General features: G+C 69.0%; 55 protein-coding genes and 1 riboswitch (2 of these 56 running past the window's edge). Of the genes, 32 read left to right on the top strand and 23 right to left on the bottom strand.

The window, feature by feature from the left end:
• From NA8_RS07750 to NA8_RS07740, 3 genes are all read left to right on the top strand, one after another.
• Positions 1-614: the 3' end of a dynamin family protein gene (locus tag NA8_RS07750; RefSeq protein WP_063049654.1), read on the top strand. 1,249 nt of this gene lie to the left of the window's left edge; the window shows 614 of its 1,863 coding nt (coding positions 1,250-1,863); its start codon lies beyond the left edge, outside the window; its stop codon occupies positions 612-614.
• Complete coding sequence (locus NA8_RS07745; RefSeq protein WP_245663704.1) at positions 611-2,167, top strand: dynamin family protein; 1,557 nt, start codon at positions 611-613, stop codon at positions 2,165-2,167. The genes NA8_RS07750 and NA8_RS07745 overlap by 4 nt, the downstream gene beginning before the upstream one ends.
• A 120-nt stretch (positions 2,168-2,287) precedes the next feature.
• On the top strand, positions 2,288-2,932 hold the full coding sequence (locus NA8_RS07740) for an HhH-GDP family DNA glycosylase (RefSeq protein WP_063049652.1): 645 nt from the start codon (positions 2,288-2,290) through the stop codon (positions 2,930-2,932).
• A 10-nt stretch (positions 2,933-2,942) separates the two neighbouring features.
• Here NA8_RS07740 and NA8_RS07735 read toward each other — a convergent pair whose 3' ends face one another.
• Positions 2,943-4,106 (bottom strand): zinc-binding dehydrogenase, encoded by a 1,164-nt coding sequence (locus NA8_RS07735; protein ID WP_063049651.1) that lies wholly within the window; start codon positions 4,104-4,106, stop codon positions 2,943-2,945.
• Between the two features lie 423 nt (positions 4,107-4,529).
• On the opposite strand from NA8_RS07735, the gene dnaK reads away from it, so the two are divergent.
• The 5 genes from dnaK (at position 4,530) to NA8_RS07710 (ending at position 10,337) form a co-directional block, all read left to right on the top strand.
• A complete protein-coding gene (gene dnaK / locus NA8_RS07730; protein ID WP_063049650.1) occupies positions 4,530-6,380 on the top strand; it encodes a molecular chaperone DnaK in 1,851 nt (616 codons plus the stop codon).
• Positions 6,377-7,039, top strand: coding sequence for a nucleotide exchange factor GrpE (gene grpE / locus NA8_RS07725; protein ID WP_063049649.1), 663 nt, complete (start codon positions 6,377-6,379; stop codon positions 7,037-7,039). Before dnaK ends, grpE begins: the two co-directional genes overlap by 4 nt.
• Before the next feature lie 21 nt (positions 7,040-7,060).
• Entirely contained in the window at positions 7,061-8,224 is a 1,164-nt protein-coding gene (gene dnaJ / locus NA8_RS07720) for a molecular chaperone DnaJ (protein ID WP_063049648.1), read from the top strand.
• Positions 8,224-8,640 carry a heat shock protein transcriptional repressor HspR gene (locus tag NA8_RS07715; RefSeq protein WP_063049647.1) on the top strand — a complete coding sequence of 139 codons (417 nt, stop codon included), beginning with the start codon at positions 8,224-8,226 and terminating at the stop codon, positions 8,638-8,640. Before dnaJ ends, NA8_RS07715 begins: the two co-directional genes overlap by 1 nt.
• 527 nt (positions 8,641-9,167) lie before the next feature.
• A complete protein-coding gene (locus tag NA8_RS07710) occupies positions 9,168-10,337 on the top strand; it encodes an FAD-binding oxidoreductase (RefSeq protein WP_063049646.1) in 1,170 nt (389 codons plus the stop codon).
• Here NA8_RS07710 and NA8_RS07705 read toward each other — a convergent pair whose 3' ends face one another.
• The 4 genes from NA8_RS07705 to NA8_RS07690 all read right to left on the bottom strand — a co-directional run bounded on the left by NA8_RS07705 (position 10,338) and on the right by NA8_RS07690 (position 14,454).
• Complete coding sequence (locus NA8_RS07705; protein WP_063049645.1) at positions 10,338-11,099, bottom strand: FAD-binding oxidoreductase; 762 nt, start codon at positions 11,097-11,099, stop codon at positions 10,338-10,340. It lies immediately after the preceding gene.
• Positions 11,100-11,128: 29 nt separating this feature from the next.
• Positions 11,129-12,286: a globin domain-containing protein gene (locus NA8_RS07700; RefSeq protein WP_063049644.1), complete on the bottom strand. Its 1,158-nt coding sequence runs from the start codon at positions 12,284-12,286 to the stop codon at positions 11,129-11,131.
• A gap of 298 nt (positions 12,287-12,584) precedes the next feature.
• Positions 12,585-13,457, bottom strand: a complete 873-nt coding sequence (locus NA8_RS07695; RefSeq protein ID WP_218019416.1) for an LLM class flavin-dependent oxidoreductase — start codon at positions 13,455-13,457, stop codon at positions 12,585-12,587.
• A gap of 61 nt (positions 13,458-13,518) precedes the next feature.
• A complete protein-coding gene (locus tag NA8_RS07690) occupies positions 13,519-14,454 on the bottom strand; it encodes an NADP-dependent oxidoreductase (protein WP_063049643.1) in 936 nt (311 codons plus the stop codon).
• A 340-nt stretch (positions 14,455-14,794) separates the two neighbouring features.
• Between NA8_RS07690 and clpB the strand changes: the two genes are divergently transcribed.
• The 7 genes from clpB (at position 14,795) to NA8_RS07655 (ending at position 22,694) form a co-directional block, all read left to right on the top strand.
• Positions 14,795-17,350, top strand: coding sequence for an ATP-dependent chaperone ClpB (clpB, locus tag NA8_RS07685; protein ID WP_063049642.1), 2,556 nt, complete (start codon positions 14,795-14,797; stop codon positions 17,348-17,350).
• Between the two features lie 233 nt (positions 17,351-17,583).
• The gene (locus NA8_RS07680; RefSeq protein WP_063049641.1) at positions 17,584-18,393 is read left to right on the top strand and encodes a DUF5666 domain-containing protein; all 810 of its coding nucleotides are present in this window, start codon (positions 17,584-17,586) and stop codon (positions 18,391-18,393) included.
• Between the two features lie 137 nt (positions 18,394-18,530).
• A complete protein-coding gene (locus tag NA8_RS07675) occupies positions 18,531-19,499 on the top strand; it encodes a TtfA family protein (RefSeq protein ID WP_439957372.1) in 969 nt (322 codons plus the stop codon).
• 16 nt (positions 19,500-19,515) lie between these two features.
• On the top strand, positions 19,516-20,325 hold the full coding sequence (locus NA8_RS07670; protein WP_063049639.1) for an SDR family NAD(P)-dependent oxidoreductase: 810 nt from the start codon (positions 19,516-19,518) through the stop codon (positions 20,323-20,325).
• A 1-nt stretch (position 20,326) separates the two neighbouring features.
• Complete coding sequence (pyrE, locus tag NA8_RS07665) at positions 20,327-20,875, top strand: orotate phosphoribosyltransferase (RefSeq protein WP_040870748.1); 549 nt, start codon at positions 20,327-20,329, stop codon at positions 20,873-20,875.
• Positions 20,876-20,925: 50 nt separating this feature from the next.
• Positions 20,926-21,984 carry a beta-ketoacyl-ACP synthase 3 gene (locus tag NA8_RS07660; protein WP_063049638.1) on the top strand — a complete coding sequence of 353 codons (1,059 nt, stop codon included), beginning with the start codon at positions 20,926-20,928 and terminating at the stop codon, positions 21,982-21,984.
• A 2-nt stretch (positions 21,985-21,986) separates the two neighbouring features.
• Positions 21,987-22,694, top strand: coding sequence for a lysoplasmalogenase family protein (locus NA8_RS07655; protein ID WP_063049637.1), 708 nt, complete (start codon positions 21,987-21,989; stop codon positions 22,692-22,694).
• Here the strand turns inward: NA8_RS07655 and NA8_RS07650 are convergent.
• The 4 genes from NA8_RS07650 to NA8_RS07635 form a co-directional block, all read right to left on the bottom strand.
• Positions 22,678-23,124, bottom strand: a complete 447-nt coding sequence (locus NA8_RS07650; RefSeq protein ID WP_063049636.1) for a hypothetical protein — start codon at positions 23,122-23,124, stop codon at positions 22,678-22,680. The two genes, NA8_RS07655 and NA8_RS07650, sit on opposite strands and share 17 nt — an antisense overlap.
• 65 nt (positions 23,125-23,189) lie before the next feature.
• Complete coding sequence (locus NA8_RS07645; protein WP_063049635.1) at positions 23,190-23,765, bottom strand: Uma2 family endonuclease; 576 nt, start codon at positions 23,763-23,765, stop codon at positions 23,190-23,192.
• A gap of 74 nt (positions 23,766-23,839) precedes the next feature.
• A complete protein-coding gene (locus NA8_RS07640) occupies positions 23,840-24,493 on the bottom strand; it encodes a response regulator transcription factor (protein WP_063049634.1) in 654 nt (217 codons plus the stop codon).
• Positions 24,490-25,854 (bottom strand): sensor histidine kinase, encoded by a 1,365-nt coding sequence (locus NA8_RS07635; RefSeq protein WP_084466597.1) that lies wholly within the window; start codon positions 25,852-25,854, stop codon positions 24,490-24,492. Before NA8_RS07635 ends, NA8_RS07640 begins: the two co-directional genes overlap by 4 nt.
• A gap of 92 nt (positions 25,855-25,946) precedes the next feature.
• Between NA8_RS07635 and NA8_RS07630 the strand changes: the two genes are divergently transcribed.
• The 3 genes from NA8_RS07630 (at position 25,947) to NA8_RS07620 (ending at position 28,377) form a co-directional block, all read left to right on the top strand.
• The gene (locus NA8_RS07630; RefSeq protein WP_063049632.1) at positions 25,947-26,279 is read left to right on the top strand and encodes a DUF4190 domain-containing protein; all 333 of its coding nucleotides are present in this window, start codon (positions 25,947-25,949) and stop codon (positions 26,277-26,279) included.
• Between the two features lie 54 nt (positions 26,280-26,333).
• Positions 26,334-27,020 (top strand): TrmH family RNA methyltransferase, encoded by a 687-nt coding sequence (locus NA8_RS07625; RefSeq protein WP_063049631.1) that lies wholly within the window; start codon positions 26,334-26,336, stop codon positions 27,018-27,020.
• 271 nt (positions 27,021-27,291) lie between these two features.
• Complete coding sequence (locus NA8_RS07620) at positions 27,292-28,377, top strand: glycoside hydrolase family 76 protein (RefSeq protein WP_063049692.1); 1,086 nt, start codon at positions 27,292-27,294, stop codon at positions 28,375-28,377.
• A gap of 7 nt (positions 28,378-28,384) precedes the next feature.
• On the opposite strand, the gene NA8_RS07615 is transcribed toward NA8_RS07620, so the two are convergent.
• Together NA8_RS07615 and NA8_RS07610 are read right to left on the bottom strand one after the other, a co-directional pair.
• Positions 28,385-29,083: a DedA family protein gene (locus NA8_RS07615; RefSeq protein ID WP_063049630.1), complete on the bottom strand. Its 699-nt coding sequence runs from the start codon at positions 29,081-29,083 to the stop codon at positions 28,385-28,387.
• A gap of 5 nt (positions 29,084-29,088) precedes the next feature.
• Positions 29,089-29,742 carry a DedA family protein gene (locus tag NA8_RS07610; RefSeq protein ID WP_063049691.1) on the bottom strand — a complete coding sequence of 218 codons (654 nt, stop codon included), beginning with the start codon at positions 29,740-29,742 and terminating at the stop codon, positions 29,089-29,091.
• Positions 29,743-30,040: 298 nt separating this feature from the next.
• Between NA8_RS07610 and fbaA the strand changes: the two genes are divergently transcribed.
• Both fbaA and NA8_RS07600 read left to right on the top strand, forming a co-directional pair.
• Positions 30,041-31,075, top strand: a complete 1,035-nt coding sequence (gene fbaA, locus NA8_RS07605; RefSeq protein ID WP_063049629.1) for a class II fructose-bisphosphate aldolase — start codon at positions 30,041-30,043, stop codon at positions 31,073-31,075.
• 31 nt (positions 31,076-31,106) lie between these two features.
• Positions 31,107-32,225 (top strand): BTAD domain-containing putative transcriptional regulator, encoded by a 1,119-nt coding sequence (locus tag NA8_RS07600; RefSeq protein WP_063049690.1) that lies wholly within the window; start codon positions 31,107-31,109, stop codon positions 32,223-32,225.
• On the opposite strand, the gene NA8_RS07595 is transcribed toward NA8_RS07600, so the two are convergent.
• Positions 32,222-32,548 carry an excalibur calcium-binding domain-containing protein gene (locus NA8_RS07595; protein WP_245663703.1) on the bottom strand — a complete coding sequence of 109 codons (327 nt, stop codon included), beginning with the start codon at positions 32,546-32,548 and terminating at the stop codon, positions 32,222-32,224. The two genes, NA8_RS07600 and NA8_RS07595, sit on opposite strands and share 4 nt — an antisense overlap.
• Before the next feature lie 43 nt (positions 32,549-32,591).
• Complete coding sequence (locus NA8_RS07590; RefSeq protein WP_063049627.1) at positions 32,592-32,948, bottom strand: excalibur calcium-binding domain-containing protein; 357 nt, start codon at positions 32,946-32,948, stop codon at positions 32,592-32,594.
• Between the two features lie 284 nt (positions 32,949-33,232).
• Here NA8_RS07590 and NA8_RS07585 point away from each other — a divergent pair, with 284 nt between their 5' ends.
• Positions 33,233-34,699 carry a glycoside hydrolase family 183 protein gene (locus NA8_RS07585; RefSeq protein ID WP_063049626.1) on the top strand — a complete coding sequence of 489 codons (1,467 nt, stop codon included), beginning with the start codon at positions 33,233-33,235 and terminating at the stop codon, positions 34,697-34,699.
• A gap of 6 nt (positions 34,700-34,705) precedes the next feature.
• On the opposite strand, the gene NA8_RS07580 is transcribed toward NA8_RS07585, so the two are convergent.
• Complete coding sequence (locus tag NA8_RS07580; RefSeq protein ID WP_063049689.1) at positions 34,706-35,764, bottom strand: fused (3R)-hydroxyacyl-ACP dehydratase subunits HadA/HadB; 1,059 nt, start codon at positions 35,762-35,764, stop codon at positions 34,706-34,708.
• A 98-nt stretch (positions 35,765-35,862) separates the two neighbouring features.
• Entirely contained in the window at positions 35,863-36,831 is a 969-nt protein-coding gene (locus NA8_RS07575; RefSeq protein ID WP_245663702.1) for an Rv0361 family membrane protein, read from the bottom strand.
• 28 nt (positions 36,832-36,859) lie between these two features.
• Between NA8_RS07575 and NA8_RS07570 the strand changes: the two genes are divergently transcribed.
• From NA8_RS07570 to NA8_RS07560, 3 genes are all read left to right on the top strand, one after another.
• On the top strand, positions 36,860-38,518 hold the full coding sequence (locus NA8_RS07570) for a hypothetical protein (protein WP_084466588.1): 1,659 nt from the start codon (positions 36,860-36,862) through the stop codon (positions 38,516-38,518).
• A gap of 159 nt (positions 38,519-38,677) precedes the next feature.
• Positions 38,678-39,121 (top strand): DUF3151 domain-containing protein, encoded by a 444-nt coding sequence (locus NA8_RS07565; RefSeq protein WP_063049687.1) that lies wholly within the window; start codon positions 38,678-38,680, stop codon positions 39,119-39,121.
• Positions 39,122-39,193: 72 nt separating this feature from the next.
• On the top strand, positions 39,194-40,330 hold the full coding sequence (locus tag NA8_RS07560) for an FUSC family protein (RefSeq protein WP_174550056.1): 1,137 nt from the start codon (positions 39,194-39,196) through the stop codon (positions 40,328-40,330).
• Between the two features lie 321 nt (positions 40,331-40,651).
• Here the strand turns inward: NA8_RS07560 and NA8_RS07555 are convergent, their stop codons facing one another.
• On the bottom strand, positions 40,652-41,434 hold the full coding sequence (locus NA8_RS07555) for a site-2 protease family protein (protein WP_063049624.1): 783 nt from the start codon (positions 41,432-41,434) through the stop codon (positions 40,652-40,654).
• A complete protein-coding gene (locus tag NA8_RS07550) occupies positions 41,431-42,090 on the bottom strand; it encodes a hypothetical protein (RefSeq protein WP_245663701.1) in 660 nt (219 codons plus the stop codon). Before NA8_RS07550 ends, NA8_RS07555 begins: the two co-directional genes overlap by 4 nt.
• Positions 42,091-42,372: 282 nt before the next feature.
• Here NA8_RS07550 and NA8_RS07545 point away from each other — a divergent pair, with 282 nt between their 5' ends.
• The 3 genes from NA8_RS07545 to NA8_RS07535 all read left to right on the top strand — a co-directional run bounded on the left by NA8_RS07545 (position 42,373) and on the right by NA8_RS07535 (position 46,666).
• A complete protein-coding gene (locus tag NA8_RS07545; RefSeq protein ID WP_063049622.1) occupies positions 42,373-43,662 on the top strand; it encodes an adenylosuccinate synthase in 1,290 nt (429 codons plus the stop codon).
• Between the two features lie 116 nt (positions 43,663-43,778).
• Complete coding sequence (locus tag NA8_RS07540; RefSeq protein ID WP_063049621.1) at positions 43,779-46,385, top strand: helix-turn-helix transcriptional regulator; 2,607 nt, start codon at positions 43,779-43,781, stop codon at positions 46,383-46,385.
• On the top strand, positions 46,382-46,666 hold the full coding sequence (locus NA8_RS07535) for a hypothetical protein (RefSeq protein ID WP_063049620.1): 285 nt from the start codon (positions 46,382-46,384) through the stop codon (positions 46,664-46,666). Before NA8_RS07540 ends, NA8_RS07535 begins: the two co-directional genes overlap by 4 nt.
• A gap of 8 nt (positions 46,667-46,674) precedes the next feature.
• Here the strand turns inward: NA8_RS07535 and NA8_RS07530 are convergent, their stop codons facing one another.
• The 3 genes from NA8_RS07530 to NA8_RS07520 all read right to left on the bottom strand — a co-directional run bounded on the left by NA8_RS07530 (position 46,675) and on the right by NA8_RS07520 (position 48,732).
• Positions 46,675-47,511 (bottom strand): alpha/beta fold hydrolase, encoded by an 837-nt coding sequence (locus tag NA8_RS07530; protein ID WP_063049619.1) that lies wholly within the window; start codon positions 47,509-47,511, stop codon positions 46,675-46,677.
• Positions 47,512-47,647: 136 nt separating this feature from the next.
• Positions 47,648-48,286: a methylated-DNA--[protein]-cysteine S-methyltransferase gene (locus NA8_RS07525; RefSeq protein WP_245663700.1), complete on the bottom strand. Its 639-nt coding sequence runs from the start codon at positions 48,284-48,286 to the stop codon at positions 47,648-47,650.
• A gap of 185 nt (positions 48,287-48,471) precedes the next feature.
• Positions 48,472-48,732 (bottom strand): hypothetical protein, encoded by a 261-nt coding sequence (locus tag NA8_RS07520; protein ID WP_157106567.1) that lies wholly within the window; start codon positions 48,730-48,732, stop codon positions 48,472-48,474.
• A 30-nt stretch (positions 48,733-48,762) separates the two neighbouring features.
• Here NA8_RS07520 and yczR point away from each other — a divergent pair, with 30 nt between their 5' ends.
• Positions 48,763-50,268: a MocR-like transcription factor YczR gene (gene yczR, locus NA8_RS07515; RefSeq protein WP_063049617.1), complete on the top strand. Its 1,506-nt coding sequence runs from the start codon at positions 48,763-48,765 to the stop codon at positions 50,266-50,268.
• Positions 50,269-50,610: 342 nt separating this feature from the next.
• Here yczR and NA8_RS07510 read toward each other — a convergent pair whose 3' ends face one another.
• Positions 50,611-51,708, bottom strand: a complete 1,098-nt coding sequence (locus tag NA8_RS07510; RefSeq protein WP_063049616.1) for a CaiB/BaiF CoA transferase family protein — start codon at positions 51,706-51,708, stop codon at positions 50,611-50,613.
• 146 nt (positions 51,709-51,854) lie between these two features.
• Between NA8_RS07510 and NA8_RS07505 the strand changes: the two genes are divergently transcribed.
• Positions 51,855-52,352 carry a DUF456 domain-containing protein gene (locus tag NA8_RS07505; RefSeq protein WP_245663699.1) on the top strand — a complete coding sequence of 166 codons (498 nt, stop codon included), beginning with the start codon at positions 51,855-51,857 and terminating at the stop codon, positions 52,350-52,352.
• A 3-nt stretch (positions 52,353-52,355) separates the two neighbouring features.
• Here NA8_RS07505 and NA8_RS07500 read toward each other — a convergent pair whose 3' ends face one another.
• Positions 52,356-53,231 carry an amidohydrolase family protein gene (locus NA8_RS07500; protein ID WP_063049615.1) on the bottom strand — a complete coding sequence of 292 codons (876 nt, stop codon included), beginning with the start codon at positions 53,229-53,231 and terminating at the stop codon, positions 52,356-52,358.
• An 85-nt stretch (positions 53,232-53,316) separates the two neighbouring features.
• The gene (locus NA8_RS07495; RefSeq protein WP_245663698.1) at positions 53,317-54,780 is read right to left on the bottom strand and encodes an FAD-dependent oxidoreductase; all 1,464 of its coding nucleotides are present in this window, start codon (positions 54,778-54,780) and stop codon (positions 53,317-53,319) included.
• 375 nt (positions 54,781-55,155) lie between these two features.
• On the opposite strand from NA8_RS07495, the gene NA8_RS07490 reads away from it, so the two are divergent.
• From NA8_RS07490 to NA8_RS07480, 3 genes are all read left to right on the top strand, one after another.
• Positions 55,156-55,605 (top strand): Rv0361 family membrane protein, encoded by a 450-nt coding sequence (locus NA8_RS07490; protein WP_063049614.1) that lies wholly within the window; start codon positions 55,156-55,158, stop codon positions 55,603-55,605.
• 63 nt (positions 55,606-55,668) lie between these two features.
• Positions 55,669-55,785, top strand: a riboswitch (SAM riboswitch).
• A gap of 14 nt (positions 55,786-55,799) precedes the next feature.
• Positions 55,800-56,216 carry a rhodanese-like domain-containing protein gene (locus NA8_RS07485; RefSeq protein ID WP_063049682.1) on the top strand — a complete coding sequence of 139 codons (417 nt, stop codon included), beginning with the start codon at positions 55,800-55,802 and terminating at the stop codon, positions 56,214-56,216.
• Positions 56,213-56,712, top strand: partial view of an O-succinylhomoserine sulfhydrylase gene (locus tag NA8_RS07480; RefSeq protein WP_063049613.1) — the 5' portion only. The gene runs 715 nt beyond the window's last position; the window shows 500 of its 1,215 coding nt (coding positions 1-500); its start codon is at positions 56,213-56,215; the stop codon falls past the right edge of the window. Before NA8_RS07485 ends, NA8_RS07480 begins: the two co-directional genes overlap by 4 nt.

Raw genomic sequence — 56,712 nt, 5'->3', positions numbered from 1 at the left:
GCGTCGCCGAACATTTCTCCGAACTCGGCGCCGTCGACCTGCCGGACGTGCGCCCCGGCGCCGGAGCCGACTCCGGCCGCGCCCTCTCCGGCACGCTCGCCGATCTGGAGCCCGACATCGGTTTCGGCAGCAAGCTGCTCGTCGGCATGCGCGGCTCCTACGGCGGCGTGCTCATGGTCGGGCTGGCCAGTACCTTCGCCGGGCTGGCCATGCTCAACCCGATCTCCATCGGCGCGGGACTGATCGTGGGCGGCAAGGCTTTCCGGGACGACAAGCAGGCCAGGCTGGCCAAGCGGCGCAACGAGGCGAAGGCTGCGGTGCGCCGCTTCGTAGACGACGTGGCGTTCCAGGCGGGCAAGGAGTCGAAGGACCGGCTGCACCGCATCCATCGCGCGTTGCGCGACCACTACGCGGGCGTCGCCGAACGCAGTCTGCGCTCGATCGACGAGTCGCTGCGGGCCGCGCAGGAGGCGGCGTCCATGGTCGCCACCAGCCGGGCCGAACGCGGTGCGCAACTGGAACAGCAGCTGCGCGTAGTCGCCGAACTGCGCCGATACGCCGATGCCATGCAGACCGCACTACCGATGGGACCCGCCGGTACGGTAGCCCCGTGAGACGTGATGGTGGCCCGGTGCCGGGAATCGTCGCCGAGGCCCATCGGCTGGTCGGCGCGGCGCAGGCGGCGCTGGCGGGCGAGCCGCGCCCGCGTGCCCTGCTGGCCGATTGTGCCCGCCGATTGGATCAGCCGTTGCGCGTCGCGCTGGCCGGTTCGATCAAGGCGGGCAAATCCACATTGCTGAATTCCCTTGTCGGACAGGATATCGCACCCACCGACGCGACCGAGTGCACCAGGGTGGTCACCTGGTATCGGTACGGATCGACGCCCAGCGTGACGGCCTACGCTCCCGATGGCGCCCGCGCGCACGTCGTGGTCCGGCGCGGCAGCGGAACGCACGGGCTGACCTTCGACCTGGACCGGCTCAACTGGAGCGCGCCGGCCCCGCGCGAGGTCGACCATCTCGAGGTCGAGTGGCCCGCCGCGGCGCTCACGCAGACCACGATCATCGACACCCCTGGCACGTCCTCGCTGTCGCGCGAGGTGTCGCGGCGCACCGCGCGTCTGCTGACTCCGGGCGCGGACGACGAGCGGGCCGAGCAGGGGATCGCCATCCCGGGCGCCGACGCCGTCGTGTACCTGCTGCGCAGGCTGGACGCGACGGACGTGCAGTTCCTCGAGCGCGTGGGCGCGGGAACCGCCGCGGCCAACGGCGGGCCGGGGGCGCCCGGTCCGCTCGGCATCGTCGGCGTGGTCTCGCGGGCCGACGAGATCGGGGCGGGCCGGATCGACGCGCTGCACTCGGCACGGGATGTGGCCACGCGTTTCGCGGGGGAGCTGGAACGGACGGGGTTGTGCCAGGCCGTGATCCCGGTCGCCGGGCTGCTCGCATTCGCCGCGGCGACGCTGCGGCAGCAGGAGTTCGCGGCGTTCGAGACGCTGGCGCGGGTGCCGGTCGACGAATTGAGCGCCGCGTTGCTCTCCGCCGATCGTTTCGCGCGCGCCGACATGCCGCTCCCGGTGCCGCCGGAACTGCGTGCGCAGCTCGCCGAGCGGTTCGGGTTGTTCGGTATTCGCATGGCGGTCACGCTGATCCGGCTCGGCGTGCGCGATTCGGCCACGCTGGCCGAGGAATTGACCAGCCGCAGCGGAGTGGACGAACTGCGCTCGGTGCTCGACGTGCAGTTCGGTCAGCGCGCCGACCAGCTCAAAGCGCATTCCGCGCTCACCGCGCTGGCCCGGGTGCTGACCGCCTACCGTGGCACCCCGGCCGATCGTCTGCTGCCCAGGGTGCGCACCTTGCTCGCGGACGTGCACGGTTTCGCCGAGCTGCGTCTGCTCGGCCGCCTGCGCACCGACGAATTGGCGCTGATGCCCGCCGACGATCTCGCCGAACTGCATCGCCTCATCGGCGGCTCGGGAATCGCACCGCACCTGCGTCTGGGCCTTCCGTCCGATGCGCCGCTCCCCGCCCAGCGCGCGCAAGCGGTGGCCGCGGTCCGGAAATGGCGCGCCCGGGCGCGCCACCCCTTGGCCGACCAGTTCACCGCCACGGCCTGCCTGACCGCCGCCCGCAGTGCGGAAGGCACCTTGAGCGTCCTGCCGGAATGAGCCGCTGACCGCCGCCTCCGGAGCGCCGTGACCTGCGGGGACAGGCGCATTCCGCTGTCCGTGGGCGGGTGTAGTCGCCGTGGGCCCGGGTATGCGCCTTGGTAGCGAGAGGAGGTAACGATGAGCCAAGAGGACGTCGTACACGAATTGCTCGTCCGCGCGGGCACGGGATATGCCGAGGAAGCGGGTATCACGCTCGATGACAAACCGGCCGCGCTCTTTCAGCTGCTCATGCTTTCCCAACTGCTCAGCACCCGCATTTCCGCCGATATCGCCATCGGGGCCACGCGAGAGCTGATCAGCAGCGGCTACCGGACGCCGCACCGGGTGGCCGACGCGCAGTGGCAGGAACTGGTCGACGCGTTGGGGCGGGCGAACTATCGCCGCTACGACGAGAGCACCGCCACCAGGCTGCACCACAATGCCACGCGCGTGCTCGACCGCTACGAGGGCGACCTGCGGGAACTGGCGAAGAAGGCGGACGACGACCCCGAGCGCGCCGCGGAACTGCTCCAAGAGTTCGACGGTATCGGTCCGACCGGGGCCCATATCTTCCTGCGCGAGATCCAGGACATCTGGACCTGGGTCCGGCCGCATTTCGACGAACGGGTCTTGCGCGGCGCCAAGCGCGTGCAGTTGCCGGAAGATCCCGACCGGCTGGCGCGGCTGGCACCGGATCACCACACCGCGGAGCTCGCCGCCGCCTTGGTGCGGGTGACGCTGGACGAGAAGATCGCCGACGAAGTTCTCGCCGCCGCGCCCTGAGCGCGCGTCCTCAGATCAGGGCGGCGCCCGAAGCGCGCGGATCGATCAGGATCTTCGCGTGCTTCTCCGGGTTGCCGAGGGTGGTGAAAGCATCGGCCACGCCGTCCAGCCCGACGGTCCCGGTGATCAGCGGGCTGGGGTCGACCTTGCCCTCGGCGAGCATGTGCAAGGTGTCACGGAACTCGCCGGGGTCGTAGCCGAGCACGAAGCGCAGCTCGATCTCCTTGTTGATCGCCATCGCGGGATGGAAGCGGTCGGTTTCCATGCACACCCCGACCACCACCACGCGTGACAGCGGCGGTGCGGCCGCCAGGATCTGGTCGATGATGCCGGGCACGCCGACGCACTCGAAGATCACCGGGCCGCTTGGCCCCTTGTTCAACGTGTGGGCCAGCCGGAAGACGTACCACCACGGGAGGTTGGGGACCCGCCGCAGGCGGTCCATGGTGTCGAAGCCGAGAGCGAGTATGTCGGTGACGCCGTTGATCCGGCCCTTCTTCGGAGCGGCCGTCCAGGGCGATTCCGTCGCCGGGTCCACCACCACATCGGCGCCGCAGGCGGCGGCGAGTTCTCGCCGACGTGGCGAGAAGTCGCTGGCGACCACCGTGCGCACACCCGCCGCTTTCAGCATGCTGATCACCGCGAGGCCGATCGGCCCGCAGCCGATGACGAACGCCGTCTGTCCCTTGCCGACGCGGCCCTTGCGTACCGCGTGCCAGGCCACCGCCATGGGTTCGGTCAACGCGGCGTGTTCCGGGGACAAGCCGTTGGGCACCGGCATGGTCATCGATTCCTGGACCACCACCTGCTCGGCGTAGCCGCCCGGCGCCGCGGTCGACAGCCCTACCAGGTGGGGCTGCTCGCCATGCCGGACGATCGGAAGCGCCACGACCGGTGTTCCCGTCCGCCATCTTCTGCGGCAGTCCGGGCCGTAATCGACAACCGTCCCGCTGAATTCGTGCCCGAGCACCACGCTCTGATCCGAACGCATGAAGTGCGCGTAACCCGTGGCCACGGCCAAGTCGGACAGTTCGTCGGCGTGGGTGCGGGCATGCAGGTCCGAGCCGCAGATGCCGCAGCGCGAGACGTCGATCAGCAGTTGGCCGGCGCCCGGGCGGGGTGTGGGCAGCTCCGCGACCTCGAACTCGGCGGCGGTGACGACGGCGGCCCTCATGGCGGCTCCTCGGATCGACGGCGCACGGCGGCCGACCCGGCCACCCGCCGTCACCCTACTGCGCGAGGGCTCCCGCCGTGACTGTCCTCGGTTGCACGGCGGTGGTAGGGCCTCGCGGGTCGAGGACAGCGAAAGCCTCGACGACCCTCCTGTGCGGCAGATCACACACTCCGGTGGTGGTCCGGGAATTAATCGCGCGAGCCACCCGTTGAGCTATTCGACAAGATTGAGTGTGTAGGGCTCAAGTTTCGGTTGACTCCGGAACTCCCGCGAGGCAGGATTGAGCCGACCACGCTCAGTGTTGCTGGGGCCGTGCTCCGTGAGGTGCTAGGGGCGAGGTCTCGCGGCGTCCTTCATCGGATGTCGCAGGGCGGTTTCGCCCAGCACCGACACACATTGGTACGTCAACTAGGAGGAACCACTATGGCTCGTGCGGTCGGAATCGACCTCGGGACCACGAACTCGGTCGTCGCCGTTCTCGAAGGCGGCGAACCGGTGGTCGTCGCCAACTCGGAAGGATCGCGCACCACCCCGTCGATCGTCGCCTTCGCGAAGAACGGCGAGGTGCTGGTCGGCCAGCCGGCCAAGAACCAGGCCGTCACCAACGTCGACCGCACCATTCGCTCCGTCAAGCGGCACATCGGCACCGACTGGACCGTCGAGATCGATGGCAAGAAGTACACGCCGCAGGAGATCAGCGCACGCACGCTGATGAAGTTGAAGCGCGACGCGGAGTCCTACCTCGGTGAGGAGATCACCGACGCGGTCATCACCGTGCCCGCCTACTTCGAGGACGCCCAGCGGCAGGCCACGAAGGAAGCGGGCCAGATCGCCGGCCTGAACGTCCTGCGCATCGTCAACGAGCCCACCGCGGCGGCGCTGGCCTACGGCCTGGACAAGGGCGACAAGGAGCAGACCATCCTGGTCTTCGACCTCGGTGGCGGCACCTTCGACGTCTCGCTGCTGGAAATCGGCGAGGGCGTCGTCGAGGTCCGCGCCACCTCCGGCGACAACCACCTCGGTGGTGACGACTGGGACGAGCGGGTCGTGCAGTGGCTGGTCGACAAGTTCAAGGCCAGCTCGGGCATCGACCTGACCAAGGACAAGATGGCCATGCAGCGGCTGCGTGAGGCCGCGGAGAAGGCCAAGATCGAGCTGAGTTCCTCGCAGAGCACCTCGATCAACCTGCCCTACATCACCGTCGACGCGGACAAGAACCCGCTGTTCCTCGACGAGCAGCTGACCCGCGCCGAGTTCCAGAAGATCACCTCGGACCTGCTCGACCGCACCCGCGCGCCGTTCCAGTCCGTGATCAAGGACGCGGGCATCAAGGTGTCCGACATCGACCACGTCGTGCTCGTCGGCGGCTCCACCCGTATGCCCGCCGTCTCCGATCTGGTCAAGGAACTGACCGGCGGCAAGGAGCCCAACAAGGGCGTGAACCCGGACGAGGTCGTCGCCGTCGGCGCCGCCCTGCAGGCCGGTGTGCTCAAGGGTGAGGTGAAGGACGTCCTGCTGCTCGACGTGACCCCGCTGTCGCTGGGCATCGAGACCAAGGGCGGCGTGATGACCAAGCTCATCGAGCGCAACACCACCATCCCCACCAAGCGCTCGGAGACCTTCACCACCGCCGACGACAACCAGCCGTCGGTGCAGATCCAGGTGTTCCAGGGTGAGCGCGAGATCGCCTCGCACAACAAGCTGCTCGGCTCCTTCGAGCTGACCGGCATCCCGCCTGCCCCGCGCGGCGTGCCGCAGATCGAGGTCACCTTCGACATCGACGCCAACGGCATCGTGCACGTCACCGCGAAGGACAAGGGCACCGGCAAGGAGAACACGATCAAGATCCAGGACGGCTCCGGCTTGTCCAAGGAGGAGATCGACCGGATGGTCAAGGACGCCGAGGCGCACGCCGCCGAGGACAAGGCCCGCCGCGAGGAGGCCGAGACCCGCAACCAGGCCGAGTCGCTGGTGCACCAGACCGAGAAGTTCATCAAGGAGAACGAGGACAAGGTCCCCGCGGACGTCAAGACCAAGGTCGAGGCGGCCATCGCCGAGGCGAACGAGGCCCTCAAGGGCACCGACATCGCGGCGGTCAAGTCGGCCGTCGAGAAGCTGGCGACCGAGTCGCAGGCCCTCGGCCAGGCCATCTACGAGGCCTCCGCCGCGGACGCGGCGGCGCAGGGCAACGGCACGTCGAGCAGCGCGCAGGACGATGACCAGGTCGTGGACGCCGAAGTCGTGGACGAGCCCGTCGACACGGAGAAGAAGTGACCGAGGGCAACTCTGAGAAGGAGCCGATCACCTTCGTCGACAACCGGAAGATCGATCCGGAGACCGGCGAGATCAGGCGGCCGGCCGCGGACAACGGCGCCGCGGCCGCGCAGGCCCCGGAGGCGGGCAACGGTGCGGAGAACGGCAACGGTGGCGAGGCTTTGGCCGACGCCATCAGCGGTGAGCTCGCCGAGCGCACCGCCGACCTGCAGCGGCTGACCGCGGAGTACGCCAACTACCGGCGCCGGGTCGAGCGCGACCGCAAGGCCACGATCGATTCCGCCAAGGCATCGGTGGTCACCGAATTGCTCGGCGTGCTCGACGATCTCGATCGCGCGCGGGCGCACGGCGACCTCGATTCCGGTCCGCTGAAGTCGGTGGCCGACAAGCTGTCGGCCGCGCTGCTCAAGCAGGGTCTCGAGGAGTTCGGTTCGGAGGGCGAGCCCTTCGATCCGACCCTGCACGAGGCTGTGCAGCACGAGGGCTCCGGCCACGATCCGGTGATCGGCATTGTGATGCGCAAAGGCTATCGCTTCGGCGATAGGGTGCTTCGGCACGCGCTCGTCGGGGTAACCGACGGCGTGGCCGATCTGACGGAAAACGCCGAACAGCCGACCGAAGAGGCATCGGATGATGATGCCGGCGCGAACGATCAATGATGCGAGAGGAGGAGATGCTCGGTGAGCCAACGGGAGTGGATCGAAAAGGACTTCTACAAGGAGCTGGGTGTTTCCTCCAGCGCCTCGCAGGACGAGATCAAGAAGGCCTATCGCAAGCTCGCGCGTGACTTGCATCCGGATGCCAACCCCGGTGACAACAAAGCCGAGGAGCGGTTCAAGGCCGTCAGCGAGGCGCACGCCGTGCTGTCGGATCCGGCCAAGCGCAAGGAGTACGACGACACTCGCAAGCTCTTCGCGGGTGGCGGCTACGGTCGCGGTGGGTTCGGGCCCGCTGCGGGGGGCGGCTTCTCGCAGGAGTTCAACATCGGGGACATCTTCGGCGGCGGCGGCGCCGGCGACGGTGGACTCGGTGACCTGCTCGGCGGTCTGTTCAACCGGGGCGGCGGCACGCGGACGTCATCGAGCCGCCCCCGGCGCGGCTCCGACGTGGAGACCGAGACGACGCTCGGTTTCCGGGAGGCGGCCCAGGGCGTCACGGTTCCACTGCGGATGACCAGCCCGTCGCCGTGCACCACGTGTCACGGCAGCGGCGCGAAACCGGGCACGAGCCCGCGGGTCTGCCCGATCTGCAACGGAACCGGCATCGTCAGCCGCAACCAGGGCGCGTTCGGCTTCAGCGAGCCGTGCGACGAGTGCCGGGGCAGCGGATCGATCATCGACGATCCGTGCGTCGACTGCCACGGCAGCGGCATCCAGAACCGCACGCGCACGATCACCGTGCGGATTCCTCCTGGAGTCGGTGACGGGCAACGGATCCGGCTGGCCGGTCAGGGCGAGGCGGGATTGCGGGGGGCGCCCTCGGGCGACCTCTATGTCACCGTCCACGTCAGCCAGGACAAGGTCTTCGGCCGCAACGGCGACGACCTGACCCTGGTGCTTCCGGTCAGTTACAGTGAATTGGTGCTCGGCACCACGGTTTCGGTGCCCACCCTGGACGGCCGGGTCGGCGTCAAGGTGCCTCCGGGCACCGCCGACGGCCGCATCCTGCGGGTACGCGGCCGTGGTGTGCCCAAGCGCGGCGGCGGCGCGGGTGACCTGCTGGTGACGGTGAAGGTCGCGATCCCGCAGAAGCTGGACCGCGAGGTCGTCGAGGCGCTCGAGCGCTACCAGGAGGCGGAGCGGGCCAGTGGCTTCGATCCACGTGCGGGATGGGCAGGTGCGTGATGTCCTCGGAACCGAAGAACGCGTCCGGCGGGTCGCGGGCCGAGTTCTTCATGATCTCGGTGGCGGCCCAGCTGGCCGGCATGCACGCGCAGACACTGCGCACGTATGACCGTCTGGGACTGGTCACGCCGCAACGTACTTCGGGCGGCGGTCGGCGCTACTCGGCCCGGGACGTGGAGCTGCTGCGCGAGGTGCAGCGGTTGTCCCAGGACGAGGGCGTCAACCTCGCGGGCATCAAGCGCATCATCGAGCTGACCAATCAGGTGGAGGAGCTGCGTCAGCAGGTCGCGGAATTGTCGGCCGAGCTGGAGCGAACGCGGACCGGATACCGTCCCGACCTCGCCCCGCAACGCAGTACCGCACTGGTCGTCTGGCAGCCACGGCACCGTCGCGAGGACGGTCAGCGCAGACGATAACCGGCACGAGGACGGCCCCGGCCTCGATCGCACTTCGCGATCCGAGACCGGGGCCGTCGTCGTTTCACCGCCACTGATAATTTGCTGAGGGTAAACCAGAACATGTTCGACGGAAGTATTGCGGCGGAGTTCATTTCGTTGTCGAATCAACTGGGCATTTCTACCATAGATTAGTTTACGGAACCTGTGCCGTTTGCCCGGTTCGATCCTCATCCGGTGCTCTCCATGTTGCCCTGATGTCGCTAGAACAGACCAATCGGGACGAAATCGACCAAGCGGCACTTGCCTTTTCGGTAAGCGCATGACCGCTTTCGCGTCAGATCTACGGTCTTGCAGTCGGTTTCTCTGGCGTGTCTCGCTGAATATCCTCGTTTCGAAGAAATTACACGCGTGATGTTCCTTCGAAAGATTCCGTTGCTGGCAAACCTCGCCTACACTCCTTTCCGTCGGCTGCTGTCGAGTGGCCCCGCAGCACCTCACTCGCCGGCATGGTTCGTGAACGAGTGCGAAATGGGGTTGTGACATCAATGGATTCACGCGCTGTCGCTTTGATCAGAACAACTTTCAAGGCGGTTGCTGCGGAGGATGGGGGGCCGGAGAAACTGGCGAGATCGTTCTACGCGATCTTGTTCACCGACTACCCGCATGTCCGCGATTTCTTCCCCGCCGCGATGGACTCCCAGCGCGATCGTCTGGTCAAGGCGATCTCCTACGCGCTGGACCGGTTGGAGGAGCCCGACAAGCTGCTCCCCTTCCTGGCCCAACTCGGTAGGGATCACCGCAAATACGGCGTGCAGCCCGCGCACTACGCCGCCGTGTGCACCGCGCTGAAGACCGCCGTCAAGGTGTTCGCGGGGACCGAGATGTGGACCGACGAGGTCGACCGGGCCTGGGACGAAGGCCTGAAGATCATCGCCGACACCATGATCGGCGCGGCGGAGAAGGAGACCACGCCGTCGGCGTGGACCGGCACGGTGATCGAGCGCCGCGAGGTGCTGCGCAACCTCGTCGTCGTCCGGCTGCAACTGGACCAGCCGATGCGCTACGCCGCGGGTCAGTACCTGAGCGTGCAGATCCCCTCGCGGCCGCGCATGTGGCGCTATCTCTCGCCCGCCGTGCCCGCGAACGCCAACGGTGAGATCGAGTTCCACGTTCGTAGTGTGCTGGGCGGCTGGGTCAGCTCGGCCATCGTCGGCCAGACCGTCGTGGGCGACCAGTGGCTGCTCGGCTCACCGCTCGGTGGCCTCGGCGTTCCGCGCAACGCCAAACGCAAGATGCTGATGGTCGGCTGCGGCACCGGAATCGCGCCGCTGCGCGCCCAGCTGATGTCGATGGCGATGCGGCGGACCAATCCGAAGGTCCATCTGTTCGTCGGCGGGCACCACCCGTGCGACCTCTACGACCTCGAGACGTTGAGCAAGCTGGCGATGGCCAACCGCTGGCTCACCGTGACGCCGGTGAGCGAACACGACGAAAACCCGTGGTGGTACGCGGAACCCGACGAGCCGCGCACCACTTGGCCCGGCCTGGAACCCCGCGTGACCGGCCAGATCGGCAAGGTCGTCGCGAGCTTCGGCGCCTGGTCGGACCGCGATGTTCAGATCGTCGGTTCGCCGTCGATGGTGCAGACCACCAAGTTCCGCCTCATGGCAGCGGGAACCCTGGCGAAAAACATTCGCCACGACCCGCTGTACTGATCAGAGCCCCTCGAATTGGATGCGCTCCGGGGGTGTTCCGGTTTCCAGGAGGCGGTCGACCGTGGTCTGGACCATGGCGGGGGAGCCGCAGACCAGCACTTGGTGCTCGCGGAAGGCGCCGTGGGAGCCGAGGACTTCGGCGAGTGTGCCGTAGAGCAGGTCGTCGGGTGAGAAGCCGATGTCTACACGGGACTGCTCGTACCATTCGTCGACCCAGTTCGGGTCCTCCAAGCTTTCCACCACGGGGATGACGGTGAGCCAAGGCAATTCGGCGGCCAGCAGGAAGAGCATGTCCGAGGCGTACAGGTCGCGGGGGGAGCGCCCGCCGACGAAGAGGTAGGTGGGCGGCGGGGAAGGCTTGCGCGCCAGTTCCAGGATCTGGGCGCGCATCGGCGCCAATCCCGTGCCGCCGGCGATCATGACTACCTCGTCGCCGTCCGGGTCGATCCAGAACCCGCCTGCCGGAGCGCCGATTCGCCACTCGTCGCCCGGCTGCGTGTCGGCGACGATCGCGCCGCTGCACCAGCCGCCCGGCACGGTGCGCACGTGGAACTCCAGCTTGCCGTCCAGGGAGGGCGGCAGCGCGGGGGAGAACCTGCGGCGCACGCCGGGGTGCTGTGGAACTCGCACCTCGACCGATTGCCCGGCGGCGAAGGGCACGAACTCGCCGATCAGGCGGATCACCGCGAGATCGTGCCGGAGCCGATGATGGCCGACCACGGTCGAGGTCCACTCCGGCGCTTGATGACCGTTACCGAGCATGCTCGGATCCCCCAACGGGGCCTCCTTCGTTACACAGGGTCGCAACTGATGTTCTGCTCGGGCGTGCCGACCGCGATGAGCGCACGCTGGGTATCCGCGATCATCCGGGCCGATCCGGCGATCTGGATCTGGCGGTCCGCCCACGCGCCGAAGCTCGCGACGACGGCGCCAAGATTACCGATCAGGCGCCGGTGCATGCCGTACGGTGCGTCCTGCGGCGGATGCGGGTACCACCACGGATTGGTCTTCTGCTCACACACGGGCACGATCGTCAGCCACGGGTTGCTCTGCGAGAGCTGCCACATGTTCTCCACGTCGTACAGATCGCAGGGATAGCGGCCCCCGATGAAGAAGTGCACGCGCGGATTGATGCCGCGCTGGCCCATCTCGATCAGCTGGGCGCGCAACGGCGCGATGCCGGTGCCCGAGCCGATCATGAGCACGTCGCGGCCGCTGTCCCGGTCGACGTGCAATCCGCCGAGCGGGCCCGCGATCCGCCAGCGGTCGCCCACCCTGGTCTCGTTGACGATCGCGGGGCTCACCCAGCCGCCGCGGATCTTGCGCACGTGGAACTCGATCTCGCCGTACGGGTTGGACGGGATGGCCGGGGAGAAATAGCGCCACATCTTGGGCCGCTGCGGGATCGTGACCGGCACGTACTGTCCGGCCTGGTAGGGCACCGGCCCGTCGGATTGCAGCCGCACGATGGCCAGGTCCTCCAGCACACGGCGATGGCCGACCACGGTCGCCTCCCACACCGGCTGCGACTTGTCGGAGTTGGCGCCGATGGCCATGGACGCGGAGATCAGGATGGTGATGTCGCGCCAGCCCTCCTCCAGGCTCCGGTTCCAGGCCGCGCCGTTGTAGGCACGGAACGCCGCGAGCAGCGCGCGGCCCGCCACGTCGTAGTGCGCGGCCTCGACGCCGTACTTGCGATGGTCGCGGGCGAGTTGCTCCAGGAATTTCTGCGCCCGGTCCCAGTCCTCCAGGTGATCGAGCACGTACTGGATGGCCGTGGCGATGCGCTTGGCCTGCATCTCCATGGCGGGTGGGAACAATTCGCGCAGCCGGGGATTCTCGGCGAACAAATGTCCGTAGAACGCACTGACCAACCGCTCGGGTCCATTCGGCGACTCGATCACCGAACGAAAATTGGCGCGGACCAGCGCAGCCGAACGCGCATCCACGACGTGGAGCTTCCTTTCCCTCAGTTCTGCCCGGGGAGATATCCGTTACCGGCGGTCTCCCGCTGACAAGTATCCCCGAAAATGCCGTGGTCGTGTGGGTATAGGCATACCTTCGCCTTCGCTCCGGCCGGGCACGGGCTGGAGGCGGACTACGTCCGGCCGCGCCCGTCGGTGCCGTAAGACCCGGGCAAACGGTAATCGGTGGGCAAACGGCGGATGTTGCTGACCCTTCGGTAACCGGAGCCACGGATGGACGGCGCCGCCACTTCGCGGCCCGCCCCCGCCGAGCAGACGCCGGTCACGACCCGGCACCGGCCCGAACCGCAGGCACGACCTGCTCGGTATAACGACGGATCTGCTCGACCGGTTCCCCCTCGGTGGGCCAGAAGACGAATCCGTCGATCCGCTGGTCGTGGTGCAGAACCAGTAGATCGTCGACCCACCGCGCGACCGGCCCCTCCAGGAAGCCGTAGTCGGTTCCGTCCGCGGTGATGGTCCCGGACACGTTCAACACCCGCCGCACCGCCAGCGGGTCCCGGTCCGCCGCCGCGGCGGCGTCATCGATCCGCCTGCCCGCCGCTGCGAGGAACTCCGGCGGCGCCCACGCGGCCGACGGCACCCAGCCATCGGCGGCGCGTCCGGTGAGTTCGAGCATGCGCGGGCCCCGCGCGCCGAGCCAGATGCCGGGATCGTGCCGCGGACGGGGACCGGGATGCGCGCCCGCGAGGGAGTAGAAGGACCCGGGCACCCGGACCGATCGCGCGTCGCTCCAAAGCGCGCGGATGACCGCGATCGCCTCGCCGAGGGCGCGCACCGCTTCGCCACCGGTTCTGCGCGGTCCGCCCATCCCGGCGACGGCGTCCCAGAACGCGCCCGCGCCGAGGCCGAGCTGGATCCGGCCGTCGCTGATGATGTCGAGCGAGGCCACCGATTTCGCGAGCAGCGCGGGGTGGCGCAGCGGCAGGTTCGCCACGTCCGGGAAGAAGGTGATCCGCTCGGTCCGCGCGACCAGAGCGGTGATCAGCGTCCAGGTGTCCAGGAAACGGCGCTGGTAGGGGTGGTCCTGGATGCCGATCAGGTCGAGCCCGGATACGTCGGCGTACACACTCAGCTCGGCGAGCCTGCGGAAGTCCTCGGCCTCCGGGATCAGGAACAGGCCGAATTGGGGCACTCGAGTGTTCAGCGCACACCTCCGGGGTCTCGCGGGAAGCCGGCCGGCGGGCCGGTACGGCTCAGATGGCGAGCACGGTCTTGCCGCGTGCGCCGGGCGCTCCGATGACCGCGGGTCCCTCCGCGAGCGGGACGGTGGCGTCGATCGGCACGACCACGTCACCCGCCGCGACGCGCTGGATCAGCCTGGCCAGCTCCGGCGCTTTGCCCTGGGATTCGATGTTGCCACCCTTGATCGACCGCGCGCGCAACGCGGCCTCGTCGGCGGCGAAGGTGGTGGAGTAGACGGTGCCGCCGTCGCGGACCAGTGTGGTCAGTTCAGCGAGCGCCTCGGGTGGGCTCACGAGGTCGAACAGCACGTCGATGCCGTCCGGATGCGCGGCGGCGACCTGGTCGCGCACCGGGGCCGCGGTGTAGTCCACCGTCTCGGCCGCGCCCAGCCGGGTCATCTGATCGGCAGAACCGCCGCGCGCCGTCGCGATGACGTGCGCGCCCGCGATATTGGCCAGTTGCACCAGGAAGGAGCCGACGCCGCCGGTCGCGCCCACGATCAGCACGGTCTGGCCGGGCTTGATGTGCGTGGCGTCCACGAGATCCTGCGCGGTGACCCCGGCGGTCGGCAACGCGGCGGCCGCGACGGTCGGCACGCCGGGCGGGATCGGCACCAGCGTGCCGCCCTCCGGGAGCACCGCGTACTCGGCGAAGCTGCCGTGGCCTACCGGCGGTGTGAGGAACTTGCCGACCACCCGGTCCCCGACGGCGAAGCGGCTGACGCCCGCGCCGATCGTGGCGACGGTGCCCGCCCCGTCCACCCCGAGGATCATCGGGAAGTCGTGGGGGAGTCTGCCGTCCAGGATCCCGGAGGCCACCTTCTGGTCGAAGGGGTTCACCCCGGCCGCCTGGAGTTGGACCCGCACGGCTCCGGGTCCGGGTTCGGGCATCGGCATCTCGGCCAGTTCCGGCGTCGCTCCGAACTTCCGTACCACGATCGCGCGCATCCATTCGCTCCTTGATTCGGGGTGAAGAGTGATGCAACAAGTGACGGCCGAGGTCATCGTAGGCATCCGAACCCCGCCGACGTGCGGAATCACCGCATCGGCGGTGTCGGCGAGGCGTCGCTTTCGCCGGTGCCGGGGCGTAGCGTTCGATGCGATCCCCGGCGACGTGCGGGCGCGCCGAAAAAATTAAAACTTGAGCGGAACAGACTCAACCTTTCCGACGTTGGACGGTAAAGAACGGCGGCGAGCCGGTAGGCGAGCGGGCGAGATGAAGCGAGGGCTTCGGTCGCACCGCAATCGTGCTCGGCGTCGTGCGAATCGACTAGTAGGAAGGTGACTCGTGGACTCGTTCAATCCCACCACCAAGACCCAGGCGGCGCTCACCGCCGCCCTGCAGGCGGCCTCCGCCGCGGGCAACCCTGAGATCCGTCCGGCGCACTTGCTGGTGGCGTTGCTGGACCAGACCGACGGCATCGCCGCGCCCTTGCTGAAGGCCGTCGGAACGGATCCGGCGACCGTGCGCCGCGAGGCACAGGACCTGGTGGACCGGCTGCCGCGGGCGACCGGCGCCACCACCACACCGCCGCTGGGCCGCGAGGCACTCGCCGCGATCACCGCGGCGCAGCGCCTGGCCACCGAACTCGGTGACGAGTACGTCTCCACCGAGCACGTGATGGTCGGTCTCGCCGCGGGCGACTCCGACGTGACCATGCTGCTCACCAAGTACGGCGCTACCGCCGACGCGCTGCGTTCGGCGTTCACCGCGGTCCGCGGCAGCGCCCGGGTGACCAGCCCTGATCCGGAAGGCAGCTACCAAGCGCTGGAGAAGTACTCCACCGATCTCACCGAAGCCGCCCGCTCCGGCAAACTCGACCCGGTGATCGGCCGGGACACCGAGATCCGCCGGGTGGTGCAGGTCTTGAGCAGGCGCACCAAGAACAACCCGGTGCTGATCGGCGAGCCGGGCGTCGGTAAGACGGCGATCGTCGAGGGCCTGGCCCAGCGCATCGTGGCGGGCGACGTCCCCGAGTCGCTGCGCGGCAAGTCCGTGGTGGCGCTCGACCTCGGCGCGATGGTCGCGGGCGCGAAGTACCGCGGCGAATTCGAGGAGCGGCTCAAGGCAGTGCTGGAGGACATCAAGAACAGCGCGGGCCAGATCATCACGTTCATCGATGAGCTGCACACCATCGTCGGCGCGGGCGCGACCGGCGAATCGGCGATGGACGCGGGCAACATGATCAAGCCGATGCTGGCTCGCGGCGAGTTGCGTCTGGTCGGCGCGACCACGCTGGACGAATACCGCAAGCACATCGAGAAGGACGCGGCCCTGGAGCGGCGCTTCCAGCAGGTGCTGGTCGGGGAGCCGTCGGTGGAGGACACCATCGGCATCCTGCGCGGCATCAAGGATCGTTACGAAGTGCACCACGGCGTGCGCATCACCGACTCCGCGCTGGTCGCCGCCGCCACGCTGTCGGATCGCTACATCACCTCCCGGTTCCTGCCGGACAAGGCGATCGACCTGGTCGACGAGTCGGCCTCGCGGTTGCGCATGGAGATCGACTCCCGCCCGGTGGAGATCGATGAGGTGGAGCGCGCGGTGCGCAGGCTGGAGATCGAAGAGGTCGCCCTCGCCAAGGAGACCGACGAGGCATCCAAGCAACGGCTGGAGAAGCTGCGCGCCGAACTCGCCGACGACCGGGAGAAGCTCAACCAGCTGACCACCCGTTGGCAGAACGAGAAGAACGCGATCGACCAGGTGCGCACGCTCAAGGAAGAACTCGAAGCGCTGCGCGGCGAATCCGAGCGCGCCGAGCGCGACGGCGACCTGGGCAAGGCGGCCGAACTGCGCTACGGCCGGATCCCGGCGCTGGAGAAGCAGCTCGACGAAGCCGAGAAGACTTCCGCCACAGCCGGAGACGGCGAGGTCATGCTCAAGGAGGAGGTCGGCCCGGACGACATCGCCGAGGTGGTGTCGTCGTGGACCGGCATCCCGGTGGGCCGGATGCTGGAAGGGGAGACGCAGAAGCTGCTGCGCATGGAGGAGGAGCTGGGCCGCCGCGTGGTCGGTCAGACCGAGGCGGTGCAGGCGGTGTCCGACGCGGTGCGCCGGGCGCGCGCGGGTGTCGCCGATCCGAACCGCCCGACCGGCTCGTTCATGTTCATCGGCCCGACCGGCGTCGGTAAGACCGAGCTGGCGAAGTCGTTGGCGGACTTCCTGTTCGACGACGAGCGCGCCATGGTCCGCATCGACATGAGCGAGTACAGCGAGAAGCACTCGGTGGCCCGGCTGGTCGGCGCCCCGCCCGGCTACGTCGGTTACGACCAGGGTGGTCAGCTCACCGAGGCGGTGCGGCGCAGGCCCTACACAGTGGTGCTGTTCGACGAGATCGAGAAGGCGCACCCGGACGTGTTCGACATCCTGCTCCAGGTGCTCGACGAGGGCAGGCTCACCGACGGCCAAGGCCGCACGGTGGACTTCCGCAACACCATCCTCATCCTGACCTCGAACCTGGGTGCGGGCGGTGATCGCGAGTTCGTCATGAACGCGGTGCGTTCGGCCTTCAAGCCGGAGTTCCTCAACCGCCTCGACGACGTGGTGATGTTCCACGCGCTCGACGAGGAGCAGCTCGAGCGCATCGTCGACATCCAGCTCGACCAGCTGCAGAAACGGCTGGCGCAGCGCAGGCTGAAGCTGGAGGTCGGCGATTCGGCCCGGTTCTGGCTCGCCGTGCGCGGTTACGACGCCGCCTACGGCGCGCGTCCGTTGCGCAGGCTGATCCAGCAGGCCATCGGCGACTCCCTGGCCAAGGAACTGCTCGCGGGCGAGGTCACCGACGGCGACAGCGTCAAGGTGAGCGTCAGTCCCGACGGGGACGGCCTGATCGTCGGACGGTGAGCGAGCGGCCTCGCTCCGGGCAGCGCTCGGGGCGAGGCCGGTTCGATGACCACTGCGCAACTCGGTTCGCGCACAGCATGTTTCATCGACTCGGCACGGTGGCGACACCGACGGGAGCCCATCGACGGCCGCCTCGCGCGGAAGGGATCGGGCTCCGGCGCGGGTCTTCCGGAGGGCACACCGGTTCAGCAGGTGCGGGCGCGAGTGCGCGAACAAAGCCTACGCTGGAACGCATGACCAACCCGAACGATCCCTGGGGGCAGCGGCCGGAGGATGCGCCGACCGAACACCTGGGTCCGCCGGGCAAGTCCGGATACGGGGACCCCGCGCACACCACGGAGTACCTCGATGCGTACGGCACCGCCGCGCCGTCGGAATATCCCCCGACCGAACATTACGGAGCGTGGGGGCCGCCGGGCACCAACGCGACGCGCGAGTTCCCCGCCTACGACGCCCAGTGGGCCGCCTATCCGGACAGCGGCGGCGATCGGTGGCCGGGCACGGCGGGGCCGCCCGGTGGCGCGATGCCGCCCGGTGGCGGACCGCCGCCGGGGCCGCCGCAGCCGCCGCAGCGTAACACCGGCCTGTGGATCGCCCTCGGCCTCGGCGTGGTGTTGCTGATCGGAGCCATCGGGGTGGTCGCGGGCGTGCTTCTGGGCAGCAGCGATTCCGGTTCGGCCGACACGGCGGCGGCCACGACGGCGCGCGTCACGACGAAGCCGGCGCCGGGAACCAGGACCGCGCAGCCGACCCCGCCGAGCGGGCTGCCCAGCGTGCCCGGCCTCGGCGACGTCGACGGACTCGGCGCGACGGTGGGCACCATCACCGCCAACGACGGGGGCACTCTGACGGTCAGTTCGGTGATGGGCAACACCATCACGGTGCGCACGGACGCGAGCACCCAGGTGATCGCGTTGTCGGGCACCGCGGTGTCCGATCTGGCCCCCGGTGAGCTCGTCATGATCCAGGGCGACAAGGGCCCGGACGGATCGATCCAGGCCAAGATCATCATCGGTACCTCGCTGCCCGGCGGCGGACGATGAACGGCCCCGGCTGCCTTCGATGGGCGGCGCCGCGCGTTCACCTGGTGAGCGGAATCGGTGCCCGCTTCTCTTTCGCTCGGCTCGGCGCGGGGGTAATGACGGACCATGTCCGGCCGGGACTATTAGGCTAGGCGTCGATGACGGCAATGTGGTTCGGGTTGGCGGCGATCGCGCTCGTGGGCGCGATCGTGCTGCTGTATTTCGATCGGCTCCAGCGGCAGCGGACCGGTCACGCGCGACAGGTCTGGGCGAAGTCGCAGGGCTATACCTACGTGTCCGTGGAACCCGCGCTGCCGTCCACGTGGCGCCGCGGCGCGCTGGCCAAATTGGGCTATCTCTCCGCGGTCGACGTGGTCTCGGGCATCCGTAAGGGCGAGAAGTTCGTGCTGTTCGATCTGGAGGATTCCGCGACGCTCGTCGCGGTGCGCCGCCAGATCGGCTCGGACATCGACGTGGACATGCGGTTGAAGACGGCCGCACCGCCCAAGGACCACGATCTGGAGCTGCTCGGTGCGATCGGCGATCGCGTGGTCTTCGCCACCAACCCCGAAATCGCCAGGCACGCGGTCGATCAGCGCATGGTCGCCTTCATCGAGAATCTGCCGGACACCGTGCAGATGCTCTGGAGCGAGGGCAACTGGACGCTGGGCATGCTGCTGGTCGGCACTACTTCCAAGGACTGGGAAGGCGCGATCGACGCGGTGCTGCGCCTGTCGGGCCTGCTGCACGTACTGCCGCCGGTCAGCGAGCCGCGTTTCGACGGCGGCGGACACGATCCGGGCCGTCCGCGCCCCCGCGAACGCAGGCGCGAGGACGACGCCGACGACCGGCCGCGCGCCGAGGCCGAGGACGACGAACTGTCCGGCGACGACTCCTACACCGACGAGCGTGCGGACGAGCCGGGCCAGGAACCGGCGCGTCGCCCCTCGCTGGCCGTCGTGCCGAATACGCGCGCCCGCGGGCGCGAGGACGAGAAGGCGCGGCCACGCGAGGACCGCGACGCCGACGGCCGGACCGATCCGGAGTCGCGGCAGCGGCCCGCCGACCCGCCCGGCGGACCGTTCCATCCCGGATTCCGGCCATACCAGGGACCTGTGCCGAAGTGACCGGCCACGCGCCCGCATGACCGAGCATCCACACCCCAGGCTGCCCGGCGCCACCCGCCCGGTGGCCTTGATCACCGGACCGACCTCGGGTATCGGCCGCGGCTACGCGACCCGCCTGGCCTCGCTCGGCTACGACCTGGTGCTGGCCGCCCGGGACGAACGGCGTCTCACTGCCCTCGCCACCGAGGTGGAGCACCGCTTCGGTACCCGCTCGCAGATCCTCGTCGCCGATCTGGCCAGGGCCGCGGACCGCGAACAGGTCGCGGCGCGGCTGACCGAGGGCGTCGAATTCCTGGTCAACAACGCCGGTTTCGCGCACTCCGGTGAGTTCTGGACGTTGCCGCCCGAGCAGTTGCAGGCGCAACTGGACGTCAACGTCACCGCCGTGGTGTTGCTCACCAGGGCCGCGCTGCCGTCGATGATCGCGGCGGCGAACGGCTGCGTCGTCAACGTGGCCAGCGTGGCTGGCCTCATCCCCGGACGAGGGTCGACGTATTCGGCGTCCAAGGCCTACGTCGTATCCTTCACGGAAGGGTTGGCAGGGGGATTGGCCGGGACCGGAGTCCGGGTCCAAGCCCTGTGCCCGGGATTCGTCCGCACGGAATTCCATCAGCGAGCAGGCATCGAGATGTCCTCGCTGCCCGAAGCGTTGTGGCTGAGCGTCGAGCAGGTAGTCGCCGGCTCACTGCGTGATCTGGAGAAGGGCCGGGTGCTCAGCGTGCCCGGAATGCAGTACAAAGCGCTCACCACCCTCGCCGGAGCGATCCCGCGAACCCTGGGGGCCCGGCTCAATCGCGGGCTGTTCAACGCACGCGGAAGGACTTGAGATGATCGACGTGATTACCAACGACAGGGACAGGTTGGCCGCGCTGGTACGCGAACTCGCCGTGGTGCACGGCCGGGTGACCTTGTCCTCCGGCAAGGAGGCCGACTACTACGTCGACCTGCGCCGCGCGACCCTGCACCACGGCGCGGGCCCGCTGATCGGCAAGCTGCTCCGCGAACTCGTCGCGGACTGGGATTTCGACGCAGTCGGCGGTCTCACCATGGGCGCCGACCCGGTGGCGCTGGCCGTGATGCACGCGCCCGGTCGCCCGATCGATGCGTTCGTGGTGCGCAAGGCGGCGAAGTCGCACGGCATGCAGCGGCAGATCGAAGGCCCGGACATCGTGGGCAAGCGAGTGCTGGTCGTCGAGGACACCACCACGACGGGCAATTCGCCGCTGACCGCGGTGCGGGCGCTGCGCGCGGCGGGCGCTACCGTGGTCGGCGTCGCTACCGTCGTCGACCGGGAAACCGGCGCTGACCAGGTGATCGCCGCGGAAGGACTGGAGTACCGGTCGATCCTCGGCCTGAAGGATCTAGCCCTGGGATAGCCTGGACAATGGTCTAAGTCTTCGAAGGTGAAGGGTCGTGTGAGTCCCCAGTGGTGAGCATTGCAGTCAACAAGAGTCGCGAAAACGTTGCGATGCTCGGAATCGGCGCTTACCGACCCAAGCGCCTGGTCAGCAACGCCGAGGTCTGCGAGGTTCTGGACTCCACCGAGGAGTGGATCTACGAGCGCACCGGTGTCCGCAACCGGCGCTGGATCAGCGGCGACGAGACGCTCCGGTCGATCGCCGCGGCGGCGGGCGAGCGCGCGATCGTCAACAGCGGCGTCGATCGGTCGAAGATCGGCGCCGTGATCCTGGCCACCTCCAGCTGGCTGACTCTCACTCCGCACGGGGCGCCGCAGGTGGCCTACGACATCGGGATGAACGGTGTCGCCGCCTTCGACCTGACCTCCGGCTGCGGCGGCTTCGGCTACGGCCTCGGTGTGGCCGCCGATATGATCCGGTCCGGCACCGCCGAGTACGTGCTGCTCATCGGCGCCGAGACGATGACCGTCGGGCTCGACCCCACCGACCGCGGCACCGCGATGATCTTCGGGGACGGCGCGGGCGCGGTGGTGGTCGGCCCGAGCGACGACAACGGCATCTCGCCCACGGTCTGGGGCAGCGACGGCGAGAACGCGGCCGCGATCATGCAGGACATCGACTTCCTGGAGTACATGCACCGCGCCCAGTCCATGCAGGGCACGGACCCGGCCGTTGATCCGGTCGGTCGGATGTCGCTGCGGATGGAGGGACCGCGGGTCTTCCGCTGGGCGGCGGTCACCCTGCCGCGTGCGCTGTCCACCGCGCTCGAGATCTCCGGCGTGGCCAAGGAGGATATCGAGGTCTTCGTCCCGCATCAGGCCAACGCCCGGATCAACGAGCTGATGAAGAAGAACCTCGGACTGGCCGACGAGATCCCGATGGCCAACGACATCGAGAACACCGGCAATACCTCGGCCGCGTCCATTCCGCTCGCGATCGAGGAGATGCTGGTCACCGGTAAGGCGAAGGGCGGGCAGACGGCGTTGCTGCTCGGTTTCGGCGCCGGTCTGAGCTACGCGGGCCAGGTCGTCACGTTGCCGCCCGCCCCGGCCGAACCGAGCTTCTAGTCGTGCGCCCGTTCCGAGCCGGGTATCTCGTCGCGGCGGCGGTCACCGTCTACGGCGCCGTCACCGGGCGGGAGAAGGCGCAATGGGTCGCGAAGCCGCTGTTGATGCCGCTGCTCGCGGCCGATGTGGTGACCGGGGGCAGAGAGCTGCCTTCCACCGAGCGCACGATGCTGATCGGGTCGCTGGGTGCGGCGACCATCGGCGACATCCTGCTGATCGATCCGGATGACGACCGCAAGCTGATCGCGGGCGCGTCGTCGTTCGCGGTGATGCAGGCCGGATACGCCACCCTGTGGTGGCGGATGGGCGGCAGGCCGGCCGCCCGGGTGGCCGTGCCGCGCGTGGCCGCGTGGCTGGGCGCCGCCGGGTTGCTGCGGAAGAAGGCGCCCTCGGTGGCCACACCACTGACGACCTACGGCGTCACACTGGGCGCCGCGGCCGTGCTGGCGTCCGACCCGGCGCTCGCGCCCGCCGCGAAAAACGTTGCGGGCGTGAATGTTCCCGGCGCCGACCCGCGCAGCCGCCTCGGCCTCGGGGCACTGCTGTTCACCGTCTCCGACGGGCTCATCGTGCTGCGGCGATTGTTCGCACGCGGTCAGCGGGCCCGCCGGGTGACCGAAGGCGTGATTCTGGCGACCTACACGGCCGCGCAGTTTCTGCTCGCCGATCCGAAAGCGCACGTCGAACCGGTGATCACAGCAGCAGAATGATGCGATCACGGTTCTCCGGATCGACGCGGATGGACAGGATCTCGCCGACCGCGAGCCGCGGTTTGTCCGCTGGCGTAGCGTCGAAAACGACAGTGCCCCGGTAACTTTCCGAGCCCGGCACGGTCAGTTCGAGATCCAGCTCGGTGAGTTCGGTGTGATGATCGGTGCGTTCCAAGGGATGTACGCCCGCCACGGTCGCCCAGCCCTCCAAACCGTGCCGCCACAACTGGCGATCCGCCTTGGACGGCCGCGCGGCCAGCATCATCCCGATCCCGACGCACGAGCCGAACAGCCCGACCAGCGCCACGATCTGATAAGGCACGGTCCCCGGCGGCGTCCGATGAACCACCCATCCCAGCCACAGCGCCAGCAGGATCAGATACCCGGCGGTCACTCCGAGCACCGTGCGCAATATCCGCTCGTGATCCATACCAGCCTCCACCCCGAGTGCCAGACCTCCAGGATAGGCCCCGCACATCCGGTGGTGGAGGGCTATCAGGGTGCGCGACCGCTGGTCAGCGCGGCAAGATCGATCGTGATCGGGGTCCCCGCAACGTTGACCGTCACGGTGCCGGACTGTTCGGCGACGAGTTCGTAGTCACGGCCGATGAGGTGGTAAGCGGCAAGGCTTGTGGGCTTGTCGAGGTCGATCAGCCAGTAGTGCTCGATACCGGCGTCGGCGTACTCGAAGAATTTCGTCACCCGGTCGGTACGTCGTGAACCGGGCGAAAGTATTTCGACGGCGAGCAACACGTCGGCCGCTTGATAGCGGGGCAGGTTGGCCTCGATACCAGCTTCGGGCACCACGAGAATGTCCGGGACTCGGATGGTCGGCGGCGTGCCCGCGTCGATCACCACTTCAGTGTCGGTCAGCACGCCGTAGATACCGGGCAGTTGCGGTTCCAACTGCGGGCCCAGCCGCAGAATAGCGCGCTGATGTTGCGACACCGGTTTCGGTGACACGACCAGAACCCCCTCGACGAGCTCGTAATTCCGGCTGCTGTCCTCCGGCAGCGCGATCCAGTCCTCCAGGGTCAGCAGATGATCAGGCCAGTTCACGTCGACGGTCATCGCTTCCTCCCCTCCCCGCACGGATACCGCGTTGGGGCCAGTCTGGCACAGCAGGCCGGCAATCCACAGCGTCGTCAGCCCTTGAGTCGCAATACCGCCAGCACGCGGCGGTGATGGGTCTCGGAGGGCGGTAGGTCGAGCTTGATGAAGATGTTGCCGATATGCTTTTCCACCGCGCGTTCGGTGACGGTCAGGGCGGCGGCGATGGCGTTGTTGGACAGGCCTTGGGCCATCAGCTCGAGCACCTCGCGTTCGCGCCGGCTGAGGCGGGCCAGCGAATCCTGCTGACGCGAGGCGCCCATCAGTTGGCTCACCACCTCCGGGTCGAGCGCGGTGCCGCCGGTGGCCACGCGGTACAGCGCGTCCACGAAGTCCCGTACGTCGGCGACCCGGTCCTTGAGCAGGTAGCCGACGCCGCTCGCGCCGCCGGCGAGCAACTCGGTGGCGTAGCGGGTCTCGACCCACTGGGAGAACACCAGGACGCCGGTCGTCGGGTATTTGCGGCGCAATTCGATGGCGGCGAGCAGCCCCTCGTCGGTGTAGCTCGGGGGCATCCGCACGTCCACCACCGCGACATCGGGACCGTGCGTGCCGACCACGTCGGCGAGGGCGGTCGCGTCGCCGACCATGGCGACCACCTCGTGGCCGCGTTCGGTGAGCAGTCCGGCCAGCCCGTCGCGCAGGATGGCGCTGTCCTCCGCGATCACGATGCGTAGTCCGTCGCTCATCGCGACCCCGCCAGCGGCAGCACGATCGTCACCACGGTCGGTCCACCGGCCGGGCTCCGCACGCTCAGCGTCCCGTCCACGGTGCGGGCCCGCGCCGCGAGGCCGGACAACCCGCTACCCGCGCCGAGCGCGCCGTCCACCGGTGTCGACACGCCGCCGATTCCGTTGTCGCGCACCGTCACCACGATGGTCTGCCCCTCGCCCGGCAGTACCGAGACCCACGCGCCGCTGGCCCGAGCGTGCCGCACCACGTTCGTCAGCAACTCGGCGACCGAGAAATACGCGATCGCCTCGATGGCCGGAGTCGGTCGTCCGGGCAGATGCACCCGCAGCTCCACCGGTACCGAGCAGCGCGCCGTCAGCGTCTCCAAAGCCGGTTCCAGCCCCAATTCCAAAGCGGGCGGGTGGATCCCGCGCACCAGTTCGCGCAGTTCGGTCAACGCCTCCTTGGAGCCGGCGCGCGCGTCCGCGATGAGATCGCTGGGATCCCCGCCCTCGGCGAGGCGTTCCTCGGCCCTGCCCAGCGCCATCGCGATGGTGACCAGTCTGGCCTGGGTGCCGTCGTGCAGGTCGCGTTCGAGTCTGCGCAGCGTCGCCGCGGAGTCCTCGACCGCGGTCAACCTGCTCTCCCGCAGTTCGGTAACCCTTCGGTCCCGCGCCGTCGCGCTGAGCAGGGCGATGGTCAGCAGCCCGTGCACCCAGCAGACGCCGCGCAGCAGCCAGGGCAACGCCAGGCAGCCGAGCAGGCCGATCAGCGCGAAACCAAGCACTTTCGGCCAGCTGTCGAGGTAGAAGTCGCCGAACTGGACCATCGACTGGTGTTCGACGCCGTTCTCGTCGACATTGGTCGGGTGGATCAGCGCCCACGGGATCGGGGACAGCGCGATGAACACGGTCATCGCCACTGTGACGAGCACCGGATATCCCACCGCGACGCCGAGCATCGCTTGGGCGAGCAAGAACAGCGCCGCGCGCCAGCTCGCCCGATCGGTGAAGGCGCTCTTGAGGAATCCGAGCAGTCCGGACGCGGGCGCGAACGGCGGAGGCGGCGCGACGGCGACGCCGAGCAGGTCCTTGGCCAGCGCCCGGTAGATCCGGCCCCACACCCGTCCACCCAGCAGCACTACCGCGAGCACCGGCAGGCCGATGACGGTGATCGCGAGATACAGTCCGCCCCCGAAGCCGAGGAACAGATAGGCGACGGCCGGGCAGCCGATCACGAAAACGGTGAGAACGTAGACGAGTTCCTTCCAGAACCTGGCGCGCACCGGCGCGAGCAGCACCGTGCGCAGCACATGCTCTTCCGGTTCTGACGCTTGCGGGGCGAGCACGAGGGTCGGTTCGGCGTGTGTCTCGGTCATGGAATCCATGGTCGTCGCGGTGCTTTCGAGGTTCGATGGAGCTGCCCGCCGAAGATGTGGTGTAGCCCGCCACACCTACTACGATCCTGCTGATGAGCTATCCGCCGCAGCAGCCGTACGGCTATCCAGCCTATGGGGCCTACGGACCCCCGGACCATCCGAGAGCCACCACGGTCCTGATCCTGGGCATTCTCAGCCTGGTGTTGTGCCAGCTAGTGGGTCCCTTCGCCTGGGTGATGGGTAAGCGGGCGCTCAACGAGATCGACGCCTCCGGTGGGACCATCGGTGGGCGGGGGAACGTCAACGCGGGATACATCTGCGGCATCATCGCGACGGCGCTGTTGTGCGTGAGCCTGTTGTTCCTGCTGTTGTTGCTGGTGCTCGGCCTGGTCGGCGCGTTCGCGGGTAGCTCGTCCAGCTACTGAGCGGAGGCCCGGCCACCCGTCGCGAGCGCGGTGGACGGAATTAGCATCGTCGGGGTGAGTCACCCGGTGCCGGATGCGGCGGAGCAGGACCTACCAGGGCCGACGGAGTGGGGCGAGCACCCGAACGGCGTCGGCCCGTGGGCGAGCGAGCACGCCGAGCCGCCGCCGGACGATCCGCGCCTGGACCCTGAACTGCTGGCCGCGGGCGACCGCCGCAACGTGGTCGACGCCTACCGGTACTGGAGCCGGGAGGCCATCGTCGCCGACATCGACCGGCGCAGGCACCCGTTCCACGTCGCGATCGAGAACTTCGGGCACGACGCGAACATCGGCACGGTGGTCCGCACGGCCAACGCCTTCGCCGCCGCGGCCGTGCACATCGTCGGCAGGCGGCGCTGGAATCGGCGCGGCGCCATGGTGACCGACCGCTACCAGCACATACGGCACCATACCGACATCGGCGAGCTGCTGGCGTTCAGCGAGCGCGCCGGGCTGACGGTGGTCGCCGTGGACAACGTGCCGGGTTCGGTCCCGCTGGAGACGGTCACACTGCCGCGCGCCTGCCTGCTGCTGTTCGGTCAAGAGGGGCCCGGTGTCACCGACCACGCCAAGCAGGCCGCCGTGATGACGGTGTCGATCGCGCAGTTCGGTTCCACCCGCAGCATCAACGCCGGCGTGGCCGCGGGGATCGCCATGCACGCGTGGGTACGGCAACACGCCGATCTGACGACCGCGTGGTGACTGCCTGCCGCGTGTTCGGCCGTGTGAGCAGGAGATCTTCCGGTCCCGGAGCACACCGGCACGATTGCACATCGCTTTCGTAACAAATCGGGCGCATAAATCCGTTCGGGCCTGGCACCATTGATTCATGACCTCGCGGAGCGACGACATCGAGGTGCCGCGCGTGGAGCACGCCGAAAAGGGCTCCGCGGTACCGCGTCCGCCGGCTGTCCGGGCACGGACGGGCCGGGAGGCCGTCGCGCCCGCGACGCTGTGGTCCGAACGGGCCGACATGGCCGAATCAGCGATCATCTCGCGGCACTTGCGCGCGCTGTGGGCGCTGCCGGGCACCGAACTCGGCGTGGTCGGCTGGCCCGCCACCAAGCGCGAGCGGGTCTTCGGTGGGTGGCACTACTGGTGGCAGGCGCATCTGATCGAATGCGCGATCGATGCCGCGAACCGGGCGCCGACTCCGCTGCGCCGCAGGCGGATCGCGGCGCTGGCGCGCTCGCATCGCATCCGCAATCTCACCGGCTGGACCAACCGGTACTACGACGACATGGCATGGCTGGCCATCGCACTGGAACGCGCCGAGCGCACCCAGGGCACCGATGTGCGCAGCGCGCTGGCCGCGCTGGAGAAGCAATTGCACGACGGCTGGCAGCCGCAGATCGGCGGCGGCCTGCCCTGGCGCACCGGTTCGGATTATTTCAACGCGCCCGCGAACGGCCCCGCCGCGATCGCGCTGTTACGGCTCGGGCGCATCCAGCGCGCTCAGGAGATGGCCGACTGGCTGGACGCGACGCTGCGCGATCCGGAGACCGGTTTGATCCTCGACGGAATCCATCTGCCCTCCGGCGAGATCGAGCGCCCCGTGTTCACCTACTGCCAGGGCGTGGCGCTCGGCTTGGAGACCGAACTGGCCGTGCAGACGGGCGATCCGAAGCACACCGAACGCGTGCACCGGTTGCTCGCGGCCGTCGAGGAACACATGACCACCGACGGTGTCGTCAACGGCGGCGGCGGGGGCGACGGCGGCCTGTTCAACGGCATCCTGGCCCGATACCTGGCGCTGGTCGCGGTGATGTTGCCGGGTGAGGACTCCGAACAGGTCGCCGACCGCCGTGCGGCCGCCGCGATCGTCACCGCGTCCGCCGAGGCGGCGTGGGCGAACCGGCTGCAAGTGGAGGGCGAGCCACTGTTCGGGCACGACTGGAGCAAGCCCGCGCAACTGCCCGGCGGCAGCGCGGGAGCCGGCTACTTCACCGCAGGCGGCTCGGTGACCTCGTCGAAGGTGCCGGGACGCGACATGTCGGTGCAGTTGTCCGGCTGGCTGCTCATGGAGGCTGCCTACCAGGTCAGCGCCGCGGGGCTGTGAGCGCGGATCAGCTCTCGGACTCCAGCACCGCGCTCTGGGCCGTCTCCAGCGCGAAGTCCTCTGCGGGCTGCGACATCTCCTGTCGGTAGTGCCGCACGCCGAGCACCGTCCCGATGATCAAGCCCACCACCAGCGTGCCGATCACGATCGGCATCAGCCACGGCACGCGCCCGAGGAAGTTGCCTGCGTAGTAGCCGATGAGCAACAGCACCGGCGCCCAGACGATCGCGCCGACGGTGCTGGCCACGGTGAATTTGCGGTGGTCCATTCGCGCCGCGCCCGCGACCGAGGGGCACAGGGTGCGCACCCAGGGGATCCACCGGGCGATCAGCACCGCGACGAATCCGTGCCGGTGCAGCAGTTCGGCGACGCGCTGCAGATTGCGGACGTTGATGTATCTGCCGTTCTTGCGGGCGACGAGATGCCGTCCGGTCCGGTGCCCGATGACGTAGCCGACCTGGTTGCCCGCGATGGCCGCCACCATCGCGCCCAGCGACAGCGCCCACACGTGCGCCTCGCCCGAAGCATGCGATGCCATTACGATGCCCGCGGTGATGAGCATCGAGTCACCGGGCAGGAACAGCCCGAGGATCACCGCGCACTCGAGGAAGACGAAGGTCAACACCACTGCCCAGACGAGCGCGGGGCCCGCCGAGAGTAGCGGATCGAAACTGCCCACGGCTAGGGGCGACGAGTCCGTCGTCACCGGCTTCAGGGGGTGCGCTCGCTGGTCGACGCGGTCAGCTCGCTCTCGACCGCGTCGGACACGGGTGTACCGCGGCGAATCTTCTTCACCACGGCGGTGATGCCGGGCAGGATCGACACGAAGACGATGAGCAGGAAGATCGCCTCGACGTGGTCACGGATGAACGCGACGTTGCCCAGGAAGTAGCCGAGCACGGTGACGCCGCCGCCCCACAGGAGCGCGCCGACGATGTCGAAGGCGACGTACTTGCGGTAATCCATCTTCGAGACCCCGGCGAGCACCGGCATGAAGGTGCGCACGATCGGCACGAACCGGGCCAGGACGATCGTCTTCGGCCCGTGCTTCTCGAAGAATTCGTGGGTCTGCGTGACGTAATGCTTCTTGAAGAACCGGGTGTCCTCTTTCTGGAACAGCGCCGGTCCGATCGCTCGCCCGATCCAGTAGGCACACTGGTCGCCCGCGAACGCGACCAGGACGACGGCGGGCACCAGAACCCAGATCGACACCGGCGGATTCGGCTGCGCGGACAGCAGGCCGCCGGTGAACAGCAGCGAATCGCCGGGCAGGATCGGGAAAAGTAAGCCGGTCTCGATGAAGACGATGACCAGTATGGCCGGCAGCACCGCGTTCTTCAGCCACGTCTCCGTGAGCAGGTGCATCGGGTCGAGCAACTCGGTAAGCGCGAGGTTGCTCGTCACCGATTCTGTCGCTGCCTGCAGAATCACGTGGCCTCCTGTCCCGATACGGCTGGCTTGCATCGCTTGCCACCGCGTCGGAAGCTGCCAGCGCAAATTACCGGCCCCACAGTACCGGCTCCGCCTGAGAATGCTCGCGCAGTGCGCGAAATTACCGGTGGGTCACCTGTCCACTCCCTCCCTGCATACCAGGCGAAACACTGCTGCCTTAGGGTAAGGGCTGACAAAATAGGTCTTTGCCGCACAACACGGAGGTCTTACTGTGCCCATCGCGACTCCGGAGGTCTACGCCGAGATGCTCGGTCGGGCCAAAGCCAATTCCTTCGCCTTCCCGGCCATCAACTGCACGTCGTCGGAGACGGTCAACGCGGCCATCAAGGGTTTCGCGGACGCGGGCAGCGACGGCATCATCCAGTTCTCCACCGGCGGCGCGGAATTCGGTTCCGGCCAGGGTGTGAAGGACATGGTCACCGGCGCGGTGGCGCTGGCCGAGTTCGCGCACGTGGTCGCGGCCAGGTACGACGTGACCATCGCGCTGCACACCGACCACTGCCCCAAGGACAAGCTGGACACCTTCGTCCGGCCGCTGCTCGCGATCTCCCAGGAACGGGTCAACGCGGGTAAGCACCCGCTGTTCCAGTCGCACATGTGGGACGGCTCCGCGATTCCGATCGACGAGAACCTCGAGATCGCCAAGGAACTGTTGAAGGCCACGCACGCCGCGAACATCATTCTCGAGGTCGAGATCGGCGTCGTCGGCGGTGAAGAGGACGGCGTCGAGGCGGAGATCAACGAAAAGCTCTACACCTCGCCGGAGGACTTCGAGAAGACCATCGACGCCCTCGGCTCGGGCGAGAACGGCAAATACCTGCTCGCGGCCACCTTCGGTAACGTGCACGGCGTGTACAAGCCGGGCAACGTCGTTCTCGAGCCCGAGGTGCTCGCCGAGGGCCAGCGCGTCGCGGCGGCCAAGCTCGGCCTCGGCGCCGACGCGCAGCCGTTCGACTTCGTCTTCCACGGCGGTTCCGGCTCGCTGAAGTCCGAGATCGAGGACTCGCTGCGCTTCGGCGTGGTGAAGATGAACGTCGACACCGACACCCAGTACGCGTTCACGCGGCCGATCGCCGGGCACATGTTCGCCAACTACGACGGTGTGCTGAAGATCGACGGCGAAGTGGGCAACAAGAAGACCTACGATCCGCGCAGCTACCTGAAGAAGGCCGAGGCGTCGATGGCGGCCCGCGTGGTCGAGGCGTGCAACGACCTGCACTCCGCCGGACGCTCGATCAGCGCCTGACCCTGATTCACCCGTCAGGGGCTTGGTGCACATGAGTCTGGATGTGCGCGTGCTCGGGCCCGTGCGACTGCTCGTCGGTGGTGAACCGGTGGCCGTCGGCGGGCCCAAACCGCGAGCTCTGCTCGCCGCGCTCACGGTGAATCGGCGGCGCGCGGTGTCCTCGGCCGCGCTCGCCGATCTGGTGTGGAACGAGGAACCGCCCGACTCCTATGCCGCGAGCCTGCAAGTCTTCGTCTCGAACATCCGCAAGGCGCTGCGCAACTCCGGGGTCGACCCGGCGACCGTGCTGCGCACCGAGTCGTCGGGCTATCGGCTGGAGATCGACGAGACCGCCTGCGATCTAGGACGTTTCGAGGCGGCGCGGGAGGCGGGCTCGCGCGCCGCGGAACTGGGCGATCATGCTGGGGCGGCGCAGTTGTTCGGCTCCGCGCTGCGCGAGTGGAGCGGCCGGGCGCTGGCGGATCTGGCCGGTTTGCAGTTCGCCGACGGCTTCGCCACCGCCATGGACGAGGAGCGGCTGCTGGCCGCCTCGGCCCGGGTCGACGCCGAGATAGCCTGCGGGCGCGCGTCCTCGGTGATCGGCGAGCTGGTCGCGATGACCAACGAGCACCCGCTGCGCGAACCGCTGTGGGGTCAGCTGATCACCGCGCTGTATCTGTCCGGACGTCAGGCGGACGCGCTGGAGGCGTGCCGGAAGGTGCGCGGCGTGCTCGCCGACGAGCTCGGCATCGACCCGGGACCGGCGCTGGTGGATCTGGAGCAGCGCGTCCTGCGGCAGGAGCCGCTCAGCACGGTCGAACTCCGGCAGGTCGAGCGCCTGGCCGCGGCCATGACCGAGACGGTCACCGAGATGCCGCGCGCGGTGCGCAGCGGCCGGCTGCGGATGCCGGACGGTCGCATGGTGGCGATCGCCCAGGGCGGTCTGCGCATCGGCCGGATGACCGACAACGACTTGGTGCTGGAGGACCCGCGGGCCAGCCGCTACCACGCGCACATCATGCCGAGCCGCGCCGGTCTGCTCATCAAGGACCTGCATTCGGCCAACGGCGTCTTCGTCAACGAGGATCCGATCGACAGCGGAGTGCTGCTCGCCGACGGCGACCAGATCCGTATCGGCGGGACGATCATCACCTTCCAGGCACTGCGCTAGTCGCAGGCGATTCCGTTGCCGTCCCGGTCCAGATGCGCGTTGAAACCGGGCTGCCCGCGGTAGAGCGGTCCGGCGCCCTCCGCGCGCACCTGGTCGCAATCGGTGTAGATCTTCGGCGACCGGCCATCGGATTCCTCGGGGCGCTCGCTGTCGCCCTTCGGTCCGGACCGGTTGTGCGGTATCGGATGGTCGTCGTGCGGTCCGGCGATCGCGACCGCCGGAGGCGGGACGGCGGACGCCGCCGACGGCACGAGCGCACTCGCTCCGGCCGCCAGCAGCGCCGCCCCGATCGCGGGCGCGATCCGGAAAACTGACTTGGTCACGCCTTCCATCCTGCTCCCGCGGCGGCCGGTGCGCCGGTGCGATTCACTCGCAGGCGATTCCGTCGTTGTCCCGGTCCAGGTGCGGGGCGTAGCCCGGCTGTCCGCGCAACAGCGGAGCCTTGCCCGCGTTGCGAACCTCGGTGCAGTTCTTGTAGGACGGGCCACCCGGGGGTGCTTGCGGTGGTGGGTTCGAGTGAGGCGGGTTGTTCGGCTGAGGCGGGTTGTTCGGCGGAGGCGGGGTAGCTTGCGGCGGTGCGCAGAACTGCGCGGATCCGGAGCTGCAGAGCAGGTCGGTGAGTGGATCGGCCGCCGCGACGGGCGACCCGATGGCGAGCGCGGCGGTGGTGAGCAGACAGGCGGAGCCGATGCCGAGCAGGGTGCGCAAGAGCGTGTTCTTCATGTGATCCGTTCTCGGTCAGCGCCGGGCGCGGTGGAACACGCTCGGCGGCAACAGGTTCGAACAATGACCCGGAGCGGTGCTCCGGACGGCCGCTCTCCCCGACAGGAGCCGTCGCGGAGTGGACGCTAGCAAAGTTCTGGCGTTGCGCCATGCAAATGAAGCAATATCATCCTTTTAAATGGGCGTGTCGGGCGGCCGGTATTCGAAAGTCGAACGGGGTAGGGTCGTTCCGCTGGTTCGTCTCCGCAAGGTTCGTGTCCGCAATGGATTTCGAGGGGTTTGCTATGGCGATGCGAATGCTGGCCGCCGTCGGTGCGATCGTGGTCGGTGCGGGGTTGCTCGTCTACGCCGATGGGTCTGCCGCCGCGGCGCCGGACGCGGCCGAAGGCCCGGCGGGGGTGGGGCCCTGCGCGACCGATCCGGTGGCGACCCACGAGCCGCTGGTGCCGAAAACGGTGGAGGTGCCGATTCCCTATCCGGTGGTCACCGTGCTCCCGCCGCAGGCGCCGGACCCCGCGCCGAAACGAACGCGAATGGAGCTTCCACCCGATCCGTGCGCCAATCCTTGCCCCGACCTCACCGATCTGCCCGGAGCGCCGCCGAGTCTCGCCGGACTGCTGGGCATTCCGGAGATCCTGCTGAATCCCAAGCCGTTCCACTTCGCGATTCCCGGGCCCGGTCCAGACCCCGGCCAGGTGCCGCCGCCGTCCGCGCCGGTGCGGCCGCCGGTCGAACCCGCGGCGCAGTCACCCGCCCGGCCCGCCCCGCGCCTCGGCCCCGCCCGCGAGGTGGCGAAGCTGACCGGCGCGAACTCGGTGAACCGCACCGACAAACGATGGCAGGTGGACGGTACCGACCTCGGCATCATGTGGGAGAGCGCACCGGGCGAGATCGCGACCGCGTTCGGCGACACCGTCGGACGCGGCTTCCATCCGCCGGGTGGCATGGGGCTGGATTGGCGCAGCAACGTGCTCGCCTTCAGCACCGACCGCGACCTCGCCGACGGGGTGACCTTCGACCGGATGGTCACCGACGACCGCTGCCACGCGGCCGAGGTGCTCTCCAGCCGCAAGCTCGACAACGTCGAGGTCACCACCATTCCCACCTCGGGTTTCGCGCTCGGCGGGCGACAGTATCTGAGCTACATGTCCATCCGGACCTGGAACAGCCTGCCCGGCACGTTCTTCACCAACTACGGCGGCATCGCCTACTCCGACGACCACGGCCAGACCTGGACGAAGGATCCGCACGCCCGCTGGGACAACATCTTCGGGCTGGCGAATTTCCAAGTGAGCGCGATGGTTCCGCACGGCGGTTACGTCTACATGTTCGGCACGCCCAACACCCGCCTCGGCGCGGTCGGCCTGGCCCGGGTACCGGAGGACCAGCTGCTCAACACCACCGCCTACCAGTATTGGCAGGACGGCGTCTGGACCCCGGTCGGTGGCTTCGGCTCGGCCACGCCGATCGTGGACGGCACCGTCGGTGAGCTGTCGGTCCGCTACGACGCCGCCCGCGACGTCTGGCAGATGAGCTATCTGGACACGACGAAGGCCGCCATCGTCGTCCGGGAGGCGGACACACCGCAGGGCGTGTGGTCGGAGAGCACGCCGACGGTGTCCGCGCTGACCTATCCGGAGCTGTACGGCGGGTTCATCCACCCGTGGTCCTCGGGATCGGACCTCTACTTCACCATCTCGACCTGGAGTGACTACAACGTCTACCTGATGCACTCGATCGTGAACGAGTGATCCGCTCTAGCGCAGCCGAACCTCGGCCACCGCGCGACCGAACAGCTTGCGCCCTTCGGAGGAGCCGCCGAGCAGGATGGTCGCGGTGCGCGCGGCCGGGTCGAGGGACTTGATCCGGCCGGTGAACTCGACCGTGCTCGCCGCGTCGGTGGCGACCGGAACGAAGCCGGAGAACCGCACGCTGAACTTCTGGATGGCGGTTGGATCGCCCAGCCACGCGGTGAGATAGCCACCGGCCAAGCCCATGGTCAGCATGCCGTGCGCGACCACGGTCGGCAGCCCGGCCAGCTGTGCGGCGTGGTCGCTGAAGTGGATCGGGTTGGCGTCGCCCGACACGCCCGCGTAGTTGGCCAGGTCACCGCGGGTGAGCCGGAAGGCGCCTTCGGGAAGCTGATCGCCGGGGGCGAGTTCGTCGAACGCGGGCAGCGTGTGCACGGTCGTGCTCTCGTGTTCGGCCGGCTCGACCAACGGGCCGACGCCCAGCGGCACCAGCACGTCGTTGTGGGCGAGATCGGCTCCGGAGTCGACCGGGCGCCCGTGCATCATGATGTTCTCGACCACGTCGTCCAGGGAGGCGTCGACGTCGGCGCCGCGGCGGGCGACGATCGTGGTCGAGCCGACGATGGCGACCTCGCCGTGCTGATTGCTCAGCGAGAAGCGCACCACGATGAAGTCGTTGTCCCCGAACTGGCGGATCGACTCGATGACGATCTCGCTGCGCACCCGGTCACCGGCCAGGATCGGCCGGTAGATCTCGAAGACCTGGTCGGTCTGCAGGAACTGGGAGAGGTCGTACTGGGTGAGCACGGAGTCCAGCAGCGCCCTGGTCGCGGTCATCCCGATCACCGACGCGAAGGTCGGCGGCGCGATGATCCCGGGATACCCGAGCGCGCGTGCGTCGGCTTCGCGCTGGTGCGCCGCGTGGTGGTTCTGGACCCCGCGGGCGAACTCCCTGACCTTCTCCCGGCCGACCTCGTAATGGTCCCGCACCCGGAATCGCTGTCCGGTCGGCGTCACCGGAACGACATCGACATCCGGCCGCGCCATCGTCTGTTCCCTGCTCATGATCCGGGCCATGCTACTGCTGAACCGGACCGTTGACCAGGTGTGTGTGACGCGTGCTACCGGCATCGATGCGTGTCGGCTATCACGCCGCCGAGTGGTTACTGGGTGCTGCCGGGCGGGTCGCAGACCTTCCATCCGTCGTCGGTGCGCTGCAGGTCGAAGGTGCGCGCGGACCGCTTCGCCGGGTCGGCTTCGGTGTACACCGTGGCCTGCGCGATGGCGGTGGCGTCGGTGATGCGGATGGCGTCGATGCTGTCCACCACCGGAATGTTCTTCCGCTCCATCGATAGCTTGTGCACACCGGCGAACTGGTCGCTCGGGATGCCCTGATAGAAGTCGTGCAGCGGACCGCACGTGGTGGAGCGAAGCGCCTCCAGGTCGCCGGTCTTCAGCGCCTCGGTGTAGCTGGTGATCGCGCTGCGCACCTGAGCCTCGGGGGAGTCGTCGCCGGACATCGTGACCAGCGACACGATCACCGCCACGAGTGCGACCACCAGCACGACCGCCCCGCCCGCGATGAGCAGCAAGCGGTTGTTCCGGGCGGGCTCGGAGGCGGACGCCCCGCCGCTTTGCGCGGCCGGGGGGATCCGCTGCGGCGGCGCGACGGGCCTGGTGTGCGGCGCGCGCGGGCCCGTCATCGACTGCGCGGGCACGGTCTGCTGGACGTCCGCGGGTGACGGGGCGGTCGCCACCTGTCGCGGCCTGCCCTGGGGGCGCTGCGGCGACGGGCGTGTCTCCTCGACTCCCGGGCCGTGCTGCGGCGGCGCGGACGGGCCGTGCGGGCCGGGCTGCTTCGGACCGGAGGCCGGGCGCGGCGTGCTCGGGGGCTTCGTGATGGGGACCGGCCCCGCCGGTGGCGCGACCACACGATCGGTCCCGGGCCTGCCGCCGTCGGCGGGGCGCTGGATGGGGAGCGCGACGGTTTTCGCGTCGTCTGCGCCGACCACCGGCATCGCCATCGTGACGTCATCCGAACCGGGCGGGTTCTTCTGATCACCCGATGTGGGCTCGTCGGCCTTCTGCGCGGCGGGAGCCGCCGGTCCGGCCGGAGGCTGCGGCCTGCGCATCACAACGGTCGCGCCTTCAGCTCCCTGCGTGATCGCCCCGGTCTTCGCCTCGGGGCCGGGCGGAGTGGAATCACTCGCCGCGGTCTCGGGCGACGTCCCCCGGCCGGGTTTCTCCGCGGCGGGCTGTCCGGATTCGGGCGCAGCTGTGCCCTGCTTCGATCGCGCCGCAGCGTCTTTCGATGACGACTCCCCGGCAGGGGCCGTGCCCGGCGCGGAACTCCGCGTCGTACCGGACGGCGTCTGGTCCCGTTTGATCACCACGGTGCGCGCTTCGGCCGACTGGTTCGGTGCGGAACCGGGCTTCGACGCGCCACCGGTCGCCGGTTGCTTCGGTGCGGCCGTCCGATCGATCGCGGCCGTCTCCGCTTCGGCGCCTTGCGCCGAGCTCGAGGCAGACGCGCCCGTACCGGAGCGCGCTGGTTCGCCGCCGTCCTTCGCCGGGGCGTTCGCGCGGCCGGGACCTGCCGGTCCGGAAGGCGCCGTGCCCTCGGTGCGTGGCGCGCTCGAAGTGGCCGACCCGGCGGCGGGCGGCGTGTTCCGGTTGCCGGATTGCGCGGTAGGCGGTTGCGGGGGGCGTTGGCCCGCAGGGGTGTTCGCCCGGCCGGGGCCCGCTGGTCCGGAGGGTGCTGTGCCGGGTGTGCCGGATGAGGACGGTGTGTTCTGGTTGCCCTGGACGGGCGGTCGCGAAGGTCGTTGGGCTGCCGGGGTGTTCTGGCCGCTGGACTGCGCGGTAGGCGCTTGCGCGGGGCGCTGGCCCGCTGGGGCGTTCGCCCGGCCGGGGCCTGCCGGTCCGGAAGGTCCCGCCGTGCCCTTGGTTCCGGGCGCGCCGGAAGCGGCCGAGTCGGCGGCGGGCTGGGTGTTCTGGCCGCTGGACTGTGCGACAGGTGGTTGCGATGGTCGTTGGCCTGCGGGGGACGTCGCGGAAGCAGGTGCGTTCGGTTTACCCGCGCCGGCCGGTGCCGCGCCGGGTGTGCTGCCCGCGGGCCTCGACGCTGAACTCGGGGACGGAGCCTTCGCCACGGCGGCGAGGCCGGAGGAAGGCGTGCCCTCGGCGCTCGCGCCACCGGGCTCGGGTGCGGTTGATCCGGCTGCCGGGGAGTTCGAGGGAGCAGGTCGGGCAGCAGAACTTGTTCGGTTGTCCGGTGTCGGGGGCTTCGCGCCGGCGGACGCTCCGGGCTGCTGTGTGGGGCCCGCGCTCGTCACGGGGCTGCCCGCCGGCGCGGAGGCGCCCGAACTCCTCGCGGAGGACGGTGAGTCGGTACTGGCCGCAGGGCCACTGGCCGGTTTACCACCCGGCGTGTTCGATGCGGGGGCGGGGCCGTTCGCCGGTTTCGCGCCCGCCGTGTTCGACGTCGCGCCGGTGTTCCTCGACGAGGCCGGACCGCTGGCCGGGTTGGCGGGTGCTTGTCTCGGGTCTCCTGCTCGCGGCGCGCTGGGCGCTGGACCGCGGTTGCCCGCGTCCGCACCAGACGCGGATCGGTCCGTGCCCGACGGCGAGGCATCGGGCCGCTGCCCCTTGGCGATGCGCTCGGTGGGCGCAGCCGATGCGTCCGGGTTACGTTCCGCGGCGGCACCGGGGCGTGCGTCGGCTCCGGCGGCGCCGGCCGGTTCGGCGCTGTCCCGCGCCGGATTCTTCTCGTCGTTCGGGTCGGACACGCACACCCCTCGTCAAAGCGGAACTGTTTGAACTCGACGGCCAGCCTAATGGTCGCGGCCCGACGAGGTCCGGCATCAGCCCACGTCCAGCGGAACGATGGCCGAGCCGACCGAGGTCCGTACTCGGACCTGCGCCTCACGGGCGAAGCCGCCTGTCGAGCAAACCGTCGTGCGGTGCACAATGAACCGCATGACCTCGTTCGGTGACCTGCTCGGACCGCAACCGGTACTGCTACCCGAAATCCCCGACGCCGAGGACGCGCTGCTCGACAACGCCGATCCGGTGCGGGTCGCGGCCGAGCACCCGGCCGCCTCGATCGCCTGGGCGTACCTCGCCGAGGCGGCGCTGACCCGTGGCGAAGCCCAGGACGAGGCGATCAATCATGACGTCGTCGCCGCGTACGCGTTCGCCCGCACCGGCTATCACCGCGGCCTGGACCTGCTGCGCCGCAACGGCTGGAAGGGCTTCGGTCCTGTGCCGTGGAGCCACGAGCCCAATCGGGGCTTCCTGCGCAGCGTCGGCGCGCTGGCCCGGGCCGCAAAGCTGATCGGCGAGACCGAGGAGTACGCGCGCTGCCTCGATCTGCTGGAAGACTGCGACCCTCGGGCGGCCGCGGAGCTCGGCCTCGACTGAGTCGTAGTGATCGGACTACCGCGTAGCGATTCGAGCAGGGGTGGCGGCCGGGCGAGGGGTGCGTTCGACCCGATGTCCCGGGTCGGCGTGGCCCGCGCGAACAGCATGGCGAGGCTGCGCACCTCCTGGTCGCGGCTGCGCCGGTCGGTGCTGCCGATCATCCAGTGTTCGGTGGGCGCCGCGCTGGCCTGGTTTCTCGCCCATCACGTGATCGGTCACGCACTGCCGTTCTTCGCGCCGACCGCCGCCGTGGTGTCGATGGGCATCTCCTTCGGCGCGCGGCTGCGCCGCTCGGTCGAACTGGTGGTCGGCGTCGCGGTCGGCATCGGCATCGGCGATCTGTTCATCTCCCGCGTCGGCACCGGCGTGTGGCAGATCGCGCTGGTGGTCGCGGTCGCCATGGCCGCCGCGGTGTTCCTGGACGGCGGCTCGGTCATCACCGTGCAGGCGGCCGGCTCCGCCGTGCTCGTCGCGACACTGCTCCCGCCCTCGGCGGGCGGCGGCCTCTCCCGCATGATCGACGCCTTGGTGGGCGGTCTGGTCGGGGTGTTGGTGGTCGCGGCGATCCCGCTGCACCCGGTGCGCAGAGCGCGGACGCTCGCCGCGGACATCCTCGCCGTGATGGGCAGATCGATCAGCAGTTGCGCCGACGGACTGCTCGAACAGGATCCGGAGAAGCTGCACCACGCGCTGTCGGCGATGCGCGCCACGCAGCCGCAGATCGACTCCTTGCGCGCCACCTTGGAAGGCGGCAGGGAGATCAGCCGGATCTCGCCGCTGTACTGGAACTCGCGTGACCGTCTCGAACGCATCAGGGCCACGGCGGACCCGCTGGACAACGCCATCCGCAATACCCGAGTCCTGTTGCGGCGCTCGCTGACCCTGGTGCGCGACGACGAAATCCTCGACCCCGGCTTGATCGACGAGGTGGAGCGCCTCGGCCAAGCCGTCGACGTGGTGCGCCGGATGATGCTGGCCGACCCCGGTGAGCAGCCCGACCGCGCCGAAGCGGCCCGGGTACTGCGCTCGGTCGCGAAGGGCGCGCGCCCGGAACTGGTAGCGGGTGCGGGGCTTTCGGCGCACGTCGTCTTCGCGCAGGTGCGTTCCACCCTGGTAGACCTGATGCAGGTGTGCGGCGTGCAGCGTATCTCGGCGATTGCCCTGCTGCCGCCGACGGTCAGGAATCCCTACGTGCGGCCCGAGGTGTGAACCCGTACTACTCAGCGGTATTCGGACATTCGTGCCGGGCACCGTGGTTCGTGCCCGGCGCGGCGCGCCGAAAGTTCGATCTTCGAGTAGTCCGCTACTCGCGTTCCGTGCGTTGTCCCGCCGTAGCTTTGCGATGTGACCGCGAGTCGAGGGGTATCGCGGTCGGCCGCTTCGCACGTGGACGAAAGGACCTCTCGGCCAAGGGGTGTGATGGCCGAGAGGCGGGGCGGATCGGAAGCGGGCGAAGAAGCGGGGCCGTCCGGCCGACCTGACCGGGCGGCCCTGTGCCGCACAGGCGCCGCAGGCCGGGCGCGCAGGCGATCAGGTCCAGAATCGGGTCAGGTAGCCGCCGTAGCGCGACCAATTCGACGGGACGCCGGACAGTTCGAACAGCGCGTACACCGCGTCGAAGAACACCTGGTTGATGGCGGGGGTGAACAGCAGCGCGAACAGGATCAGCATGCCGAACGGCTTGAACTGATCGAGCGAGCGTCTGGTCTGGTAGCTCAGCGACGGCTCGACGATGCCGTAGCCGTCCAGTCCGGGCAGCGGGATCAGGTTCAGCAGCGCCGCCGTGATCTGCAGGAACGCAAGGAAACTCACGCCGAACCAGAACGCGGGATGGCTGCTGGAGCTGCCCCAGATCCGGACGGCCACCAGGAGCAGCACCGCGCACAGCGCGTTCACGGCGGGCCCGGCGCCACTGATGATCCGCTGCGTGCGCGGCGCGACATTGTGCGTGTGCACGTAGACGGCGCCGCCCGGCAAGCCGATCCCGCCGAGCGCGATGAACACCATCGGCAGCACGATCGACAGCATGGGATGGCTGTACTTCAGTGGGTTGAGCGTCAGATAGCCGCGCAACTCGACCTCGCGGTCGCCCGCGCGCCAAGCGGTGTAGGCGTGCGCGAACTCGTGCAGGCACAGCGATACCACCCAGCCGGACACTACGAGGACGAAGACCCCGGCCTTGGCTCGGGTGGAGTCGAGGGCGGCGTCCCAGGCCAGCGCGCCGCCCACCGCGGTCGCAGCGATCACGAGCAGGAACACCGGGCTCGGCCGGACCGCGCGCGACCTGCGGCCGATCGGGAACTGGGCGTTCATCGCACCAGCAGCCAGGATTCGTGGTGGCGGTAGAAAGTCGAGCGCGGCACCGGGCGATCGGCGCGGACGCCGTCCCTGGTCACGATCGCGCCGGGCGTGCCGAGCTGCGCGGCCCGCCCCTCAACCCAGCTCCGCTTGCGGAAGCGTTTGCGCACGGTGGCCCGCACACCGGGCGGTTCGAGGCACGGCGAGACGAGCATGGCGGTTACCTGTCCGGAGAACAGCAGCGTGTCGTCGACATAGGCTTCGCCCTCCAGCTTCTCGCCGCCGATACCCGCGATCACCGCCCGGCCCACGAGCACCTTGCCGGTGTCGTCGCGAACCAGCGGCGTCTCGACCGCGCGGCCGTCGATGGCGCGTTTGGCGGCGGCGTTGCCGGTGCCGGTCTGGTAGGCACGGGAACCGTAGGTCTTCTCGACCGGCACGTATCCGATCTCCACGTGCAAGCGCTCGGTGCGCATCAGATGGGTGAGCACCGCGGCCAGCGCGGGGTCCTCACCCAGCACGATCAGGCGCGGGAGGCTGTCGGCGGCCAGTACGGGAAGCAGCTCATCGATCACCGCGGGATCGGGGACGGCGGCTGTCTGGGTGGTCGGCAGCGCCGCGAGGGCGATGGGTACGGGGGCGCCGTCGCAGCGGAGAACATGGGTACTCAAGCCGCCGTACACCCTCCTCGGTTCGAGCCGACACCGTCGGGCCCCTCGCCATCGCGGCCGAACCAAGCTGCGGCTCGCCCGTGCACGCCGCGCTTTCCGCTCGGCGTGCCGTGCAACCATAGCCCTGCCCGGCTGTGACCACACGGGTGTCGAGCCTACGACGAGATCCGCTTCGACGCCGCCGCGGACGGGTCGGCTAGACTGTGCTTCCGGCCACCGCCTCAGTACGGCAGGTAGCTGCAACACACCAGTGTTGCCTGTCGAACCGTAGGAGACACGACCATGCCGGCAATCGTCCTGATCGGCGCCCAGTGGGGCGACGAGGGGAAGGGCAAAGCAACCGATCTGCTCGGTGGTCGGGTGGACTGGGTGGTCCGGTACCAAGGTGGCAACAACGCCGGTCACACCGTGGTGTTGCCCAACGGTGACAACTTCGCGTTGCACCTCATCCCCTCCGGCATCCTCACCCCTGGCGTGACAAATGTCATCGGCAACGGCGTCGTCGTGGACCCCGGCGTGCTGCTCGACGAGCTGGCCGGGCTGGAAGAGCGCGGCGTGGACACCTCCGGCCTGTTGCTCTCGGCCGACGCGCATCTGATCATGCCGTATCACGTGGCCATCGATAAGGTCACCGAGCGCTTCCTCGGCAACAAGAAGATCGGCACCACCGGCCGCGGTATCGGCCCGTGTTACCAGGACAAGGTCGCCCGCGTCGGCGTGCGCGTCGCCGACGTGCTGGACGAGAAGATCCTCACCCAGAAGGTCGAGGCGGCGCTGGAGTTCAAGAACCAGGTGCTGGTCAAGATCTACAACCGCCGCGCGCTGGACCCGCAGCAGGTGGTCGACGAGGTGCTCGCGCAGGCCGAAAGCTTCGCCCACCGGATCGCCGACACGCGCCTGAAGCTGAACCTGGCGCTGGAGCGCGGTGAGACGGTGCTGCTGGAGGGCTCGCAGGGCACCCTGCTGGACGTCGACCACGGCACCTACCCGTACGTCACGTCGTCGAATCCGACCTCGGGCGGCGCGGCGGTCGGCGCGGGCATCGGCCCCAACAAGATCAACACGGTGCTCGGCATCCTGAAGTGCTACACCACGCGGGTCGGTTCCGGCCCTTTCCCGACCGAGCTGTTCGACGAGTTCGGCGCCTACCTGGCCAAGACCGGCGGCGAGGTCGGCGTCACCACCGGACGCGCCCGCCGCTGCGGTTGGTTCGACGCCGTGATCGCGCGCTACGCCACCCGGGTCAACGGCATCACCGACTACTTCCTCACCAAACTGGACGTTCTGTCCAGTCTGGAGACGGTGCCGATCTGCGTGGCCTACGAGGTCGACGGCGAGCGGGTCGAGCAGATGCCGACCACGCAGACCGAATTCCATCACGCGAAGCCCATTTTCGAGGAAATGCCCGGTTGGTGGGAGGATATCTCCGACGCGCGCACCTTCGAGGAGTTGCCCGCCAACGCCCAGGCGTACGTGTTGCGTTTGGAGGAGCTGTCCGGCGCCAGGATTTCCTGCATCGGCGTGGGTCCCGGGCGGGATCAAACCATCGTCCGGCACGACGTGCTCGGCTAGAACCTGTTCGAATTCCGCGTGGTCCAGCGGAAATTCGGCGAGATCACCAGAAATTCACCCCATCTATCGTGCTCGCCCGGCTTCGATCATGATCGGTGAAGAACTACAGTTAGAGCATGGCTCGGAACTGGCCGATGATCGAGCGCGAAAGCGAATTCGAGGCGATCCGCGCGGCGCTGACCGGTTCGGAGCACGTCGGTGTGGTGCTGACCGGCGACGCGGGTGTGGGCAAGACCACCCTGGCCAGGCATGCCACCTCCGCGATCGGCGGCAATGTTCGCTGGGTTGCGGGCACCGAATCGGCGCGCAGCATTCCCCTGGGGGTCTTCGCGCACATGGTCGGCGTCTACACGGCGCACGATCCGGTCACCTTCATGTCGGCGGCGCGCGAGGCGTTGCTCGCCGACGGGGACACCGTGATCGGCGTGGACGACGCGCATCTGCTCGATCAGCTCTCCGCCACCTTGTTGCTCCAGCTGGCCATCGACAAGGCCGCGCACATCGTGGTGACCGTGCGCAGCGGCGTCCCGGTGCCGGACGCGGTCACCTCGCTGTGGAAAGACGGCCACCTGACGCGCATCGACCTACGCCCGTTCACCCAGCGCCAGAGCGTGGAGCTGGTGGAGTCGATGCTCGGCGGGCAGCTCGAGGGCTTCACCGCCAATCTGATGTGGGAGTCCTCCGCCGGAAACGCGTTGTTCCTGCGGCATTTGGTCGAGGGAGCGTTGGAGGCCGGCACGCTGCGTCAGGTCAACGGGGTGTGGCAGTTGCGCGGCCGCGCCGCGGTGACCTCGGAGCTGGCCGCGCTGCTGGAGGATCGGGTGGAGCAACTGCCCGAGCCGGTACTGCGGGTGCTGGAACTGCTGACCTTCTGTGAGCCGATCGATCTGGACGTCCTCGCCGAATTGGCGGGCGAGGACGCGGTGGAAGCCGCCGAAACCCGCGGGGTGATCCGGGTCGTGGAGAATCCCCGGGATCTGATCGTCCGCTACAACCACCCGCTGTTCGGCGAGGTGATCCGGCGCAGGCTGGGCATCGCCTCGGCGCGGCGGCTGCGCGGCAGGTTGTATTCGTCGCTGAAGGAGCGCCGGATCAATTCCGCCGCCGACCGTATCCGGCTGGCCGAATTGGCGCTGGACAGTGACAAATCCGCGGATCTGGAATTGTTCGAGGCGGCCGCTGCCGACGCCATCGGATTGGCGAATCTGCCGCTGGGCGAGCGCTTCGCCCGCGCCGCGGTGGAGCGGCGCGGCGGCGTGGAGGCCGCCGACTTGCTGGCGCGGGCCCTGCTCTGGCAGGGACACCGGATCGAGGCCGAGCGCACCCTGGCCAGCTTCGACCCCGACCAGCTCGACGAGGTGCAGCTGGCACGCTGGGGCAGCACCCGGGTGGCGAACCTGTTGTGGGCCATGGGCGATGCCGATCGGGCCGACGAGGTGCTGACGTTGGTGCGCGGAAAGGTGCGGCATCCGAAGATCGCGGCCATCTTCACCGGTCTGGCGTCCGCGAGCCTGGTCAACGAGAACCGGGTCGACGACGCGATCGCCGAGGCGGAAACGGTGATGTCCGCCGATGGCGCACCGCCGTGGGCGGTGTGGTGGGCGTCGTTCGGCGGCGGCCTGGCACTGGCGTTGATGGGCAAGGGGGAGGCGGCCAGGCAGTACGCGGCCCGCGGGCACGAGGTCGAAGAGCACATCGACGGGCTCAACCGCTTCATGTCCACGCACGCCGAGGTGCTCGCCCTGACCTTCACCGGCGATCTGGAGGCCGCGCGACGCCGCGCCGGTGCGTTCGTCGGCTACTCCTCGCCGGGCCAGTACCTGGCCTGGGGCATGTCGAAGATCCTGCAGGGCACCGTCGATGTGGCGCAGGGCAAGTTCCTGGACGGTATCGAGAATCTGGAGCAGGCGCTGGCCGCACTGGCCGCAGAGGGCGCGGCCGCCTGGATGTTTCCCGCGAGAATCCGTCTGGCGGAGGCGTACTCGGCGCTCGGGCGCGCCGGCGAGGCCGCCGAGTCGATCGCGCACGCCACCGCACGGGGCGGCAGGCACAGCGCGGTGTACGAACCGCAGCTGGAAGTGGCCCGCGCTTGGCTGGCCGCCGCCGAAGGAACCATGACCCCGGCCATCCGGATCGCGGTGGGCGCCGCCGACGCGGCCGCGCGCTCACATCAGCACGCGATCGAGGCCATGGCCCTGCATGCCGCGGCCCGCTTCGGCGACCATTCGGTGTCCGGGCGACTGGCGGAGCTGGCCGTCCGGGTGGAAGGGCGGCTGGTGCAGACGCAGGCGCGGCACGCGGTGGCGCTCGCCGCCCACGACGGACCCGGGCTGGACGCGGCGGCAGCCGAATTCGAGCGCCTCGGCGTGCTGCTGTCGGCCGCCGACGCCGCTGCGCAGGCCGCGTCGGCACACGAGCGATCCGGGGATCGGCGCAGGTTGCTGGAGTCCGCCGCCACGGCCAACCGGATCGCCGCCGCTTGCGGCGGAGCGAGCACCCCGGCGTTGCGGCAGGCCGCGCAGCCCTTGCCGTTGACGGCGCGGGAACGCGAGATCGCGAACCTCGTCGCCGCGGGCCTGTCCAACCGGCAGATCGCCGACCGGCTCACAGTCTCGGTGCGGACCGTGGAGGGCCACCTCTACCGGGCCTGCATCAAGATGGACGTCACCGACCGCGAGTCGCTCGGAGCGTTGATGCGCGGCGAGTCCGGGAGCGGAGGATGACCTCGCGAGCGGTCGCGGTGATCTGCGCGACGGCGGCCGGAATGGTCCTGGTCGCCGGGTGTTCGGACGGGCAGCCGCGACCGGTCACCAGTTCGGTGCGTCCCTCGGCGACGGTCGCGCCGAAGACCGAGACGTCTCAGGAACGCAACGCCCGGATTCGGCAGAAGCTGATCGAGCTCGGCTGCTCGACGAACAGCTGCATTCAGACATACTTCGGCTGCGCGGACGGCTACATCACCGGGGATGCCTGCGACTTCTTCCGTGCGCACCCCATCGACTGAGCCGCCCGCTACTCGGCGTGCTGCTCGACGCCGGTGAGGAACGAACCGGCGACGGGGGCGAGTAGCTTGATGTCCGGGTTGTGGCTGAGCCGGGGAATCTCCTGGAATACGGCGTCGGGAAGTACCGCGGCTATGGCGCGGGCTCCCTTGCGGAGCAACGCGTTGCTCTTGCCGCCTGCAATGACCAGGGTGGGAACGCCGACCCGGGACCAGTCCTCGGTCCGCAGCGGCTCACCGCGCATGAACTCGCGCATCACCGCCCAGTCGTGCGCGGTGGACGGTGCGGTGGCGCGCAGGCCCTTCCAGAAGGGGGTGAGGCGCATGGCCGCCACCATGACACGCGGCATTCCCATAGCCTTGGTCATGTAGAACCGCACGGTGTCCCCGCGTCGGTCGGCGGCGATCAGTTCGCGCAGGCGCATTTCCAGGTCGGCCTGCGGCACGAACCCCTCGCGGTCGACCACGAAAGGCGGCTCGAATGCGACAACCTTTGTGAGGCCCTTCACCCGACCGGACTCGGCGGCTCGTAGCGCGAGCGTGGCGCCCGAGGACCAGCCGAACAACGCCGCCGTACCACCCGCCGCCTCGACCAACGCGGCGATGTCATCGATCTCCCGGTCGACCTCGTAGACGCCGGGCGAGTCCGTGCTGTCGCCGCGGCCACGTCGGTCATAGTTGATCACGGTCAGGCGGTGCTGCTCGGCGAGTGCCGCGGCCAACTGGACCATCTTGGGGAATCTGCGGAAACCGAAGGCGCCGCCGATCAGGATCACGACGCCGTTGTCGCCGCCGACGTGCCGGTCGAACGCGATCACGGTGCCGTCGGCCGAGGTCGCAGTCTCCATGGTTTGCTCACTTTCATTCCCTGCGGGGCGAGTTCCGTCGATGCTTCGCTCATACGGACGAAGCGAGTTCCACGAATTCATCGGAGCGTGGGATCCGCGGGACTTCGAGCGGCTGGAACAGCGGCGGCTGGGTTGCTCAGAACAACGTGGGTTCGCCGAATCCTGGTGTGCGCTCGATGGTCAGCAGGCGCTGCTTGGTGTCGATGCCGCCGGGGGCGGAGAAGCCGTGCAGGGCGTGGTCGGCGGCGAGTACGCGGTGGCACGGGATGATCAGGGGAATCGGGTTGCGGCCCAATGCCTGCCCGACCGCCTGGGCGCCGCCGGGCGCGCCGACGCGGTCGGCGACCTGGCCGTAGCTGAGGGTGCGACCGGGGTCGATGGCGCGCGTGACGGCGTAGACGGCGCGGTGGAACTCCGGAATCCCGCTGGTGTCCACCGCGATCCAACGCAGGTCGTCGAGTTCGCCCGCGAGGTGGGCGCGGATACCCGCGATGGCCTCGGCCATCGCGCCGGTGGGTGGCTCTTCGTGAAGCTTCTCGCCCGCGTGCGCGCGGGTGATGCGCGCCCGGGTGGCCGCCGGGCTCGCTTCCGGGAGCTGGAATCGGATCACGCCCGCGCCGCTCCACGCGATCGCGCAGCAGCCGATCGCGGTGTCGAACAGCGCCGCCGCGGCTCGGTGGGCCGGGGCGGGACGGACCGGGATCCGGGGCTCTGTGGCCGAACCGATGGCCTCGGCCGCCGCACGATCGGCGGCGAGGCTCATGGCGTCACTCATGAGCCAAGTCTGCACCGTGGGTCCGACAAATAGGCAATCAGCAGTCCAGTTATTCAGAACTGGCCTTTGCAGTGTCGTAGCCGAGTCGGGTGCGGGCGGTGAAGAGATCTCGGCAGGACGCGGGTGGCTGCCGCACTGGCCTGGTGCAGACGCCATGGCTTTTCGTAGCGCTGGGTCCGCGAGGATTACGCGCCGCTGGACAAGCCTGGATCCGGCGCATCCCCTCGGCCGTGTATCGCGGCGAGATCAGAGTATCGCCGCTGGTAATCGTAGTGTGAAGGGGTGTGGTCGGATATCGGCATGCCCGGATGGAAACGTTCGAGACGGAAGGCGCGCTCGTCGCGTTTCGGCGCGAAGCGGTGGATCAGGTAGCCGGACAGGGCGACCAGGAACAGCAGGGCGAGGGCGGTCATGTCCGCCAGCGTGCGCGCTACTGGCCTTGCCAAGGAATATCCAATCAGTCGATACTGGACCGCATGGCGACGAGAGTGATCGGCGCGGGCAGCCTGGCCCGCGATCTGGGCCGTTGGCGGCACGCGCACGACGGTGATCCGGATGCGGCCGGGCGGCGCTCCACTCGCCCGGCCTACCTGGCCCTCGCCGAAGGCATCCGGCTGCTGATCCACGACGGTCGCGCACCGCTGGGTGTCGCCTTGCCCAGCGAACGCGATCTCGCCGCCACCCTCGGGGTCAGCCGCACCACCATCACCTCCACCTACGCGCTGCTGCGCGAGCACGGCTACCTGATCAGCCGCCAGGGCTCGCGCAGCACGGTGGCCCTGCCCCGGGACGTGCAGCACGACGGCGTCAAACCGGCCAGGAGCATCCTGGCGATGATGGCCTCGCCCGAGCTGCCCACCATCGACATGACCTATGCCGCGATGGCCGCCCCGCTGGAGATGCAGGACGCGTATTCCGCTGCTCTGGAGGGCATTCCGGCCTATCTCGGCACGCACGGCATGGACCCGGTCGGCGTGCTCGCGCTGCGGGAGGCGATCGCCCGCCGCTACACCGCGCGCGGGCTGCCGACCGAGCCCGACCAGATCCTGGTCACCCTCGGCGCCCAGCACGGTCTGCGCCTGTTGCTGAACGTGCTCACGGCGCCCGCCGCCCGCGTGCTCATCGATCACCCGACCTATCCGAACGCCATCGAGGCGATCCGCGACGTCGGCGCCCGGCCGGTGCCGGTGCCGCTGCGGCCGGAGGACCCGGCGGGCGGCTGGGATCTCGACGGAATTCGCAGTGCCGCCCGGCAGACCGCGGCGAGCCTGGCCTACCTGGTGCCGGACTACAACAACCCGACCGGCCTGCTGCTCGACACCGACGGGCGCGCCGAACTGGCCGCCATCGCCAGGGATACCAGGATGACCGTCGTGATCGACGAATCCATGGCGGATCTCGGCCTCGGCGCGGACATTCCGCCGCCGCCGGTCGCCGCCTTCGCCAAAGGTTCCGAGATCATCACCATCGGCTCGGCCTCGAAATCGTTCTGGGGCGGTCTGCGGGTCGGCTGGATACGGACCAATCAGACGCTGATCACCAAGCTCCTCGGCATCCGCTCCACCGTCGACCTCGGTACCCCCGTCATGGACCAGCTGGCCACCGTGCACCTGCTCGAGCACGCGGACGTGATTCTCGACCGCCGCCGCGACCAGTTGCGTTCGCAGCGTGCCGCTCTGCTCGACACGCTCGCCGAGGAATTGCCGGACTGGCGCGTCACCGTCGGCGCGGGCGGCATGTCGGTGTGGGCGCAACTGCCGACCTCGGTCTCCACCGCGCTCGCCGCCACGGCGCCCAACCACGGCGTATTGCTCGCGGCCGGGCCGCGATTCGGCGTACAGGGCGCGTTCGAACGGTTTCTGCGGCTGCCGTTCACCCACCGGGAGCCCGAATTGCGGTTGGCGGTCAAAGCCATCGCGTCCGCCTATGCCGCGCTGACGCCCCGTGCCGCGGACCCGCTGACGCCGTTGACCTGCTACTGAGGAGATTTCGCTGTGCTGGTCCTGAGGGGGGAGCCGCCGCCGGCGGCACTCCCCTCCGAGCGCCGCCGGGCACGAGTGGCCGGTCACCCCTCGGGACTGGCCCTGGTCGTGCCCGGACGGCGTACGGAAGCCCGCACGGCGCCTCGGCCTCAACTCGAGCGGCGGTCAAGGAGCGGACCGGACGATGCCCGGAGAAGTTCGCTGCCCGCGAAAGCCGCCTGCTCGCGGACAGTATGGCAGGCCCGGTGCCGAACTGTCGAACCGGTTGGTATGTTGCAATGTTCAATTATCGTCCGCAGTGCGGAGCGCCGGGGCTACGCGCCATGACACTCCGCCCGGTGTTCAGTCTGCCCAGACCGACTCGATCGGCGTCGCGGTGGTGGGCGGCGGGGTCGGAATCCCGTTGGGAGTGCGAGAGAATCGCGGCGCGGGGGCGTGCTGAGTGATGTCGTCCAGCTCCAGCAACGAGCCGCGGGCCGCGATGTGCTCGTTGCGCGTCGCCTCCTCGAAGGTGAGCACGGGCGAGACGCACGCGTCGGTGCCTGCGAAGATCTGGGACCACTCCTCCCGGGTCTTGGTCCGGAAACGTTCGGTGAACAGCTTTTTCAGCGTGTCCTGCCCGGCGGGGTCGAGCTGGAAGGGCAGGCCGTCCGCGTCGATCTCCAGGCCTGCGAGCAACTGGGCGTAGAACTGCGGTTCGATCGCGCCGACCGCCATGTACTTGCCGTCGGAGGTCTCATAGGTGTCGTAGAACGACATTCCGGTGTCGAGCAGGTTCACGCCGCGCTCGTCGGACCAAGCGCCCGCGCCACGCATGCCCCAGATCATGTGCGAAAGGGCAAGGGCGCCATCGACCATGGCCGCGTCGATCACCTGACCCTTGCCGGACTGCTGCCGCTCGACCAGCGCGGCGAGGATGCCGAACACCAGGAACATCGAGCCGCCGCCGAAATCGCCCACCATGTTCAGCGGCGGGACCGGGCGCTCGCCTTTGCGGCCGATGGCGTGCAGCACGCCGGTGATGGAGATGTAGTTGATGTCGTGTCCCGCGCGGTCGGCCAGCGGGCCCTCCTGGCCCCAACCGGTCATCCGTCCGTAGACCAGGCGCGGGTTGCGGGCCAGCACGTCGTCCGGACCCAGGCCCATCCGCTCGGTGACACCGGGACGGAAGCCCTCGATCAGCACGTCCGCCTTCTCGACGAGGCCGAGTACCTTCTCGATGTCGGCGGGATCCTTGAGGTTGGCCTCGACGATGGTGCGACCGCGCAGCTGCGGCCGGTCGAATCCGCCCGGCAGTTGACCCGCGCGCTGCACCCGCACCACGTCGGCGCCCAGATCGGCGAGCAGCAGCGCGGCGTGCGGACCGGGGCCGATGCCGGCCAGCTCGATGACCTTGATGCCCGCGAGCGGGCCCTGCTTTGCGGTGGATGGAGTGCTCACGCCCTACCTCGGTTCGTCGTTGATCCAGCACACCGGTGACCGGTGCGTCCTCCCGGCCACGACCGGGAGGAGTGTATTGACAGTATGACAATAACGCCGCGGTGCTACGGCTCGCCCGCGCCTGTGCGCCGCTCTAGGCTGCCCGTGTGGAAGCGCTGTCTGATCAGGGGTGGTACAACCTTCTCGCCGGCCTCGCGATTCTGGTCGGCCTGATCGGGGTCGTCGTGCCGATCCTGCCGGGCGTCATCCTGATCTTCGCGGCCATCGCCGTCTGGGCCGTCCTCACCGGTGGCGCGACAGCGTGGACGGTTTTCGCGATCAGTGCGTTGTTGCTGGTGCTTTCCGGCGTCGTCAAATACACCTGGCCGGGACGCAAGATGAAGGACGCGGGCGTAGCGGGCCGGGCGGTCTTCCTCGGCGCGGTCCTCGGCATCGTCGGTTTCTTCGTGATACCGGTGATCGGCTTGTTCGTGGGTTTCGTTCTCGGCGTGTATCTTTCGGAACTCCAGCGGCTGCGGCTCAACCGGGAGGCGTGGCAGGCGACGGTACACGCGTTGAAGGGTGTCGGCCTGTCCATCCTGATCGAACTCTTCGGCGCGTTGCTGGCCACCGGCGTCTGGCTCGTCGGCGTCTTCGCCGTCTGAGCGCTACCGATCGATGGCGGGGAACGGAATCGTGTCGCCCGCCCGGCTTTCCGGGAGTTCGTCGCGGCGCAGCCGGAGGGTCGGCGGTTCCGGGCGGTACAGCGGCAGCGTGGGGGCCGGATCGTCGCTGACGACGCGCTCGCGGGCCGGCAGCCGATAGAACGCGCGCGCGTTGTCCTCCAGCACCGCGTACATGTCGGTGCCCACTACGTCGCACAGCAGATCCACGTCCGAGTCCCGGAACGGGCGTCCGGCTCGGGTGCCGGGCAGGTCGGTGCCGAACATGAGGGCTTCGGGGTTCACCGCGTGGACGCGGCGCAGCGTGTCGGCCACGTTCATCGCGACCCGGCCGAAACCGGTCGCCTTGACCTTGGCTCCGCGGTCGACGAGATCCAGCAGGAAGGGCAGCCCCTCGGCGGACATGCCCAGATGGTCTACCGAGAGCGCGGGCAGCTTGGAGATGACCGGTTGCAGCGAGGCCAGCATCGTGCCGTCGATGTAGACCTCGACGTGCCAGCCGGCCAGTTCGTGCGCGCGCAGCGCCTGCAACGTCATTCCGGTGATGTCGGCCGCCGCCCGCTTGAGGTTGAACCGCAGCGCGCGCACGCCGATCCGGTCCAGTTCGAGAATCTCCTCGTCGGTGGCGTCCAAGTCGAGCCGGGTGACGCCGACCCAGCCCTCGCCGAGTTCGGCGAGGGCGGCCTTCAGATAGGTCTGGTCCGTGCCCTGGAACGACCCGCTGACCACCGCGCCGCCTGCGATGTCGAAGCGCGACATGCGCTTGCGGTAATCGGCGATGGTGAACGGGTCGGGCAGGTAGCCCTCGTTCTCGGCCAGCGGAAATCGCGGGTCGAAGATGTGCAGGTGGGCATCGAACACTTGTACAGAATGCCTCAGGGTCGAATTTTCCGCTGCCACAGCGCGGGTGGCACTGTGGCAGCGGAGTCGGTCGCAGCCGGGGTGATCAGACCTTGTGCGGTTCGCTGGCGCGCAGCATGTCCTCGCGCTCGACGACCTTGACGCGCTCGCGGCCCTCCGGCTCGCCGAGGGAGCGTTCGTGCGCGTCGAGTCGGTACCAGCCGGCCCAGGTGGTGAACGGGATGCCCTTGCTCTCCAAGAACTCGGTGACGGCCTCGGGTTCGGGGCGCTCCGCAGGGGTGAAGGCGGGAGCATCGTCCAGCAGGCACGCGATGGTCTCGTTGGCGTCGCCCTTGGTGTGACCGATCAGGCCGACTGGGCCGCGCTTGATCCAGCCGGTGACGTAGGTCGCGGGCATGTAGCGCGCGGCGCCGTCGGCGTTCTCGTCGGCGATCACGCGACCCGCTTCGTTCGGCACGGTGCCGGCCTGGTCGTCGAACGGCAGCTGGGTCAGGTTCTGCGACAGGTAGCCGACGGCGCGATACACCGCCTGCACGTCCCAGTCCTTGAACACGCCGGTGCCCTTGACGTTGCCGGTGCCGTCGAGCTGGGTGCGCTCGGTGCGCAGGCCGACGACCTTGCCGTTCTCGCCGAGCACCTCGGCGGGGGACTCGAAGAAGTGCAGGAACAGCTTGTGCGGACGGTCACCGGCGTCGCGGATGGCCCACTGCTCGAGCGTATTGGCGACCATGTCGACCTGCTTGGAATGCCTGCGCGCGGCTTCGGAGCCTTCGTCGTAGTCGATGTCCTCGGGGTCGACGATGACCTCGATGGTGGGGGAGTGGTCGAGTTCGCGCAGTTCCAGCGGGGTGAACTTGGCCTGGGCGGGCCCGCGGCGGCCGAAGACGTGCACCTCCACGGCCTTGTTGGCCTTGAGGCCCTTGTAGACGTTCGGCGGGATCTCGGTGGGCAGCAGCTCGTCGCCGGTCTTGGCCAGCACGCGGGCCACGTCGAGGGCGACGTTGCCGACGCCGAGGACGGCGACCTTCTCCGCCTCCAACGGCCAGGTGCGGGGGACATCGGGATGGCCGTCGTACCAGGAGACGAAGTCGGCGGCGCCGAAGGATCCGTCGAGATCGATGCCGGGGATGGGCAGGGCGCGGTCGGCGTTGGCTCCGGTGGAGAAGATCACCGCGTCGTAGAAGGCCCGCAGGTCGTCCAGCGTGATGTCGGTGCCGTAGTCGATATTGCCCAGCAGGCGAACCTGCGGCTTGTCCAGCACCTTGTGCAGGGCGGTGATGATGCCCTTGATCCGCGGGTGGTCCGGCGCGACGCCGTAGCGGATCAACCCGAACGGCGCGGGCATGCGCTCGAACAGGTCGATGCTCACCTCGGCATCGGACTTCATCAATGCGTCGGCGGCGTAGATCCCGGCCGGTCCGGCGCCCACGATCGCGATGCGGAGCGGGCGGGTCCTCGCGGTGTGCGCGTCAGGCCCGGAGGAGGAAGCCTGCGTCACCACGGAGGGCTCGCGAACACCGCCGTCCTCTACTGCACTCTGTTCGGTCATCTCTTTACGCGCACCTTACGGTCGAAACAATTAATGACGTCTGGCTTAGCTTAGGCTAAGTTGACGCACCGGCTCGGTCGCGCCCTCGGGGCGCACGCCTGCGTTGCCGGCTCGTGGCTGCACGGTGCTCCGTTCGCCGCGGCGTGGAGCTGCCGATTCGCTATGACAGCAGGCCGCCGTCCCGCGATTCTATCGGGATGGCCGATGCCGCCCCGCGTCGGTGCGTGAACTCGGCGGATGCCATCGAAAGCCACAATCGTCGCTTACCCGCTCGCGCGCGGCCTATCGCGGAGGCCCGGACCCGGTCGGCGCCGCCCCGGCCGGCAGCCGGGGGCCGGGCGCTCTATACCCGCGCCGACCAGGGATCATCGAGCCATGACCGAACAGCAGCCGACCCCGGGCGAGGACGAGATCATCCGGGTTGATCAGACCGACAAGCGCTCGGCGGCCCCGTTCATCGCGGCCGCGGCGGTCGCGGCGATCGTGCTGATCGCGATCGTGCTCGGCGGCGCGCTGTCGCCCGCTGAGAAAAATGTCACAGAAGCCGACCGCATCGCAGCGGCCGTCCGCAACTTCGTCGACGGCTCCAACCGCAGCGACGCCGTGCCGCCGCCCGGCACCGCGTGCCAGGGTTTCGACGCGACCCGCTCGCCGCTGGCGGGGCAGGACGGCGCCGGAAAGCCGGTCGAGATCACGAAAATCGACAGTCCGATCATGGACGGCGACCGAGGGAAGGCGACCGTGACCACGAAGGTGGATGGGCAGGAGCGGACCTCGACCTGGAATCTCACCCGATCCGGCGGTAAGTGGCTGGTCTGCACCTGAGCGTTCGCGCAGTGTGCGCCACCGTTTGACAGGGTGACCCGGGTCGGTGCAATCTCAGTCGAAGGTCATGAGAACCAGTGTCAAGCCCCGGCATTGCTGGTCGGCAACCCTCCTCCGCGGTGGGGTGCTCCGGGTGACGACCTGGCGGCGCCCTGGTCCCGGGCGCGGCAAGTGCGGATTCGCAGGAGGTGCACATGAGTTATGCCGGTGACATCACCCCACAGCAGGCTTGGGAGCTGCTGCGGGACGATCCCGAGGCCGTCCTCGTGGACGTGCGGACGGAAGCGGAATGGAAGTTCGTCGGGGTCCCCGACACCAGTCCGATCGAACGGCCGACCGTGCTGATCGAGTGGGTCGATGCCACGGGCGCGCGTAACGAGACGTTCGTCGAGCAGTTGAAGCAGGCACTCGACGGCCATGATCCCGAGGCTCCCGTCGTCTTCCTCTGTCGCTCCGGTCAGCGTTCGATCGGTGCGGCGATCGCCGCCACCTCGGCGGGTTACCGCACCTCTTACAACGTGCTCGAGGGCTTCGAAGGCCCACTCGACGAATTCGGTCATCGCGGCGGCGCGGGCTGGCGTGCCCTCGGATTGCCCTGGCGGCAGTCGTGATCACCGGCGGCGCGTTCGACAAGCCGCTGCCCGACGGCGTCGGTCCCGCGACGCTGGGCGTGCGCGGCGGGCTGCGGCGCTCCGGTTTCGAGGAGACCGCCGAGGCGCTCTATCTGACCTCCGGCTTCGTCTACGAGAGCGCCGAGGCTGCCGAGGCCGCGTTCACCGGCGAGGTCGAGCACTTCGTCTACTCCCGCTACGGCAACCCCACGGTGGCCATGTTCGAGGAGCGGATGCGCCTGATCGACGGCGCCGAGGCGTGCTTCGCCACCGCGAGCGGCATGTCCGCGGTGTTCACCGCCCTGGGCGCGCTGCTGAAGGCGGGCGACCGGCTCGTCGCCGCGCGCAGCCTGTTCGGCTCGTGCTTCGTGGTGTGCAACGAGATCCTGCCGCGCTGGGGCGTGGAGACCGTCTTCGTCGACGGCGAGGATCTCGACCAGTGGGAGCAGGCGCTGTCGGTGCCCACCCAGGCGGTGTTCTTCGAGACGCCCGCCAA

This window comes from Nocardia arthritidis NBRC 100137 (assembly GCF_001612765.1).
Taxonomy (GTDB): domain Bacteria; phylum Actinomycetota; class Actinomycetes; order Mycobacteriales; family Mycobacteriaceae; genus Nocardia; species Nocardia arthritidis.
The sequence above is the reverse complement of the archived record's forward strand: the minus strand, read 5'-3'. Positions and strand labels throughout refer to the sequence as shown.

Coding starts and splice junctions, on each gene's coding strand:
- NA8_RS07740 (WP_063049652.1), top strand. CDS start 2,288: ATGAGCCAAGAGGACGTCGTACACGAATTGCTCGTCCGCGCGGGCACG.
- NA8_RS07735 (WP_063049651.1), bottom strand. CDS start 4,106: ATGAGGGCCGCCGTCGTCACCGCCGCCGAGTTCGAGGTCGCGGAGCTG.
- dnaK (WP_063049650.1), top strand. CDS start 4,530: ATGGCTCGTGCGGTCGGAATCGACCTCGGGACCACGAACTCGGTCGTC.
- NA8_RS07715 (WP_063049647.1), top strand. CDS start 8,224: ATGTCCTCGGAACCGAAGAACGCGTCCGGCGGGTCGCGGGCCGAGTTC.
- NA8_RS07710 (WP_063049646.1), top strand. CDS start 9,168: ATGGATTCACGCGCTGTCGCTTTGATCAGAACAACTTTCAAGGCGGTT.
- NA8_RS07705 (WP_063049645.1), bottom strand. CDS start 11,099: ATGCTCGGTAACGGTCATCAAGCGCCGGAGTGGACCTCGACCGTGGTC.
- NA8_RS07690 (WP_063049643.1), bottom strand. CDS start 14,454: ATGCGCGCGATCGTGGTACGGAAGTTCGGAGCGACGCCGGAACTGGCC.
- NA8_RS07680 (WP_063049641.1), top strand. CDS start 17,584: ATGACCAACCCGAACGATCCCTGGGGGCAGCGGCCGGAGGATGCGCCG.
- NA8_RS07675 (WP_439957372.1), top strand. CDS start 18,531: ATGACGGCAATGTGGTTCGGGTTGGCGGCGATCGCGCTCGTGGGCGCG.
- NA8_RS07670 (WP_063049639.1), top strand. CDS start 19,516: ATGACCGAGCATCCACACCCCAGGCTGCCCGGCGCCACCCGCCCGGTG.
- pyrE (WP_040870748.1), top strand. CDS start 20,327: ATGATCGACGTGATTACCAACGACAGGGACAGGTTGGCCGCGCTGGTA.
- NA8_RS07650 (WP_063049636.1), bottom strand. CDS start 23,124: ATGGATCACGAGCGGATATTGCGCACGGTGCTCGGAGTGACCGCCGGG.
- NA8_RS07645 (WP_063049635.1), bottom strand. CDS start 23,765: ATGACCGTCGACGTGAACTGGCCTGATCATCTGCTGACCCTGGAGGAC.
- NA8_RS07640 (WP_063049634.1), bottom strand. CDS start 24,493: ATGAGCGACGGACTACGCATCGTGATCGCGGAGGACAGCGCCATCCTG.
- NA8_RS07635 (WP_084466597.1), bottom strand. CDS start 25,854: ATGACCGAGACACACGCCGAACCGACCCTCGTGCTCGCCCCGCAAGCG.
- NA8_RS07630 (WP_063049632.1), top strand. CDS start 25,947: ATGAGCTATCCGCCGCAGCAGCCGTACGGCTATCCAGCCTATGGGGCC.
- NA8_RS07620 (WP_063049692.1), top strand. CDS start 27,292: ATGGCCGAATCAGCGATCATCTCGCGGCACTTGCGCGCGCTGTGGGCG.
- NA8_RS07610 (WP_063049691.1), bottom strand. CDS start 29,742: ATGCACCTGCTCACGGAGACGTGGCTGAAGAACGCGGTGCTGCCGGCC.
- NA8_RS07600 (WP_063049690.1), top strand. CDS start 31,107: ATGAGTCTGGATGTGCGCGTGCTCGGGCCCGTGCGACTGCTCGTCGGT.
- NA8_RS07590 (WP_063049627.1), bottom strand. CDS start 32,948: ATGAAGAACACGCTCTTGCGCACCCTGCTCGGCATCGGCTCCGCCTGT.
- NA8_RS07585 (WP_063049626.1), top strand. CDS start 33,233: ATGGCGATGCGAATGCTGGCCGCCGTCGGTGCGATCGTGGTCGGTGCG.
- NA8_RS07580 (WP_063049689.1), bottom strand. CDS start 35,764: ATGAGCAGGGAACAGACGATGGCGCGGCCGGATGTCGATGTCGTTCCG.
- NA8_RS07575 (WP_245663702.1), bottom strand. CDS start 36,831: ATGCGCAGGCCGCAGCCTCCGGCCGGACCGGCGGCTCCCGCCGCGCAG.
- NA8_RS07565 (WP_063049687.1), top strand. CDS start 38,678: ATGACCTCGTTCGGTGACCTGCTCGGACCGCAACCGGTACTGCTACCC.
- NA8_RS07560 (WP_174550056.1), top strand. CDS start 39,194: ATGTCCCGGGTCGGCGTGGCCCGCGCGAACAGCATGGCGAGGCTGCGC.
- NA8_RS07555 (WP_063049624.1), bottom strand. CDS start 41,434: ATGAACGCCCAGTTCCCGATCGGCCGCAGGTCGCGCGCGGTCCGGCCG.
- NA8_RS07545 (WP_063049622.1), top strand. CDS start 42,373: ATGCCGGCAATCGTCCTGATCGGCGCCCAGTGGGGCGACGAGGGGAAG.
- NA8_RS07540 (WP_063049621.1), top strand. CDS start 43,779: ATGGCTCGGAACTGGCCGATGATCGAGCGCGAAAGCGAATTCGAGGCG.
- NA8_RS07535 (WP_063049620.1), top strand. CDS start 46,382: ATGACCTCGCGAGCGGTCGCGGTGATCTGCGCGACGGCGGCCGGAATG.
- NA8_RS07530 (WP_063049619.1), bottom strand. CDS start 47,511: ATGGAGACTGCGACCTCGGCCGACGGCACCGTGATCGCGTTCGACCGG.
- NA8_RS07525 (WP_245663700.1), bottom strand. CDS start 48,286: ATGAGTGACGCCATGAGCCTCGCCGCCGATCGTGCGGCGGCCGAGGCC.
- yczR (WP_063049617.1), top strand. CDS start 48,763: ATGGCGACGAGAGTGATCGGCGCGGGCAGCCTGGCCCGCGATCTGGGC.
- NA8_RS07495 (WP_245663698.1), bottom strand. CDS start 54,780: ATGACCGAACAGAGTGCAGTAGAGGACGGCGGTGTTCGCGAGCCCTCC.
- NA8_RS07490 (WP_063049614.1), top strand. CDS start 55,156: ATGACCGAACAGCAGCCGACCCCGGGCGAGGACGAGATCATCCGGGTT.
- NA8_RS07485 (WP_063049682.1), top strand. CDS start 55,800: ATGAGTTATGCCGGTGACATCACCCCACAGCAGGCTTGGGAGCTGCTG.